Genomic DNA, 57,671 nt, shown 5'->3' on the forward strand with positions numbered 1-57,671 from the left:
TGCGGCGTGGTGAGCTGCTCGGCATCCGTTCGGCGGACGGCGATGCGGCCAGCGCCTTGTCCCGACTGCTGGGCATGCGCACTCCCTCCGACCGCGGACAGGTCACGCTGCAGGTCGATGGCGCCCACCGCGACCAGCGCGACCTGCACCCGATGGAGTACCGACGCCGGGTCGCCTCCCTGCCGCACCGTCACACGATCACGGGCGGGACGCTGCGCGACGCCGTGCGTGGGCACGGGTCCTCGGACGACCCGCGGCCCACGCTCGTCGACATCGCCGCACTGCACGACACCGTGGCACAGCTCGGCGGCTGGGACGCCGAGGTCGGCGAGGCCGGCCGGCGGCTCTCCGGCGGCCAGCGGCAGCGGATCGGCCTCGCCCGAGCACTGCACACCGATGCGGAGGTACTGGTTCTCCACGAGCCGACCTCCGCTGTGGACGCCCTCACGGAGGCGCATATCGCGGGAGCGTTGGCCCGGCACCCACGCACCACGATCGTGATCACCACCTCACCCGTGCTCCTCGCCGCCTGCGACCGCGTGATCGACCTGGACCACACCGAGAGAACGGCGGATGCCCGTGGCTGAGCGCACAGACACCACCCTGCCGATCGCGACAGCCAGGCAGGTGCGCGCCGTCATCCTGGAGCTGCTCCGGCGCCATCGCGGCCGGTCGGCAGCCGTGGCTGCACTGTTCCTCGCCGCGTCGGCGCTGGGGCTTGTTATGCCAGCATGTCTCGGCGGCATCGTCGACGCCGTGTCGTCGGGCGCCGCGGTGCCCGACATCGCGGGCTGGGTGGCCGGGGTCGCCGCCGGCGCGATCGGCGCCGCCGGGGTCGCCCTGTGGGGAACCCGGGTGCTGACCGGGCTCGTGCAAGACGCGCTCGCGAGTCTGCGCGAAGACGTCTTCTCGTCGGCAATGCGACTGCCGGTGAGCACGGTGGACGACGGCGAGAGCGCCGATCTGCTGTCGCGGGTGACCGGCGATGTGGATGCCGTGGCCGAGGCCGGCGGAAACGTCGTGCCGACCCTGCTCTCCGCGGCGTTCGCCGTGGCGGTGTCCGTGGCGGCGTTGACCGCGCTCGACCCGTGGCTGGCCCTGGCCGGAATCGCCTCGGTGCCGTTCTATCTGCTCGGTACCCGCGCATTTCTCAGGCGCTCACGGGTGGTGTTCCGGGAGGTACGCGTGCGCGAAGCCGCCCGCAGCCAGGCCGTGATCGACGCGGTGGACAGCGCAGAGACGCTGACCGCTCTGAACGAGCAGGACCACGCGCTCGAGAGGGTGCGACACCGTGCCGAGGATTCGATCCGGATGCAGATCGAGGGCGTCCGGCTGCGCAACCGCCTGTTCCGGTGGATCAACGGCGGTGAAGCCGTCGGGCTGGTCACGATCCTGGCCACGGGTTTCGCGTTGCACGCCACGGCCACGATCAGCGTGGGAATGGTCACCACCGCCGCCCTGGTCTTCCATCGACTGTTCGACCCGATCGGCCAACTGATCTTCGCGCTCGACGACATCCAACGGGCCACGATCGGCCTTGCTCGTCTGGTCGGGGTCATCGACCTGGCTCGCTCCGCGCCCGCAGCCGGCTCCACAGGTGCGCTCTCGTCGGAGCAGGCCGGGTCGCTGCCGCCGCGTGCCGGGAACGCCGGCATCGACCTGCTCGACGTGTCCTTCCGCTACCCCACGACCGGGCGGGGCGTGCTCGGGGTGACCCTGCGGGTGGAGCCGGGAACCACCACGGCACTGGTCGGCACGTCGGGCTCGGGCAAAAGCACCCTGGCCCGCGTCATCGCTGGCCACCATCCGCCGAGCGCCGGCAGTCTGAGCGTCGGGCACGGGACGGAACATCCCTATTACATCTCGCAGGAACTCCACCAGTTTCGAGGGAGCGTCACGGACAACATGCGCCTGGCCGCACCCGACGCGACGGCAGACCAGATCGCCCAGGCGTTGGGAGCGGTCGGGGCCGACTGGGCGGTGTCCGAAGGGATGCTCGACGGGACGGCGCTCGTCGGTTCGGACCCGGCGCCGAACGAGGGGCGCATCCAGCAACTGGCCGTGGCACGGGCCCTCCTGGCCGATCCTGACCTCGTGATTCTCGACGAAGCAACGGCCGATGTGGGTCTGCGGCATAGGCCCGCCGTGGAGGCGGCGATCCTGCGGCTGCGCCGGAACCGCACCACTGTGCTGATCGCCCATCGTTTGGAGCAAGCCTCGACCGCCGAGCAGATCGTGGTCTTCGCCGACGGCCGGGCGACCCAACGGGGCACCCACGACGGGCTCCTGACCACACCCGGAACGTACCGAACGTTCTGGTTCGCCCAGCAGGGTTTCGGCCCCGCCCCTCTCGACCCGCCCACCGAACAGACGGAGACTCCATGAACATCCACCGCGGCATCGTCAGCAGAACCACCCCGCTGACCCCCACGCTCCGCCGGGTCACCCTCGAAGGTCCGGGCATCGCCGATTTTCTCAGCACCGGCATCGGCGACGAGTACGTGCGCGTCTTCTTCCCGCACGGCGACGACCCGACCGAGGTCTCCCTGCCGGTGCCGGAGGGCGACTGGTGGGCGACCCCGCCCGGAGCACCCGAAGCCCCGATGCGCACCTACACGATCAGCGGCGTGCGTCCGCACGTCGGCGAGGTCGATATCGACTTCGTCATCCACCGCACGGGCATCGCCGGCCCGTGGGCCGCGAACGCCCGACCTGGCCACGTGATCGGCCTCAACTCCCCCACCGGCCTGTATGCCCCGCCCGCGGACACGACCTGGCAAGTGTTGGTCTCCGACCTCACCGGCCTGCCCGCCGTCGCTCGCATCGCCGCCGGAATCCGGGCAGGCATCCGCACCCGGATCGTGCTGGAGGTGCCGGACGAGAACGACCGGGTGGAATTCGCCGTACCGGAGAACGTGGAGGTCACCTGGGTGATCGGCGGCAACGGCCACGGCCCGAGTGCCCTTGGCCAGGTGGTGCGCAGCATTGTCGACGCCAGACTGCCCCTGGCCGAGGGATATGTGTGGGTGGCCGGCGAGACGGTCGCGCTGCGTGACGTTCGCGCGTATCTGCGCCGGGAGCTCGGCCTGAGCGCTGCCCGGTTCAAGGTGATCGGCTACTGGACGCCAATCGAGAACTGGACCTCGAAGTATGCCGACCTGCCCGAAACGGTGCGACGTGAGCTCGACGCGATCTGGGTCGACACGCCGCATGACGAGCCCGAAGACGTGCAGGTGCGGTTCGAGGCCCGGCTGAACCAGCTCGGCCTCTGACCGACCTCGCGGGTGCAGTCGCGGGGTCTCGCTCCCGTGTCAGCGGCCGCCTCACGAGAGGCCACCGAGCGTGGCGGAGAGCACGCTGAGCAGCAGCGGCGCCACCCCCACGAGCATGAACGCCGGGAGCACGCACACCCCGAGTGGGATCATCAGGGCCACGGCGAGCGATTCTGCGCGCTGCCGGCCGGCGCTGCGGGCATCCCGCCGGGCCTGGTCGGCCTCGCTGCGCAGCAGTTCACCGGCGGGGATGCCCGCCCTCGCCGAAAGGTCGAGCACCCGCTCGATGACAGTGTCGGTCGCGATCTCGGTGTCCACCGGGCGCAGACCGAAGCGTTCGGCGCTCTGCCGCGCCACGGCCCGGGCCCGGTCGAGAGAGCCTCCTCCGGCCATCCCGATGGCGGTGAGGTCCAGCTCGAGGCCGGGTGCCGTCAACTGGGCTCCGGCGGAGGCGACCAGGGCCCGGTTCCACCGGGATGCTCCGACCATGAGCAGCGTGCCGGCGGCGAGGCAACCCAGGCCGGGGCCGGTGAAGAACAGCGTGCGCACGGTGTCGAAACCCAGCAGGGCGCCGAACAACAGCGCCACGAATGGCAGCACCAGCACCATTCGGGCGGTGGCCCGGGGCCCGGTCAGCGCAACGGCCAGGTCGCGGCGCAGCTGGCCCAGATCGCGGAAGGCGCCCGCCAGGTCGCGGAGGCTGCTGGCGAGGGGCGCACCGGCCTGCGTCGCGACCTCCCAGGCGGCGGCGAGCGCGCGCCAGGCATCCGCCGGTTGAGTGGGCAGCTGCTGGGCCTCGTGGGCGATCGCCTCGGACACGCTGTCACCGGCGTGCGCCGCGCGCGCGGCGGCCACCAGCACCGCCCGGGAACCGGCATCGGTCGGCGGCCTGCCGGACCGCCGTCCGAACAACCCGCCCGGTGCGCGGCCGGGCGGTCCGTGGCGCGGCACGGTTCTCCGGCTGAGCAGCCCGGGCATCAGGATGCCGCGGGCCGGCCGCTCCGGCGGGTCGGCGCCGGCCGGCGGCACGAGGTAGTCCCACGCGGAGACCGGCGAGACTCCGGCCGCGAGCAGCACGGCCAACCGTTCGGAGATCCGGGCGACCTCGTCGATCGGGTTGGGCACCTCCGGGCGCCGGGTCATGCCGCCACCGTGCTCAGGCGTTCGGCCGCGTCGAGAATGAACCGGCCCACCTGGGCGAGCCGGCGGGTGCCGCCGCGGCGTTCGAGGTGCAGCACCAGGCCGATGGCGCTCACGGTCTGTCGCGCCACGGCGGCCGGACTCATGCCGCCGAGCGCGCCGAGCGCCTCGAGCCGGGCGGGAACGTCCGCCAGGGAGTTGGCGTGCAGGGTGCCGGCCCCGCCGTCATGCCCGGTGTTGAGGGCGCCGAGCAGCTCGCGGATCTCGGCGCCACGGCACTCGCCGAGCACCAGCCGGTCGGGCCGCATCCGCAGCGCTTCCCGCAGCAGGCTCTCCAGTCCGATCCGGCCGGCCCCCTCGAGGTTGGCCTGCCGTGACTCAAGGCCCACGACGTGCGGGTGATCGATGCGCAGCTCGGCGACGTCTTCGATGGCCACGATGCGTTCGTCGGCCGGCGCCTCGGCCAGCAGGGCGGCCAGCAGGGTGGTCTTGCCGCTCCCGGCAGCTCCGGTGACGAGCAGGTTCTGCCGGTCGAGCACCGCGGCGCGCAGCCGGCCGAGCTGGGCGGCCGCGGCGTCGCCGGCACCGAACATGCCGGCGGCAGCCAGCGCGTCGAGGTTGAGGCGGTGCGCCCGCGGCAGACGGATGGACAGCAGCGTGCCCGTGCTCGACACCGGCGGCAGCACGGCGTGCACCCGGATGCCATCGGCCAGCCGCACATCCACGCACGGGCTGGCCTCATCGATATGGCGCCCTCCGAGCGCGATCAGCCGTACGGCGAGGTCCCGGATACCGCGCTCGTCGCTGTGCCAACCCGGCGCGGGCACCAGGCCGTGACCGGCGTCGAGCCAGAGGCCGGCCTCGCCGTTGACGAAGAGATCGGTGACGGTGCCATCGCGGGCGAAGGGCGCGAGCGGGCCGAGCACCGAGACGTCCGCGCGCGTGAGCACGGGCGGCAGGAGGTCGAGTGCCTGGCTCGGCGGCGCATCCGCCCCGGCGCGGGCGTGACCTGGCTCCGCGTCCGGCCGCACGTCACCGGCGGGGTCTCCCCCGGCCGCGGCCGGATGCACGGCTGCGCTGACGGTCACGGGGCTGGGCCGGCTCAGATAGGAGGGTACGGCAACGAAGGGCTCGGGCATTCGAGCACGGTACGGCTTCGAGCGGCCGGTGGGAGGGGAGCCATCCGCCGTTGTGGACAGTCGCACTCAAACGCCCTTGTGGAGGAGCGGCACCGCCCAGGTCGGCTGCGCAGCGCACCGGTCGCGCACCCGCGAAAGCGGCCAAACCGTCACCTCAGGGCCACGAAGCAGCCCTTTGGCCGCTCTCGCGAGCTCGGGCTTGGGCGCCGCCAGCGCCCGGGCCTGGAGACACGTGTTGCCCGGTCGGACGGCTGCGCCCGACGTGCGGGGCTCAGGAGTCCGACCGGGCAACAGGTGTGCCTGGAGGGGGCCGATACAGCGGTGAAGCGGTACAGCTGATCACGCAGGTGCACGGTTCGCAGTGGGGCGCGCGAGCCGTGCGGGGGAAAGCGCGGGCGTGTCGTTGAGAGACACGGGCGCGCCGTTAAAAAGAGGGGGGCGGCACCTATTGGGGGGAACAGGTGCCGCCTCGGCAGTGCGCTGATTGGGGGGAACCAAGCGCACCACAGGTCAAAACTTTCGTTCAGACAAGCTCAAGCATACTTGGGAAAACCAGATGCGCAAGTCCCCTGGGTCCCCCTAAATGAGGACATAAAAAGAATGCCACGTGAGAAGCGTTTTCCGAATGTATCCCGGGCAGAAAATCGGTGTTTCTTTCGCTGAGAAATGCCCTCGAACGGTTCGCACGGGCCGTGTAGGGTTCAGGGATGGGGTCGCCCCGGCGCCTCGACACTGCCTGAACTCGCAAAGGAGCGAACCATCATGAGCGTGCAAATCGACCATCTTCTCCACGAATCCCGCCGATTCCCGCCCTCTCCAGAGTTCGCTGCCCAGTCGGTGGCCACTGAGGCTCTCTACGCGGATGCGGCAGCAGATCGGCTCGGTTTCTGGGCCGATCAGGCTCGCGAACTCGTGCACTGGCACAAACCGTTCACCCGCACACTGGACTGGACGAACCCGCCGTTCGCGAAGTGGTTCGACGACGGTGAGCTCAATGTGGCCTACAACTGCCTCGACCGGCACGTGCTCGCCGGCAACGGCGACCGGGTGGCATTGCACTGGGAGGGCGAGCCGGGCGATTCCCGCTCGATCACCTACGCGCAGCTGACCGATGAGGTCAAACGTGCCGCAAACGTGCTTCTCGGTCTCGGGGTGCGCGCCGGCGACCGGGTGGCCATCTACCTGCCGATGATCCCGGAAGCCGTCGTGGCGATGCTCGCCGTCGCCCGCATCGGCGCCGTGCACTCGGTGATCTTCGGCGGCTTCAGCGCCGAGAGCCTGCGCTCGCGCATCGACGACGCCGAGGCCGTGGTGGTGATCACCGCGGACGGCGGCTACCGCAAGGGCCGCGCCACCCCGCTCAAGCCGGCCGTGGATGCGGCGCTGGCCAGCGGCGACTCCTCGGTGCACACCGTGCTCGTCGTGAACCGCACCGGCGGCGACGTGGAGTGGAACGACCGCGACACGTGGTGGCACGAGCAACTCGCCGCGGTCTCCGCCGAGCACGAGGCGCAGCCGTTCCCCGCCGAAAACCCGCTGTTCATCCTGTACACCTCCGGCACCACAGGCAAGCCCAAGGGCATCCTGCACACCACCGGCGGCTACCTGACCCAGGTGGCTTTCACCCACAAGAACGTCTTCGACCTCAAGCCCGAGAAGGACGTGTTCTGGTGCACGGCCGATGTGGGCTGGATCACCGGCCACAGCTACGTGGTCTACGGGCCGCTGGCCAACGGCGCCACCCAGGTGCTCTACGAGGGCACCCCCGACACCCCGCACCCCGGCCGGTGGTGGGAGATCATCGAGAAGTACCAGGTGAGCATCCTCTACACCGCGCCCACCGCCATCCGCACGTTCATGAAGATCGGCCGGCAGGAACCGCAGAAATTCGACCTGACCAGCCTGCGCCTGCTCGGTTCCGTGGGCGAGCCGATCAACCCCGAAGCCTGGATGTGGTACCGCGAGGTGATCGGCAATCAGCTCACCCCTGTGGTGGACACCTGGTGGCAGACCGAGACCGGCGCGATCATGATCAGCGCCCTGCCCGGCATCACCGAGACCAAGCCGGGCGCGGCGCAGGTCGCCATCCCCGGCATCTCCATCGACGTGATCGGCGAGGACGGCCATCATGTCGGGCACGGCAACGGTGGCCTCCTCGTGGTCACCGAACCGTGGCCGTCGATGCTGCGCGGCATCTGGGGAGACCCGGAGCGATTCATCGAAACGTACTGGGAGAAGTTCCAGGATGCGCCGAACGGCCCGCTGTACTTCGCCGGCGACGGGGCCCGGCTCGACAGGGACGGCGACATCTGGCTGCTTGGCCGGGTCGACGACGTCATGAACGTGTCGGGGCACCGGCTGTCGACCGCGGAGATCGAGTCGTCGCTGGTGGCACACGCCACGGTGGCAGAGGCCGCAGTGGTGGGTGCGCACGACGAGACCACCGGGCAGGCGGTGGTGGCGTTCGTGATCATCAAGTACAGCCAGACGGATGCGGCGAGCCACGCCGACATCAGCGCCGTGCTCCGGGCACACGTGACGCTGCAGATCGGGGCGATCGCGCGGCCGCGGGAGATCTTCATCGTCAACGAGCTGCCGAAGACCCGCTCGGGCAAGATCATGCGGCGCCTGCTGCGCGATGTGGCCGAGGGCCGCGAGATCGGGGACACCACCACCCTCGCCGACACCTCGATCATGCAGATCATCACCGACAGCATGCGCTGACCCCTCGCGAGCCGTGAGTTGAGCACCGTCCCTCGGCCCGGGAGCGTGCTTACCTCACGGCTCGCGGGTGTGCTTGGAGGAAACGTTCACGAAGGGGCCCTAGCGTAAAGCGAATGTCTGCCGCCGAACCCCGCACCCGTCTTGTCGCCCTGGACGCCCTGCGTGGCGTCGCGGCCGTCGTGGTGCTCGTGCACCACGTGTCGATGACCGCTCCGTCCGTCTCGGCCGCGTACTCGTCCAGCGCGAATGTGGCAATCTTCTCCACGGGATGGTGGGCCACCCTCTCCCCGCTGAAGATCCTCTTCGCGGGCCCGGAGTTCGTGCTGGTGTTCTTCGTGCTCAGCGGTTTCGTGCTGGTGCTCAGCCCGCTGCGACGCTGGCCCTGGACACCGCGCTCCGGCCCGGGCACCGCCTCCGGCCGCGGCGCCGACACCGAGCCCGTCCTTGGCGCCGCGCCGGCCCACGGCTACGACTGGCTGGCCTACTACCCGCGCCGCATCATCCGCCTGTCCATCCCGGTGATCGTCTCGGTCGCGCTGGCCGCGATCTGGATCACCCTCGTGCCGCGCACCGTCACGGGCAGCGAGGGGGCCTGGATGGCGAAGCAGGGCAGCCCCGACCTGGGCATCGGCAACCTGCTGCGCGAGGCCAGCATTGTGGGGTTCACCGGCCGGCCCGACGTCAACCCGCCGCTCTGGTCGCTGGCCTGGGAGATGTGGTTCTCGCTGCTGCTCCCGGTGGGCGTGATCCTGGCCGTGGCCACCCGCCGGTGGACGCTGGCCTGGGTGGCCGTCATGCTCGGCGTCTCCACTGCCGGGTACCTCCTCGGTGCCGAGCCGCTGATGTACCTGCCCGCGTTCGGCCTCGGCGCGCTGATCGCCGCCAACCTGTCCACCCTGCAGGCGCGTTCGGCCCGCCTGCTGGAGCGACCCGGCGGCACGCTCGTATGGGGCCTGATCGCGGTGTCGGGGCCGGTGCTGCTCATCGCCTACTGGCTGGCCCGGCCGCTGCTCAGCGAGCCGTGGAACTCCCTGGCCCTGGCGCTGCGGGTGCCCGGTGCCGTGCTCATCGTCGCCACCGTGGCTCTCTGGCCGCCGGTGCAGCGGTTGCTCAGCGGCCGGCTGCTCCGATGGCTCGGCGCCATCAGCTTCAGCCTGTACCTCGTGCACTTCCCGGTGGTGGTCACCTTCGCGCAGCTCTTCGGCCCGGAACACTGGTGGTGGGGTGCGCTCATCTCGGTGCCGCTGAGCCTGGTGCTCGCGCAGCTCATGTACCGATGGGTGGAACTGCCCGCACAGGCGCTGGCCACACGGGCCGGCGCGGCCTTCTCGGCCGGCCATCCGCGCCCCGAAGCCGCCACCGCCTCAGAAAACCCGGCGACGCGTTGATCGAGCCTGTCGAGGTGCCGGTGGGTCTCGAAAGGCTCGACCAACGTGCGACAAGCTCGACCGACGACGCCGTGAGGTTGGCCGTTAGGCGAAGGAGACGATGAGCTCCACCTCGACGGGCGAGTCCAGCGGCAGCACGGCCACGCCCACGGCGGAGCGGGAATGCACGCCGATGGTGCCGAAGATCTCGCCGAGCACATCGGAGGCCCCGTTCACGACGCCGGGCTGGCCGGTGAAATCGGGGGCGGATGCGACGAAACCGGTGACCTTGACCACCTGGGTGATCCGGTCGAGCGACCCGATCACGCTCTGGATGGCAGCGAGCGCGTTGAGCGCGCACTGCCGGGCGTACTCCTTGGCGTCCGCGGCGGGCACGAGGCCGTGGCCGTCGCCGACCTTGCCCGTGGCGGGCAGCGCGCCGGACACCATCGGCAGCTGGCCGGAGGTGAAGACCAGCGAACCGCTCACGACGGCGGGCACATAGGACGCGACCGGCGGAACAACAGACGGCAGTTCGATTCCCAGCTCGGCCAGGCGAGCCTCTACCTGTGACATGGTCATGCTCCTTCCGCGCCCGCGACCGGGCGCTTGAGATAGGCGACGAGGCCGCCCTCAGGGCCGGTGACGACCTGCACGAGCTCCCAGCCGTCCGATCCCCAGTTGTTGAGGATCGCGGCGGTGTTGTGGATCATCAGCGGGGTGGTGAGGTACTCCCAGGCAGTCATGCGGCTCCGATTCAGGCTGTTTTTCAGAATTGTCCCTTACGCTCAATTGTATGTCTGCCAAAAAACGTACGGTTAGTGGAGCGCTCGGCGGTCTCCTGGGTTTCATCGGGATGAGCGCCGTGGCCGGAGTATTGGTCACCGTCGCGGTCACACCGGCCCTGGCGCTGTCCGGCATGACAGCGAACAACACGATCAACGCGTTCGAGAACCTGCCCGACTACCTCAAAGTCGACCAGTTGGCGCAGAAGAGCACTATCTACGCCGTGCAAAGCGATGGCACCCCTCTGGCCCTGGCCTCGTTCTACGACCAGAACCGGGTCGAGGTTCCCCTCGAGAGCATGAGTCAGTTCGTTCAGGATGCGGCGGTGTCTGGTGAAGACCCCCGCTTCTACGAACACGGCGGAGTCGACCTGCAGGGCACCATTCGCGGCGCCCTGTCCACGGTCACCGGTGGCGGCACGCAGGGTGGATCATCCATCACCCAGCAGTACGTGAAGAACGTACTCGTGCAGAAGTGCGAGGTTCTCAACGACCAGGCGGAATTGGACGCCTGTTACAACGAGGCCACCGAGACCTCTCCGGAGCGCAAGCTCAAGGAGATGCGACTGGCGATCGGCGTCGAGAAGACCTACAGCAAGGCTGAGATCCTGCAGGGCTACCTCAACATCACCCTCTTCGGTGGCAGCGTGTACGGCGTCGAGAGTGCGTCGAACTACTACTTCAACACCTCGGCGGCGAACCTGACCCTCTCCCAGTCGGCGAGCCTCATCGCGATCGTGAACAACCCGGAGAAGTTCCGCCTCGACCAGCCCGACAGCGAGACCAACGGCGCAGCGAACGGGTACGCCGACAACAAGCAGCGCCGGGACTACATCCTGACGGAGATGCTCAAGTACAAGAAGGTGTCCCAGGAGGACTACGACGCGGCCATCGCAAGCCCGATCGAACCCACCATCACCGAGCCGAGCACCGGATGCCAGACCGCCGGTGGCAGCGCCTTCTTCTGCGACTACGTCACCCACGTGCTCAAGAGCGATCCCACGTTCGGCGAAGACGAAGACACCCGCATGATCAACTTCCGACGCGGTGGCTACGACATCTACACGACCCTGGACATCGACCTGCAGCGAACCGCCGAGAACACGATCGCCGAGAACGTGCCGCAGACCTTCGACGGCTGGGACGTCGGGGCCGTGGCCACCAGCGTGCAGGTCGGCACCGGTCGCGTGCTGGCGATGGCGCAGAACAAGGTCTACAGCCAGGATCCGGAGGTCCAGGCGACCGGCGGCCAGTACACCGGCATCAACTACAACACCGACGAAGACCAGGGCGGCTCGCTGGGCTTCCAGCCCGGCTCGACGTACAAGGTCTTCACCCTCGCGGAATGGCTGAAAGAGGGCCATGCGCTCAGCGAGCGCGTTGACTCGGCGCGCAAGTCCGACTGGGGCACCTTCCAGGACTACTGCAGCGGGCCGCAGACGTTCCCCGGCTACAACCCGAAGAACGACGCCAACGAGGCCGGCACCAACTACAGCGCCTTGCAGTCGACCATCAACTCGATCAACACGGGCTTCCTCGGCATGGCCAAGAAGCTCGACCTCTGCAAGATCCGTGACACCGCCGAGTCCTTCGGCGTGCACCGTGCGGATGGCGCGGAACTCGAGAAGGGGGCCTCCTCGGTGCTCGGCACCAACGAGGTGGCTCCGCTGAGCATGGCGGTGGCCTTCGCCGGCATCGCCAACAGCGGCACCACCTGCTCCGCCGTGGTCATCGACCGCATCGTCGGTCCGGACGACGCCGAGATCGCGCCGCCCGCATCCACCTGCTCCCAGTCCGTTGAACCGTCCGTAGCCGCCGGCATGGCCTATGCCATGAAGCGGGTACTCACCGAGGGTTCCGCGACCCAGTCCTACGGAGCCACGTCTCCTCGGGTGCCGATGATCGGCAAGACCGGAACCACCGACGGCGCCAAAGACACGTGGATGAGCGGTGCGAGCACCAAGGTCGCCACCGTCGTCGGCGTGGTCAGTGTCACCGGTGACGCCAACCAGCGCGCCAGCAGGTACTCCTTCGACAGCGGATCCGCGGCCACGGCCCGGCACCGCATGTGGCCGGACATCATGAGCGTCGCCAACGCCAAGTACGGCGGAGACGAATTCGCTGAAGCGTCCACCAATGTCATCCAGGGCGCCCAGGTGGCTGTGCCCGACGTGCGCGGCCGCTCGATGGACGACGCCCGCACGGCCCTCGAGGGTGCCGGCTTCGACTTCCTCGACGGCGGCGTGACCGACTCCGAGCTGCCCGCCGGCACAGTGGCCCGCACTGACCCGGCAGCCGGGGCCACCGCGAGCAACGGCGCCACGGTCACGGTGTACTCCAGCAACGGCGCACAGGTCCTGCTGCCGGATGTCGTGGGTCAGACCCTCGATCAAGCCAAGACCACCCTCGCCGGCTTCGGTCTCGCGAGCTCCGACCAGGCTGTGACCGACCCGAACCAGAACAACAAGGTGCTGTCGATGAGCCCGGCCGCCGGCACCCCGGTGACCAAGGGTGGAACGGTCACCGTCGTGGTCGGCAAGATGGGGGCTGCCGGTTGAGCGCGGTACGCACGATCACCGCCTCGGCCGCCGCGGTAGCGGCGGCCGGACTGGCCGCCTTCGCCTGGGGCTCGCTCGTCGAACGACGACGCTTCACCCTGCGGGAGGTCACGGTTCCCGTGCTCGCACCCGGCTCCGACCCGATCCGGGTGTTGCACCTCTCCGACCTGCACATGGCGCCGTGGCAGCGCGACAAGCAGGACTGGGTGCGCGGGCTCGCCGCCCTCAAACCTGACCTGGTCGTCAACACCGGTGACAACCTGGGCCACGAAGACGGCATCGCCGGCGTGGAGTACGCACTGGAGCCGTTCGCGGGCATCCCGGGCATCTTCGTCAACGGCTCGAACGACTTCTTCGGCCCGCAGCCGAAGAACCCGCTCAAGTACTTCGGCGGTCCGTCGATGCTGCGTTCCCGCCACATCGAGCTCGACACCGACGACCTGCACCGGGTCTTCGCCGAGCTCGGCTGGATCGACCTGAACAACGCTGCGGATGCGCTCGACATCAACGGCACCCACCTGGAGTTCTTCGGTGTCGATGATCCGCACATCCGCCGGGACCGCCTCGACCTCATCACCGGCGCCATCGACGAGCTGCGCGGCAACGACCCGCTCACCGAGGAGACCTGGCCGGACCCTGAGCAGCCCGCCGGCCCGCGCTCAACGCTGACCGTTGGTGTGGTGCACGCGCCTTACCAGCGGGTGCTCAACTCGTTCGTGAACCACGGCGCGCAACTGATTTTGGCCGGTCACACCCACGGCGGACAGGTCTGCGTACCCAAGTTCGGTGCATTGGTAACCAATTGTGATATCCCCCGCCGGCAGGTGAAAGGCCTGAGCCTGTGGAACGTGGGCCTGCGCACCTCCTACCTCAACGTTTCGGCGGGACTGGGCACCTCGATTTATGCCCCGGTGCGCTTCGCGTGCCCGCCCGAAGCGACCCTCCTCACCCTCACCGCCGCATAATTCCGAGCCTCGGCCCCCAAGCTGGGGCCACCCTCCGAGGTCGCGATCGCGCCGTTCTGCCCTAGGCTCACGCTTATGGGGGAAAACAAACGTACATTCGGTGGTGCGCTCGGCGGGCTTCTGGGTCTGGTCGGAATGAGTGCGGTCGCCGGGTTGCTGGTGACCGTGGCCATCACGCCGGCGCTGGCGGTTTCGAGCATGGCCACCACGAGCACCATCAACATGTTCGAGAACCTGCCCAACTACCTGGCCATCGACGATCTCTCCCAGGTGAGCACCGTCTACGCCGTGCAGGATGACGGCTCGCCCTACGCGCTCGCCTCGTTCTATGACCAGAACCGCATCCAGGTCGGCAAGGATGCCACCAGCCAGTTCGTCCTCGACGCCGTCGTCGCCGGTGAAGACCCTCGGTTCTACGAACACGGCGGCATCGACCTGCAGGGCACTTTGCGTGCGGCGCTTTCACAGATCACCCACGGGCCCACCTCCGGCGGGTCGTCGGTGACCCAGCAGTATGTGAAGAATGTGCTGGTGCAGAAGTGCGAGCTTCTCCCCGACCCGGAGAAGCTCCAGGCCTGTTTCGCCGAAGCCACCGACCCCACTGAGGAACGCAAGCTCAAGGAGATGCGGCTCGCCATCGGCGTGGAGAAGCAGTACAGCAAGGACGAGATTCTCCAGGGGTACGTGAATATCACTGGTTTCGGCGGCACCGTGTACGGCATCGAGGCGGCCGCCCGCTACTACTTCAACTCCACAGCCGCCACGCTCAATCTGCCCCAAGCGGCCAGCCTGATCGCGATCGTCAACAACCCCGAGAAGTTCCGCCTGGACGACCCGGACAGTGAGACGAATGGTGCCGCAAACGGTTACGCGGCCAACAAAGAACGCCGCGACTACATCCTCCGGGAGATGCTGAAGTACAAGAAGATCAGCCAGGAAGACCACGACGCCTCCGTCGCCAGTTTGATCGAACCCGTCATCACGGAGCCGTCCACCGGCTGTCAAACGGCCACCGGTTCTGCCTACTTCTGCGACTACGTCATCCATGTCCTCAAGACAGACCCGAGCTTCGGCGAAAACGATGAGGCGCGGATGCTCAACTTCCGTCGCGGCGGCTACTCGATTTACACCACCCTCGACCTCGATCTGCAGCGGGCCTCTGAGAAGGCCATCGCCGACAACGTGCCGCAGACCTTCCCGGACTGGGACGTCGGCGCCGTGGCAACCAGTGTGGAGGTCGGTACCGGGCGAGTCCTCGCCATGGCGCAGAACAAGCTCTACACGCAGGAGAAAGAGTCTCCCGGCCCCGAGTACACCGGGATCAACTACAACACCGACTTCGACAAGGGCGGCTCACTGGGATTCCAGCCTGGCTCCACCTACAAGGTCTTCACCCTGGCCGAGTGGCTGAAGGAGGGACATCCCCTCGGAGAGCGGGTCGACTCGGCTCGCAAGACGAACTGGGGAATCTTCCAGGACAGCTGCCTGGGCGCATCGAGCTTCGACTTCAACCCCCGGAACGACTCCGGCGAGGCCGGCCGCAACTACAGCGCCCTCGAATCCACGATCGGATCGATCAATACCGGTTTCATCGGCATGGCCAAGCGCCTGGACCTGTGCGGCATCAGAAAGACCGCCGAAGCCTTCGGTGTGCACCGCGCAGACGGTGACCCGCTTCAGGAAGGGCCCGGTTCCGTCCTGGGCACCAACGAGATCGCTCCGCTGAGCATGGCCGTGGCCTACGCCGGCATCGCCAACAAGGGTGCCACCTGCAGCGCAATCGTGATCGATCGCATCGTGGGACAGGACGGCGTCGAGATCCCCGCACCGGTGTCCACCTGCACACAATCTGTCGAGCCCCCGGTGGCGGCGGGCATGGCCTACGCCATGAAGCGGGTGATGAGCCAGGGCTCGGCGCTCGAGTCGTACCGCAACACCTATCCGGACGTGCCCATGATCGGCAAGACCGGCACCACCGACGGATCCAAGGACACCTGGATGAGCGGCGCGAGCACCAAGGTCGCCACCGTGGTGGGCGTCGTGAGCGTCACCGGTTTTGACACCAACCAGCGGAATATCTACTTCGACAGCGGCCAGGCGGCCACCGCCCGGCACCGCATGTGGCCCGCGATCATGGGCGTCGCAAACGCCCGGTACGGTGGCGACGAGTTCGAAGAGGCGTCGGCCAGCTCCATTCGCGGGGTCCAGGTGACCGTACCGGACGTGCGCGGCCAGACCGTGGATAGCGCCCGATCCACACTCGAGAACGCCGGCTTCGGGTTCATGGATGGCGGCGTGACCGACTCCGAGTTGCCCGCGGGCACCGTGGCCCGCAGCGACCCGGCCGGTGGCGATACGACCAGCACCGGTGCCACCGTCACCGTCTATTCCAGCAACGGCGCTCAGGTGCTCCTGCCCAACGTCGTGGGTCAGTCGCTCGACCAGGCCAAGGCCACTCTGAGCGGGTTCGGCGTGGTCAGCACCGACCAGGCCGTGACCGATTCGAAGCAGAACGGCGTAGTGCAATCCATGAGCCCGGGAGCCGGAACCCCGGCGACGCGCGGCGGCACGGTGACGGTCGTCGTCGGCCGGTACAGCGCCCCGCCCAAAGGACCAGTCGCTCCTGGTTGATCCGGTAGCACCCGCCGGTCGAAACCCGCCGGGCTGATGGGGTTATACTTGACGAGGTCCACAGGGCCATCGGGGTATGGCGCAGCTTGGTAGCGCGCGTCGTTCGGGACGACGAGGTCGCAGGTTCAAATCCTGTTACCCCGACAGAAAAGACCCCCACTCTCACGAGTGGGGGTTTTTCTGTTCCCCTGCGCCCGGAAGGCCCCCATGACTGACTCCCCCCTCGTGTCGCCGGCCCCAGTGGTCACCCGCCGTGCCTGGCAGGCGCTCATCGTGCTGCTCGCCGGCATGTTCATGGCTCTGCTCGACACCACGATCGTCAACGTGGCGCTGCCCAGCATCCAGACCAGCCTCACCGCGTCGGAGGCCACCCTCTCCTGGATCATCTCGGGCTACGCCCTGGCCTTCGGCCTGGCGCTCATCCCGGCCGGGCGCATCGGTGACCGCATCGGCCACAAGTGGGTCTTCTTCACCGGGCTGGCGCTCTTCACCGTGGCCAGCCTGGCGTGCGGTCTGGCGCAGAACGAGTTGCAGCTCATCGTGGCCCGCGTGGTGCAGGGGCTTGCCGGAGGCATGTTCGTGCCCGCGGTCACGGCCGTCATCCAGTTGATGTTCCCGCCGCGCTTCCGCGGCAAGGCTTTCGCCATCATGGGCTCGGTCATCGGCGTCTCCACCGCCCTCGGTCCGATCGTGGGCGGCTTGATCATCGAGGCGTTCGGCGTGGAGAACGGCTGGCGTCTGGTGTTCTGGGTCAACCTGCCGATCGGCGTGGTCGCGCTCATCGCGGCGGCCATCCTGCTGCCGTCCGGAACCGGCACGGCATCCGCCCCCGATGCCCCCGTGTCCTCCCGTATCGACTGGGTGGGCCTGCTGCTCGTCTCGGCCGGGCTCGTCGCCCTGCTCGTGCCGCTCATCGAGGGCCAGGACCGGGGCTGGCCGCTCTGGACATACCTCGTACTCGCCGCAGGCGCCCTGCTGATCGTGGCATTCGGCGCATGGGAGGTCCGGGTGGCCAAGGCCGGCCAGAGCCCGCTCGTGCCGCCGCACCTCTTCTCCCACCCGGCCTTCACCGGCGGTGTGATTCTGGCCCTGGTTTACTTCGCGGCCTTCACCAGCATCTTCTTCACCATCTCCATCCTCTGGCAGGCGGGACTCGGGCACACCGCGCTCGAGTCCGGGCTCGTCTCCATCCCCTTCGCCATCGGGTCGATCCTCGCGTCGTCGCAGAGCAACCGGCTCACCAAACGACTGGGCCGCACCGTGCTCATCGCGGGCGTGGGCCTGGTCACGGTGGGTCTGGTCTGGATCTGGCTGGTCCTGCTCGTCACCGACCCAGCCAATCTGACCAACTGGCTGCTGCTGCCGCCGTTATTCATCGCCGGCCTCGGCAGCGGATGCTTCATCGCCCCGAACGTGTCGTTCATCGTCGCCACCGTGGATCGCACCGAAGCGGGTGCGGCCAGCGGCGTGGTGGGCGTCATGCAGCGCGTGGGTAGCGCCGCGGGTATCGCCGTCGTGGGCAGCGTGTTCTTCGGCACCCTGGTGGTGGCCGGCCCCGGCCCCGAAGCCCTGGCGACCGGTTTCACCGACAGCGCCACTCTGGCCATGGCCGTCAGCGCCGCGCTCAGCGTGGTGGCGCTCCTCTTGGTGTTCCTGCTGCCCAAGCGCGTGGCCGTGCCGGGCGTGGCCTAACGCCGAACACCCCGGCCGAGGTAGGCCGCGGCTGCCGCCCCATCCAGGGCGGCAGCCCGACCTGGCCGCGGGCTACTTCTCGCGCAGGTTGTTGGTGTGGTCGCGGTACCACTGCACGGTCGAGCGCAGTCCGTCCTCGAGGCCGATGTTGGCCGTCCACCCCGCCTGGGCGAGTTTGCTGACGTCGAGGAGTTTCTGCGGGGTCCCGTCGGGCTTGTCGGTGTCCCACAAGGTCTCCCCCGTAAAGCCCACAACCCGGGCGATGGTCTCAGCGATCTCCTTGATCGTGACATCACTGCCGGTACCCACGTTGACCTGCTCAGGCCCGTCGTAGTGCTCCATCAAATGCAAGCACGCCTCAGCCATGTCGTCCACGTGCAAGAACTCCCGACGCGGCGTGCCCGTGCCCCAGTTCGTGACACTAGACGCACCAGAAGCCACAGCCTCGTCATAACGCCGAATCAACGCCGGCAACACATGTGAGCCCTTGGGCGAGAAGTTATCGCCAGGCCCATACAAGTTCGTCGGCATCGCCGAGATCCACGGCAACCCGTACTGACGCCGCACCGCCTGGATCTGCAAGATCCCGGCGATCTTCGCGATCGCATACGCGTCGTTCGTGGGCTCGAGATGACCAGTCAGCAGCGTGTCCTCACGGATCGGCTGCGGCGCCAAACGCGGGTAAATGCACGAAGAACCCAGGAACAACAACCGCTCCACCCCATACTTCAGGGCCGCGTCGAGCACGTTGACCTGAATACGGAGGTTATCGCTGAGGAAATCCACCGGATACGTACTATTAGCCAGAATCCCGCCGACCTTCGCCGCAGCCAACACCACGTACTTCGGTGTGGTCTCTTCGAAGAACGCGAACACCGCATCCCGGTCCTTCAAATCCAACTCCGCCGAACTGCGGCCGACAAGGTCAGTGAAACCCTCCGACTCCAGGCGCCGCCAGATCGCGGACCCCACCAAACCCCGGTGCCCGGCGACGTAGAACCGGGCATCCCGATCCAACGCCGCCGGGGTGAACGCGACCTGATCGCGAGCGTCAGCCACAGACACGGTCATGGTTACTTAGTTCCCCAGCTCGTCAGCTTGACCTCATCGATCCACGGACGACCAGCGTGCTCCAACGCCGCAATATCAGCGTCAACCATGATGCGAGCCAGCTCAGCCGTGTCGACCTCAGCCTTCCACCCCAGCTTCGCTTCAGCCTTGGACGCGTCACCAACAAGAGCGTCCACCTCGGTCGGACGCAAGTACCGCTCATCAAAGCGCACGTGCTCTTCCCAGTTCAACCCAGCGTGACTGAACGAGGTCTCCACAAAGTCACGCACGGTGAAGTTCCCACCCGTGGCGAGGACGAAGTCATCCGGCTCGTCAGCCTGCAGCATCCGCCACATGCCTTCCACATACTCAGCCGCGTAACCCCAGTCCCGGATCGAGTCCAGGTTGCCCAAGTACACGTGGTCCTGCTTCCCAGCCTTGATCGCCGCGACCGCACGAGTGATCTTGCGCGTCACGAACGTCTCACCACGACGCGGAGACTCGTGGTTGAACAGGATCCCGTTCACCGCGAACATGTCATACGCCTCGCGGTAGTTCTTCGTCACCCAGTACGAATACACCTTCGCCGCACCATACGGCGAACGCGGGTAGAACGGAGTCTCCTCGTTCTGCGGCGGCGGAGTCGCACCAAACATCTCCGAACTCGACGCCTGATAGAACCGCGTCGTGATCCCCGACATCCGCACCGCTTCCAACAAACGAATGGTGCCCATACCCGTGGTGTCACCCGTGTGCTCAGGCTCATCGAAGGACACCCGCACATGCGACTGCGCGGCCAAGTTATAGACCTCGTCCGGCTGAATCTCGGCCAACAACGTCACCAGACGCGAACCATCAGACAGGTCACCGTAGTGCAAGAACAACTTCGCCGCCGGGTCATGCGGGTCAACATACAGGTGATCAATCCGCGACGTATTAAACGTCGACGCACGACGAATCAAACCATGAACCTCGTATCCCTTAGCGAGCAACAGCTCAGCCAAATACGATCCATCCTGACCGGTAATACCGGTAATAAGCGCGCGCTTAGTCATAGGGTTAACCAACTTTCCTTGACAGGGCTGCCCGGTAGCTGTGGCGCGCGACCTGTCAGATTTGTGTGTTTGAAACTTCAGTTTATCGGTTCGGTGCCGGCGGCCGGCTTCGGCTTGCCTGCCCGATCCGGGCACTACTCTAAGGAACCAGGTCGTTGACGGAGATGTCCTCCCCGCGACGATCCGCGCCGGAGGTCTCTCGTTGCAGGCGGGAGGTCGGATGAGTGCTCATAGCGGACAGACGCCTGCCGCGTTGCGCCGCGCCGCCCGCTGGCTCGCGGCGGCCTACCTGGTGACGCTGGCGGCGATCGCGTTCTGGCCCTCCCCGGTTGATCGTGGTGCGCACCGTCCCATCACGTCGATCTTGACCCGCTTGCACGCTCACGGTATGCCGGGTTGGATAGATTACGGCCTTGTCGAATTCACCGCGAACATCGTTCTGTTCGTTCCGGTGGGGTTGCTCGGAGTGGTCCTGCTCGGCAGCGCTCGTTGGTGGGTGGCCGTTCTGGCGGGCTTCGCCGCCAGCGGCCTCATCGAGCTGGGCCAGCTGGTCTTTCTGCCCGCCCGCTACGCCACGGTCATGGATGTGCTCGCCAATACGTCCGGGGCCGCGCTCGGGGCACTTCTCGCGCTTCTGCTGCTCGCCGCGATCGGCTCCCGCTCTCCCACACCCGGCAAGGCCTGATCGCACCTTCCAGCCAGTCAGCGCGCGGAGGCGTTGCTGCGGCGGGTGGGGAGGCCACCGGGGACCGGGATGAGGAACAGGTTCAGCTGGCGGATGTTGCGCCGCCACTTTGCCTCCACAAGGGTGAAACCGTTCGCCCGGAGTTCCTCCACCAGTTCCCAAGTGACCACGCGGCGACGGTAGTCGTCAGTCCACCCCTGCTTCGGGTCATACACACTCACAACACGGGGCTTTGCCCGCGGGTGGCCGAATCGGGCGATGACGATCGGCGGTACAAGGTTGAGCGGGTTTGCCACGAAATGTCCTTCGGTCGTTCGGGGAGCAGGTGCGTTCCGGTGTGCGGCGACAAAACCAATCCAAGGTAGATTTTGAAATGAACGCACTGCATCCGGTGTTTTTCAGGCTAGATCACGACAAATGGGCGACTTTTCAGATCTCGATCGAAAATATCTCGTTTCGGTAACGATGCCCCGAATGGGGTACAAAGCACTACGGAAAACAGCCGATTAGAGTGAGGAATACTCTCATTCATCAGTGAACCGGGGTACGAATACAGGACCTTTCGGGACCCGTGAGAAGCAAGTTCCAGAGAGAGGGTGAGGCGTGATCGCTACCACGTCGCCCGAGAAATGTCGCGAAATCGACAACGGGCTCACCCTGGCGAGCCGGGCCGCGACCGCCGTCGTGCTCGGCGGGGCCGTACTCATGGCCGCGATCTTCCAAATCGACGACGCCGAAGCGCGTTTCTGGCCTGCAATCGTTGCCCCCCTGGTCATGGCTACTGCACTTGCAATACAAGCGCGCTGGCCGGGCACTCCCAGCACCGTGCTCTACCTGCTGGTCGGCGGGGTAGCCGTATACGTCTATTCCCGCACGTTCGCCTCTCAAGTGCCGGTCTGGCCGGTGCCGAATGCGATCACGGTGGCGCTTCCGAAGATGGCGCTGATTCTAATCGGGGGAAGTGGGCGGAGCCCCGGCGCGGCACTGCGATGGTGCGCCGCCGGCTTCGCAACTGCCGTCGTGGCTTCAAGCCTGGCGATCCTCCACGCGGGCTATCGCTTCACCTTCGACGTACCCGGCGTACTCACCTTCGTCTTGACGACCGGCGCGCTTCTACTCACCTGGAGAGGTCACCGCAACGATTCCATGTCGGTGCAGCGTCTCAACCGCGCGGCCCGGGTGGAACTCGAGTCCACCCTGCAACACCGAGTCGCCGTTCGCAACGCGGCTCTCATTCATGACACAGTGCTAAACCAGCTGGCCGTGCTGGCGACGTCGGCGACCGGGACGCTGCACGACTCGCTGCGTAGTGCTATCCGGATCGACCTGGAGAAGGTCGTGCAGCAGCCGGCCCCAGTGCCGGGCACCCAGCCCAATCCGCCGCACGCCTCGCCTTTGCATGCGGCGGTTCTCGATGCCACGACTCGAGGGCTCGAGGTCAGCACGACCGGCCGTCTCTCGGACGTGCTACTTCTCGACACGGCCCGTTCTACCGCCGTAGGTCTCGCAGTTCGACAGTGCCTTCAGAACGTGGAGGAGCATTCAGGCGTGCTCGCCGTTGAAGTGGTGGTGCTCCCATCCAACGGCGAACTGATGGTGATGATCAGCGATGGAGGTACGGGTTTCGATGCTGACAGCATTCCCGCCGACCGGCTCGGTCTGCGGAACTCCGTCACGGCCCGGATCGGCGCCGTCGGAGGCACTGCGGCAATTTGGTCGGCGCCGGGCATCGGCACATCGGTCGTGCTCCGGGTTCCGTTAACCCACGCGGTGAACAGTACGGGGGTATCAACGTGAAGCCCCTCGAACGCACCCAACAGCAGATGGACCCCGCACTCACTCTGGACAGTCGCATCGCCACCATCGCGCTGGCAGGCATGGCCCTGGCCTGGTCCGTGGGGCTGACAATTCTGACTATCGCCGCTATGGGCGAGTGGGAGCCGCGCCTCTGGGCGTTGGCGCTGCTGGCAACGGCGACGTTCGTCGTGGCACGCGAAACAGCGCCTTTGCGCGCGCCGTTCACGGCGCAGGCGCATCTCGCCGTGCACGTTCTCGCTTGCACCGCCTATTTGCTCAACACGATCGGCAGAGAAGGGTCCGCCGACTCACCCTGGCTGCCCTGGATCCCGATTGCTCTCACACTTCTCATCGTGGCGATGTGCCGCTATCGCCCACCACGGGAGATTTTGGGAGCTGGATTACTGTCCGCGTCGGGTATAGCCCTGGCCACGATGCCACTCATCACCGCGCCGGTGACGCTTCACGGGGCTCCTGGCGGCGCACTGCTGCTCACCGCGGTGCTGCCCGTCATAACCGCATCCGTGGCCGCAGCCTGCTACTCACGGGTCTTGGTCTCGAACTCGGAGCGCTGGAAGGCCCAGGCGGGCCATTCGTCGGCTGCGCTCGAGCCGGCACTCCTCAGCGACATCGAACGGGTCATGTATCACGAACGGGTCAACGCGCTCAGCGGGGAAGCCTTCCCCTTCTTGCGCCGGGTGCTGGACACCGATGCGATCTCGGCAGCCGACCGCGACACGGCCCGCGATATCGCGGCGCGCATCCGTTCGGCCATGGTGCACGAAGTCGATCGAACGTGGCTGCAGGCCGCGGTGGATTCGGGCCAGGCCGGGGTGCACCCCCCGACTGTCGACGACCCGGATGCTTGCGCGCCCATGATGTCCGGAACCCAGCGTGCCGCCCTCCGCACGCTCATCACCAGCCTGGGCTCCTCACCTCGCCTCGATCAATTCACCGTATCCATCCGCGCTACCGACGGCACCTGCCGGGGAGAGGTCTGGGCGCGCTTCCGCTCGCCCTACCGACCCCCACGACGGCGACGGAACGCCGATCTAGCAGTCCTTCGGGTCGCCTTCTCCGAAGTAACAGTGAGCACCCCCACCGACCAATTGATTGTGAGATTCAGCTTTGACCACGCGTGACGACACACCGCCCATCCGGCTGGCCCTCCTCGACGACCACGAGCTTCTGCTTGACAGCATGGGCACCTGGATCGCCACACACGCACCGGACTTCAACCTTGTGCTCACCTCCACCTCGTGGGCGGACTTTGTGCACCGCGCTGAGTTCCCCGCCGACCTGGTGCTCATCGATTACCAGATCACCGAACCGGTCTCCATCGAGGCCCGGGTGCGCACCTGCCGAGCAGCCGGCGCCAAGGTAATCGTGATCAGCGGTCTGGACACCCATGAGGCGCGCGACCGCGCCCGGCTAGCCGGCGCCGCCGACTACCTCGCCAAAGACCTCCCCATGGCCGCGATCATGGATGCGGCCCGGGCTGTCATGCGTCGAGCTTCAGCCCAGCGCCCCTTCGCGCCCGCCCGGCCCGCCGCCGGCACCGGGCCTCGCCCCACCAGCCCCAGCCTGAGCCCCGGCGAAGCGACAGCCTTCCGCCTCTACGCGGCCGGTCACAGCACCAAGGATGTCGCGACAGAGATGGCCGTGCAGTACGAGACAGCTAAGACCTACCTGCGCCGGGTGCGCGAGAAGTACGCCAAGGTCGGTCGCCCAGCCAGCCGCAAGGGCGACCTCATCCGCCGGGCCGCCGAAGACGGCTACCTGCACTAAAATCCAGGTTCTGCAACGGACTTCAAACGCAAGAACTTGAACATTCTGCATGTTTACATGCTATCTTTTGCTGAGGCAAACTCGACTGCCGCAATCGCAGAAGAGGTTCGCCATGAAACGCCCCACCCCAAAACAACTCACTGTCTGGGCCAAGCGCCCGCCGCGGATTGTCGGGATATACCTGGGCGGCGAAGGCTGGACCAAGCCGCTCGAGAAGATCCGACTCACGCCAGAAGGCGTGACGCATCTCAAACGATTCGGGCTCACTCGGCTGAGAGTGCGTTGGGGCTTCAGGACATGGGAGATGAGCAGCCAACGCTATCTCAGCCACCATGAGCCCAGAAACAAATCGACCAGGCGTCGAGACACCGCCCGCGAACAAGGCGCCGATGCTGCCTAGTGGTCGGGGCGTAATACTCAGGCCGAACCATCCACGCCTTCAGGTCCTTGTCTTTTCAAAGTCTCACCCGCACTTCTGGACTGAGTCTGCATGCAGTTCGCTCGCTCGGCTCACGCTGGCAAGAACCTGGCCCGACCTCTACGAATATCTAACCCCCGGTATTGACCTGGTCATTCTGGACGACGAAGATCTCAGCCCCCTGACTCTCGCTCGCACCACTTACCGGGTGCGCCTTTTAGGGCACCCGGTCGTAGTGATGGGGAGACAGGATCCGGAGAAGCGACACGCTCCCGTGTCCCCCCAAGCGATCCCCTCGCTACTCCACGCGATCAGCAACCAGCGCCTCAGCACGGGGTGAGGATAATCCTGAATCCGCCAAAAGCGCACCCAACATGCTCGCCATTCGTGCCGCGCTTTCCACGCTCATGAGCAGGGACGAACTCACATCGTCCTCGGGGCCGATATGGACCCATGGCTCCGCTTCGTCGTCGTGTTGCTTGATCACGAGTTCGACTTCGGCGGCTCGGATCGACGGGCACGGACTGCGACCGTCCGGCGCCGCCCGAGCCAGCACACTCGGCACCGATATGACACTGCTGTAGTGCCAAGATGGTGAGGAATTCTCCCCGTGCTCAGTTGAACACCAGTCCGGACAGAGCATGACTACCCCCAGCGCGATGGCCCTCATGGATGGTGCTGGGTAGAGGGCACCCTCATGCTCTCACGTCTGGCCTTCAGTCGCGGGCGGAGCCCGCCGTCGTGGTCAGACTCAAGGTCGACGCCCAGAGGCGGCCCTCAGAGGGTCGTTGAAGTCGTCTTGGGGACCGTTGCGGGGAGAATATCTTGAAGGGAGCAGTCCAGCACCTCGGCAATCGCGAGCAAAGTCTTCAGGCGTGGGTTCGATGACGTCCCTGGATTGGACTCGCCATACTCGAGCTTGCGATAGGTGAAAGTCGAAATACCGGCGAGGTGCGCCAACTTTTCCTGACTGAGCTCTCGGGCGTGCCGGAACTTGCCTAGATTCGCGCCGAGTTCCTTGCAGAACGAGGCCCACGGATCGACCAGTGATGATTCTGCGCTTTCCACTTAGTCATCATTCTGGACATCGCTAGATTGTACGCACATGTAAACATGTGATTTTGTATGCAATTCGGCTCTCCGATCGGTCGCGGTCAGATTCCTGTGAGCATCGCTGCGACGCGCAGGCTGACGACTCATCGCAGTGCCACCCCGCCAAAATCATCGGCGCGGAAGGCCTCCTGTAAGGAAGGTAGCGCCGTCCAGTCGAGGTTGACGATCGACTGGCCGTCAGCCGAGGTCCCCGTTCCCGCGGTGGGGATGGTGAAGAAGACCACGTCATCCGCCCGTACATCACGCAACTCCACGCCGAGAGCCACGAGGTCAGCGGAGGTCAGGTCTTGGTCGATCGCCAGGTGCGGCGTGACCGCCCCGATGACCGCTCCCATGGTGCCGGGGTTGGTCACGGTGGACTTGTGCATCAGCCCGCTGAGCAGGGCCCGGATGAGCAGCTGCTGGTTGCGCACCCTTTGGAAATCGCCGTCGGTGAACGCATAGCGTTCCCGGGCGAAGGCCAGAGCCTCGGTGCCGTCGAGGTGCTGCATACCCTGCGGGAAGACGTGGCCGGCGAGGTGGTACGAGTCGAAGGCGATGGGATTGTCGATGTCAACGCCGCCGAGGGCATCTGTCACCGCCTTGAATCCGGCGAAGTCGATCACGGCCACATGGTCGATGCGCGCGCCGATCAGTCCCTCCACGGTCTGCACCGCCAGCGGCACACCGCCGTACGACAGAGCGGCGTTCACTTTGGCTTCACCGTAGCCGGGAATCTCAAGCCAGCTGTCGCGGGGAATCGACATCACCGACAGTCCGGCGCGGTCGGCGGGAATGTGCACGATCACGATCGTGTCGGAGCGCTGCCCGCTGATGTTCGCAATCGAGCCGGTGCTGTCTCCGCGGGAGTCCGAGCCCAGAAGCAGGAAATTGAGCGCCGTCGCCGCGGCACCCGTGGAAACCGGCGGGCGGTCGACGTTCTCGGCAGGGAAGGCATCAGGGATCTTCTCCACCGCGTCGAAGCTGCGGGAGAGGTTGTAGACAGTGATGCCCGCCACCCCGAACACGACCACAGCGAACACTCCGAAGACCAGGAACACGATGCGCCATGCTCGCCCGCGGGCGGGCGGCGCCGCCTCATGTCGCACTGGAGAGGGTCGCACGGCGGGCGCTGTGGGCATCGGGTCGCCTCCTGCGGAACAGTCGGGTTGCGGTGCGCACACCATAGACCGCCAGTTCGGGCCGGGATAGTGTCCCGGGTTTCTCCGGCCCCCGAACTGGGGGTCCACATTCGGGGCGCAAGAGAGACTGCTGTCCGCTATATTTACCGCATGGGAATCCGCCGACGGACTCGTCGGATTCGCCGCTGGTACCGACGACGCGAGCACAGCAGTGGGATGATCGCCGCCCGCGTGATCTTCGTCTCAGTCGCCGCAGTCGCCGTGGCCGCGCTGGCCGTGTACGCCGTTCGGACAATGTGATCGGGCTGATGGCCCAGGCGTTTTGGCACCCGAGTGTAGGTAAGATCGCGGAATGCGTCTTCTAGCCCCCGCCACCGTTCTTCTCGGCGTAATCCTGCTGTCGGGCTGCGTTGCCGCAGAACCGGCCAAAACAGCGGCTCCGACGCCGTCACCAACCCCCACGGCGCTCACCGAACCGCAGCTGCTCGACAAGCAGACGAAGACCATGGTGAACCTGTACAGCCAGGTTGTCTGCACCAACCTCACCGATCACCCGGACATCGATTTGAACGCAGCCGTGGACAAGGTGCTTGCTACCTATGCCACCCAGGGCCTCTCCGAGGCGTCCCGCATCGAACTCGCCCACCGCGTTCTTGAGCAGTCCGCGGCCAAGAGCTGCCCCGAGCAGAGCGCACGTGTCACTGAAGACCTGTCCCAGTAGCACCCCCAGACGGGGTACCTGGAGCGCCATCTGAAAGAAACCTCTGCGTAATCTGGGTGTGGCTAACTGAACGCATGTCACCCACAATCACCAAAGCTGTCATCCCCGCCGCCGGCATGGGCACGCGTTTTCTGCCTGCAACAAAAGCCATGCCCAAGGAGATGCTCCCGGTGGTCGACAAGCCAGCCATTCAATACGTGGTGGAGGAGGCCGTGGCTGCGGGCCTCACTGACGTACTGATGATTACAGGACGTAACAAGAACGCCCTGGAGAATCACTTCGATCGAATGACTGAACTGGAAGACGTACTCCTGAAAAAAGCGATCACGGTCGCCTTGCAGCCGTACTCCACTCCACCACGCTCGCCGATATGCACTACGTCCGCCAGGGAGACCCCAATGGCCTCGGCCACGCGGTACTCCGCGCCAAGATGCACGTCGGTGACGAACCCTTCGCTGTCCTCCTTGGTGACGACTTGATTGACCCGCGCGATCCCCTGCTCGACAAGATGCTGAGCGAGCAAGTCTCCCGCAACACCAGCATTGTCGCGTTGCTGGAAGTGGGCCCGGAGAGCATCCACCTCTACGGCGCGGCGGCCGTGGAGGCTACCGATGACCCCGACGTGGTGCGGATAACCGGCTTGGTCGAGAAGCCAGAGACAGGCTCCGCACCCTCTAACCTGGCAGTCATCGGCCGCTACGTGCTGCGCCCGGACGTCTTCAGAGTGCTTGAGAACACTGCACCTGGCAAGGGCAATGAGATCCAACTCACTGACGCGTTACAGACGATGGCGGTGACTCCTGGCGAGACCGGCGGGGTCTACGGTGTGATCTTCCATGGCCGCCGATATGACACCGGAGACCGGCTCGACTACATCAAAGCCATCGTGCAATTGGCGGTAGAGCGGGACGATCTCGGGGTTGAGCTGCGTCCCTGGCTCAAGAGCTTCGTGAGTTCCGCCGACTTTTAGGCGGTTCGCTCGCAAGGAAGACAGAGAATGCGGCTCGCCGCCAGCGACGTTTCAGGCTATCTTGTCCTCACTCCGAGCTCTTACCCGGCTGGAGTGACGCGCCACATCCGCGGGCGCGATGAGAACATGCTCCCCGAAGAGGATGTGCCATGCCGTTCACTTATCGCACACTCACGCGTTGGTTCAGGCGTCAGATCAGCGAGCCATTGAAGGCGATGTACTCGGGAATGGACGAGCGACTGCTGCAGGGCCAACCAGAGGACTTGCAGCCGCCAATCGCTAGCGTGAAACGGTCTGCAGGGCCGGGATGAGCGTCGTCAAAAATGCGGCGGTGTCTTCCCACCCCTCTACTGCCACACAGTCGACGCCCAACGCCTTCACTGGGTAGTCGTTGCCGTTCTCATCCAGCCGATCGCCGACGAAGAGCATGTCGTCCAGCGGGATCCCGGTGAGTTCGGCCAACCGGGTCATGCCGTAGGCCTTGTCGATGCCACGCCGTGTGATGTCCACCGAAGTGGAACCGCCGGAGCGCACCTCGAGGTCAGGCAAGAGGGTCTGCACGGCCTCGCGCAGCGCCGTCTTTTTGACGCCGTCAGCGTCCCATTGAGTCTTCGCGGCGACGGGAGCAGCCTGTCCCAGCGCGGAGAAGGTGATCTGTGATCCGCGGTCCTCAAGAATCGGACCCCAGGTCTCCGCCTCCCAGTATCCCAGTTCCCGCGCGGTTTCTTCGACCGCGATGAGGGCGCGCTGCTTCTGATCGTCAGTGAGGTTCTCGGCGTAGACCTGCACCCACGCGCCGTCCTCGTTACGGTAGTACTGCGTGCCACACGTGGGCATCAGGTGCAAGCGGGTGAGGGCTGCCGCGTCGACATCTACCAGGTTGTCGATGACCTGCATAGTGAACTGCGCGAACTGACCACCGGAAATCACGCAAACCTCAGCTACATCAAGCAGCCGTATGAGCAGCTCGGCCATGCGTGGGTCAATAGGCGATTTCGAAGGTGCGAGAGTGTCGTCGAGGTCGAATGCGACCAAAAGTGGGTTCTGAGTTGCCATTAGGGTCGGCCCAATCCGTAGTAAGTCCATCCGGCGGCACGCCACTTGACAGCATCGAGTGTGTTGCGCCCGTCGACGATGGTGGGAGTTTCTACTAGTGTCGCAGCCCAAACTGGGTCGATGTCTTTGAACTCGGGCCACTCGGTCACCAGGACCACTACAGTGGCGCCACGCAAAGTGGTCTCGATGTCAGTCTCGTAGCTGAGCTGCGGGTGCCGTGCGCGCGAATTTTCGATCGCCTGTGGGTCAGTCGCTACGACATCGGCACCGAGGCCGCGCAGCTGGACGGCAACATCGAGAGCCGGCGAATCACGCACATCATCGGAGTGCGGCTTGAAACTCAGTCCCAGCACGGCGACCTTCGTGTTGTACACCGGACGATCAATGGCCGCCACGGTGAGGTCCACGACCCGCTGCCGGCGGCGCAGGTTGATGGAGTCAACCTCTTTGAGGAAGGCAACCGATTCGCCACGGCCGAGCTCTTCGGCGCGAGCCGTGAAAGCTCGGATGTCCTTGGGTAGGCATCCACCACCGAAGCCGACGCCTGCGTTGAGGAAACGGCGACCGATTCTGCTGTCATAGCCGATTGCGTCGGCAAGCTGGGTGACGTCGGCTCCAGATACCTCCGCGATCTCGGCCATGGCGTTGATGAAGCTGATCTTGGTGGCGAGGAAGGCGTTCGCGGCGACTTTGACCAGTTCGGCGGTGGCATAGTCGGTGACCACCAGCGGCGTTTGAGTTGCGATGGCGGAGGCATAGACCTCGTTCAGCTGCGAGACAGCACGCTCACCAGCTTCTCCGGCAGGAACCCCGTAGACGAGGCGGTCAGGAGCGATGGTGTCCTGCACGGCAAACCCTTCCCGCAGGAATTCGGGGTTCCAGGCAAGGGCGGCCCCAGTTCCCGAAGCGGCCACCACGGCAGCGAGACGCGCTGCCGTACCCACGGGCACGGTGCTCTTGCCCACGACTAGATCCCCGGCGCTGAGGTGCGGTAACAAAGCGTCGATCGCCGCGTCGACGTAGGTGAGGTCAGCGGCGTGGCTGCCCTTCTTCTGCGGTGTCCCTACGGCGACAAAGTGCACTGCGGCACCTGCAGCATCCGCGATGTCGGTGCTGAACCGCAACCGGCCCGAGGCCATCGCTGAGGTGAGGACCTCCGGCAAACCTGGCTCAAAGAAAGGGGTCCGACCACTAGAGAGGGCATCAATCTTGACTGGGTCGACGTCGATTCCCACGACTTCATGTCCCAGCTCGGCCATGGCCGATGCGTGCACAGCGCCGAGGTAGCCACAGCCGATGACGGATATTTTCACAGTTGAATCCCCATAAGAAAAGCCTACCGGAAGCGCCTTCACGCCCGGCCGGTGACGAGTGGTGGTAAAGCGTAGCCATATGCGGCATCATGCAAATTCTGAATACTCGCCCTAAGAAAAGGCCCCGGACTGTGTCCGGGGCCTTTTCTGTCGACTATGTCTTACCTAGCAACTTCAGTCAGTGTCGGAAGATGTTGCCTGTAGCGAGTTGCAGGATGAAGCTAGGCGGTTGCGCGCTGGCGGCGAACGACGCCGAGAACGACGACCAGTGCGATGCCGAGGAGCAGTGCGCCAGCGCCACCCCAGATCGCGAGCATGGGGGCGTTATAACCGGTGCTAGCAAGTCCGCCATCGGTCGATGTGCCGGAGCCAGCTCCACCGGCCGAGTCTACGGCCGCGACCGTGAGGCTTGCAGTGCCGACGGTGCCGGAGGTAAGCCCAGTGGCCGTCGTCGTGTAGGTGCCCGAGGCGTCGGTGGGCAGTGTGACCTCGAGAGCGACCGCTCCGGTGCCGGCAGCCGACTTGACGAGGCTCTGCGAGTTTACGACCGACTTGAAGGTTGCGAGGGTGGCACCGGCTGCGTTCTCGCCGGTAAGAGTGAAGGAGACCGGCTCACCCGGGGTGAAGGAACCCTCGGTGAACGAGATCGTGACAGGAGATCCCGGAGCGATCGTGCCAGAGACGACAATGTTGCCGTCGGGGACATAGCCAGCGGCGTTAGCCGCAGCCGGGACGGCAAATACTGCGAGAACCGCAAGCGCGATCGCCGCAAAGGACTTTTTGAACATGGAAATACCCCCTGCTGTTGTGCAATGAATGTGCCGACACTGGCGGTGCTTCGATTGAAGCTGTCCCCCAAAAGGGGTTATAAACAACCATACGGGACTTTAACAGGTCATATCCAGTTTCTTTGTTTCATTTCTGTGAATTACGGGTGTCATTTGCAGTTCCAAGTCACCGTCCAACGGAGCGGCGCCCAGCCAGTTAAAGCGGAGTTTTGTGCTCTGTCCAGGCGCTAGTTCAACGGTCAGCGCACTCACCTGGTAACCGTCGTCGGTAGCCGGGAGGTATGGCGCCGCGTCGCCGTCCTGAGTCACACCAAGGTTCTGAGTCTCCGGTGAGGAGTACGCGGACACGATGGTCTTCACGTTCCCCGGTGACACTCCGACCTGAGTTCCACCCGTGACATATTTCGGTAATGTGGTCGCGGCATCGAGGGGTGCAGTGTTGGTCAGAGTAACCTCTACTGCGAAGTTCGGGCGTTTGTCGTTCCGGCAGGTAACCTGTCCCACGCTCGTGGACACGTCCAGATAGGTGTCCATCTTCGCCCCGGTCGCATCGTTCAGATACAGTCCGAACCGCTGGGTGTCGGCGTCGCTCGCCGGGAGCCCGCCAGCGAGAGTGGTGTCAGCCAGAACGGCCTGCTCGGCTTCCGCAGCGCTCCACACCAAGACGCGATGTTCTGCGCCCGCCTTGGCGAGTGCGCTGATCAGAGCAACAGGGTCTGCGCCGCCGCCGGCGACAGACGAGAATACCGCCGCCGCCGCCGACGCAAAGAACTCGTCCTGCTCTTTCGGTTCCTCGAATCGCTGATAGACATCGGTGAGAAGCAGGCTCACGGCGTTGTCCGTCGTCAGCGAATCGCCGGACGGTAGAGCGATGGGGCCGGTTGCGGCAAGGACGTAGCCAAGCGCGACAGGGTCGATGGAGAGAACACCGTCAACCTCGAGCCCATACTGCAGCTGCCACATCTCCCGAGCGAGCGCGGCTGAGAGCGGAAAACTGGGAGTGAGCCCGACATTCAGCATGTACTGACCGGTTATCGATCCGTATAGGTTGCGAGTGTCGGTGGGCAGTTCGAGCACAGACTCCGGGTGTCGCGGAAAGCTGGCGCCTGAGGCTTGCTGGGTGAGCTGGATAGTTCCGTTTTCCGTGTGGACCAATGCAACGGCTCCCATAATGCCGCCGGACGAACGTAATTCGGCAGGGTTCTGAAAGAGCACCAGGTAGTTGCGCGGACCGTTGGCGCCCAACATGGTGGGCACCGTACGCACAGCCTTGTCGACCACGTCGAGCGCTGGCTCGGCTGAATCGACTGCGTTGCCCAACCGCCCGACCGCGTGAGCAACCTGCTCGATAGTGCCGTCAGAGTCAATCGCGGCGACTTGAGTTTGAGCGGCGCGGATCGCGCTGAGCGCCTGCGAGACGGCCGGCTGAGCGTCGATAAGGGGCTGGACGTCGATAACTCCGTCGACAGGCCGAAAATCGTCAACGGAAATCCGGCCGGCAGCTTCGGAGAGCGGGCCGATACCGTTCTCTGCAAGCTTGTCCACGACGGCCGCCAATTGGCGAACGACCGTGAGGTTGGGCCCCAGTGCGGGGATCGCCTCGAAGGCTTGCCACACCGGATCGCTGGTGAGCTCCGCAGCAGACGCTGCTCGAGCCGTCAAGTCTTCACCGGTTCGCCGGGCCGCTTCGCTCTCCCCGGCGATTACCTGCCTCTGCATGGCGCTGGCCAACGGAATCGCCGCTTCAAGTTCAGCCCTAGCGAGCCACGCTCGCACCCCCACCCACGCGACGAGTCCAACGACGATCACGACGATCGTCAACGCGAGAAGGATGACGGTCTTCCTGCGTCCGCGTCGGGCGCGCCGACTGCTGCGTGGACGCGTGGCGGGGGGACTATCCACGCCTTACTCGCGCAGGTTGTTGGTGTGGTCGCGGTACCACTGCACGGTCGAGCGCAGTCCGTCCTCGAGGCCGATGTTGGCCGTCCACCCCGCCTGGGCGAGTTTGCTGACGTCGAGGAGTTTCTGCGGGGTCCCGTCGGGCTTGTCGGTGTCCCACAAGGTCTCCCCCGTAAAGCCCACAACCCGGGCGATGGTCTCAGCGATCTCCTTGATCGTGACATCACTGCCGGTACCCACGTTGACCTGCTCAGGCCCGTCGTAGTGCTCCATCAAATGCAAGCACGCCTCAGCCATGTCGTCCACGTGCAAGAACTCCCGACGCGGCGTGCCCGTGCCCCAGTTCGTGACACTAGACGCACCAGAAGCCACAGCCTCGTCATAACGCCGAATCAACGCCGGCAACACATGTGAGCCCTTGGGCGAGAAGTTATCGCCAGGCCCATACAAGTTCGTCGGCATCGCCGAGATCCACGGCAACCCGTACTGACGCCGCACCGCCTGGATCTGCAAGATCCCGGCGATCTTCGCGATCGCATACGCGTCGTTCGTGGGCTCGAGATGACCAGTCAGCAGCGTGTCCTCACGGATCGGCTGCGGCGCCAAACGCGGGTAAATGCACGAAGAACCCAGGAACAACAACCGCTCCACCCCATACTTCAGGGCCGCGTCGAGCACGTTGACCTGAATACGGAGGTTATCGCTGAGGAAATCCACCGGATACGTACTATTAGCCAGAATCCCGCCGACCTTCGCCGCAGCCAACACCACGTACTTCGGTGTGGTCTCTTCGAAGAACGCGAACACCGCATCCCGGTCCTTCAAATCCAACTCCGCCGAACTGCGGCCGACAAGGTCAGTGAAACCCTCCGACTCCAGGCGCCGCCAGATCGCGGACCCCACCAAACCCCGGTGCCCGGCGACGTAGAACCGGGCATCCCGATCCAACGCCGCCGGGGTGAACGCGACCTGATCGCGAGCGTCAGCCACAGACACGGTCATGGTTACTTAGTTCCCCAGCTCGTCAGCTTGACCTCATCGATCCACGGACGACCAGCGTGCTCCAACGCCGCAATATCAGCGTCAACCATGATGCGAGCCAGCTCAGCCGTGTCGACCTCAGCCTTCCACCCCAGCTTCGCTTCAGCCTTGGACGCGTCACCAACAAGAGCGTCCACCTCGGTCGGACGCAAGTACCGCTCATCAAAGCGCACGTGCTCTTCCCAGTTCAACCCAGCGTGACTGAACGAGGTCTCCACAAAGTCACGCACGGTGAAGTTCCCACCCGTGGCGAGGACGAAGTCATCCGGCTCGTCAGCCTGCAGCATCCGCCACATGCCTTCCACATACTCAGCCGCGTAACCCCAGTCCCGGATCGAGTCCAGGTTGCCCAAGTACACGTGGTCCTGCTTCCCAGCCTTGATCGCCGCGACCGCACGAGTGATCTTGCGCGTCACGAACGTCTCACCACGACGCGGAGACTCGTGGTTGAACAGGATCCCGTTCACCGCGAACATGTCATACGCCTCGCGGTAGTTCTTCGTCACCCAGTACGAATACACCTTCGCCGCACCATACGGCGAACGCGGGTAGAACGGAGTCTCCTCGTTCTGCGGCGGCGGAGTCGCACCAAACATCTCCGAACTCGACGCCTGATAGAACCGCGTCGTGATCCCCGACATCCGCACCGCTTCCAACAAACGAATGGTGCCCATACCCGTGGTGTCACCCGTGTGCTCAGGCTCATCGAAGGACACCCGCACATGCGACTGCGCGGCCAAGTTATAGACCTCGTCCGGCTGAATCTCGGCCAACAACGTCACCAGACGCGAACCATCAGACAGGTCACCGTAGTGCAAGAACAACTTCGCCGCCGGGTCATGCGGGTCAACATACAGGTGATCAATCCGCGACGTATTAAACGTCGACGCACGACGAATCAAACCATGAACCTCGTACCCCTTAGCGAGCAACAGCTCAGCCAAATAAGAACCATCCTGGCCCGTAATACCAGTAATAAGCGCGCGCTTAGTCAATAGATCCCCCAGGGGTCTCGGGCAACAGCGATCGGACAAGTCGTCCGTCGACGTTGCCGGGCTGTTTCACTTCAAAGCTGAGCATATGGATTCGACCGCTGTGACGCAAACGGGGGTGACGAATAGCATCGTCAACCTTTGGGCGAACGAGCAACTAGCGCATGAATCCAGGTCATAAACCGGTCGATGGCAGCGGTCTCGCTGAGGACATCGGTACGGTAACGAAAACCATTAGCACCCATCGCGAGTGAGAGCCCAGGGTCCGCTCCGAGAGCGAGCGCTGCGTCAAGAAGAGCCTGGGGATCACCGGCCCGAACGATCCGACCGCCTTCCGCCGTCTCAATCTCACTTGCTGTGAGGCCCTCTGGGTCCGTTGCCCCGATAACCGGGCGAGCAGCGTTAAAGTAGGACGTAAGTTTGCTTGGTACAGCCATTTCCGACACACCGGGTTTCTCGTTGACGAGCAGCACATCCGCCGCTGCCAACGCGTCCTGAAACCCGTTGTCGTCAAGCGACCCGATGAACTGGAGGCGAGAGATGCTCGCGCCAAGGGCCTGGAGCTCGTTTCGCTGGCTGCCGTTGCCCAAGAGCACGAACCGCACCGCACTATCCTGTTCCTCGGCCAATCGAGCAGCCTCGACCACGTTCTCGAGGCCTTGTTTGACACCCATGTTGCCGGCGTGCAGAACCACCGTCTCTCCATCGGCCCAGCCATGGAGCGCTCTCGTGATGGCAACGTCCGTGGGAGGAGCTGGGTCAAGGTGAGTCCAGTTTCGCACGACCTCAATGCTCTCTGGTCGGACGCCCAGCCGCCGGCTCAAGTACTCTCCGAAGCGGTCGTGGATTACGACAACACCGGAGGCGGCTCTGAGGGTTGCCCTCTCTACCGAGGCGATGAGGTTTGCGACGGGTCCACTTCCCATGCCCGTCTCGGTGATGCCGAGACTGTAGATGTCCTGCACCCAGATGTTTACCACGGGCTTACGCGGGCCGAACCTAGCCCGGAGCATGGCAATGGCCGTAGAAAACAATGCAGGCGACACCATTATGACCACGTCCGGCCGGCCCCATCGTGCAAACAGCAATCGCAACCCGAACGACAGTTCGGACACGAGCCGGTTAAACCCTCCCGGGTTTGACGGAACGTAGTGTCGAAGCCGAGTGACATCCACAGCATCAATCACCTCAGTGCTTTTCCAGCGGCCATATCCGGGGCGTATTTTCCACTCCGGGTAGTGGGGATGAGATGTGAGCGTAGACACTGTCATGCCTCGTTGCGCCAGGCCTCGCGCTAGAGCGCTCGTGTACGGCGAGATGCCGGTTGATTCCGGGACATAGTTGAGCCCGATAACCAACACTTTCAGTTGCTGATCATTGTTGGTCCCACTACGCGACTGTTGCGCCTCGGCCCGGCTCATGATGGAGACACAGAATCACCCAGTTGGGGTACACCGAAGAGCACCCCACACATTGCTACGTCGTGTCTCACGTGAATCACGCCCTCAGTAATCTAACCCTGACATTGGAACCGCATCCCCTGCACCCCCGTTTGGGTGGCTGGCGGAGAAGGGTCCAGCCTACCGATCGTGAGTGGCGCTCGATTGACTCAAGAGGTCGTAGGGGTAAATTGGCGATTCCGATCCCGTTACGAGCAGCCGCGCCAACTCGGTGCGAGGAGGCTTCCGGGCGGGCTTCTTGCCTTCGCGAAAAGACCTCACCCCGCGTTCTTGGAGGCTATTACGCTCGCTAAACCGGAGTCGACGGAGACGATGCACCTTGTCGACGTGAGCGTCTGAAATCCGAACTTCAGAACAGACGTTTCGCTAACTACTCGGGGCGTACTGAACCGGTAGTTCTTGAAAAGTAGAGCCCCGTTAGCCCCTCTTTCACTGGACGCGCCCTGTTCTGAACGTACAGAGCGGACTGTTGGGACAGATCGCCTGCGAGTGTCGCCCCCATTCCAGTTACTATCCCGTGTCCGATTCGGGTACCGGGTGCCACGTTCGTATTGGAGGAAATCAGGCATCTGTCGCCAATCACAATCGACCTCGTCCGCTGCACTGCTCGGTTCCAGTCGATGCCATGCGTTACGAAGGTACTCCGCACACCTGCAATCGTGGTGTATTCGCCCACATAGATGCCACCACTCACATCTGCGTAATGTCTGGAGGTGAAGGCGCTATGCCTTCCCAAGATGAACTCCCCACGTCCGCCAGACGCTATCAGCTCCCTGGACGCAGATATCCAGTTCCACTGCCCGATGACGCTGTCGGGGCCCAGTTCAATCCTCTGCACGTCGCGGAAGACGTTGAATGGGCCTATGCGACTGTTCTTTGCGGCTGTGAGATTTCGAACTCCAAGAATAAGACACGGGCCGATTGATGCCGACCTGTCAATCGAAAATCCAACCCTATTCAGCAGTACATTCTTAGTGGGAGATGCTGGCAGAAGCCCAAGGAGCGCAATCGCCATGTTCTTAACACTGCCCATTTAAATCTCCCGGAAACATGTCTCGTCAGCACCGCACGGGCGCAGATGCCGTCTGACTATCGTACAGTCGAGCCAGGCAGCCCCAGCTCTCAACCACTAGTCGATACGGCGCGCAGGTATGCCGACAACCGTTGATCCAGCCAGCACATCGCGAGTCACGACCGAGTTGGCGCCAATGCATGAGTCGTCACCGACGTTCATGTAGCCAATGACCTTCGCCCCTGCACCTATCATCACCCGATCGCCAATGACCGGGTAGCGATGATCCGCGCGTGAATCGGCATACTTGTCACCGAGGGTGACTTGTTGAAGAATCGTGCAATCGTCTCCGATCCGGACGCCATTGCCGACAACGACTCCATTCGGATGCGGAAGGAGGAGGCCATCCCCTACCTTGCAACCTGGAACAAAATCGGCGCCGGTGAGAGCGTGACACACGGAGCGCGTTATGCCGAGAAGGAAAGTGACCCTTCTTCTGGCCCAGAATTGTTGAAACCGAAGAAAAGTGGTCGCGGTATAGCCTGGCGTGGTCAGAAACAGCGTAACGATTCCACGAAGAGAAGGCGCCACGAGCGGACGATGACGTGAGAAGTCCTTTCGGAGAGAATCAGCCAGGACGCTCACGAGGACCCCACAATCGTCAAGTGCGTGTAGATGAGAAGCTCCTTTCTCCACCGCTCGTCTATTCGTGAGCGGTTATTTAGCGCTATTACGAGTAAGCGTAGTTGAGTGCCAGTGGACCATCTCACCGCAAAAGGCAAAGTATGCACGTCGCTCCGAGGGGGCCGTAGCCGACAGTCGAGTTCAGATTCTTTGTCTGGACTTGGCCATCTGTCGACGGACATCGGATTTCTGACCAAGCTGTGCTGACGCCTTTGCTCGGTTCGTGTGGGACAGCGCAACCGGCACGTCTCCGGAGTAGTCGACACATCATTCCCGCGCGACAGAGTTCTTCGTCATCATCCTGCATCTTGCGTTCGGGCGCTCCTGCGAGAAGCCCGTAGCGGACGACGTCTCGGCCACCCAGACAACGCCCACTGAACAATGGCTGATAGTGCCACGCCCCGCCGACCAACCCAATGGGCTGAGCCAACTGACGCCATTGGGGAAACAAATGACTAGTGACAAGCCGGAGCACTCGCGGATAGAAGGCATCGACATGCTTCGAGGAATCGCGATCGCGCTAGTCCTGGTCAGACACGCCGCACCGAGCGTGTTCGGCGGTGCTGGGATCGTTGGAGTGGTGATCTTTTTCGCCCTCAGCGGGTACCTAATCACGGCGATCTTGCACCGCAATATCCTCAAGTCCGGTCGAGTCAGATACGCGCGTTTCTATCGAAATCGTGCACTCCGACTGATTCCCGCCCTCGTCTTCATGCTGATGGGGCTCACGGTTATTACTTTAACCATTAACCCCCTGGACGACCGGACCCGACTGGTCCGCACGCTCCTCGGGGGCTTTCCTACACATCGGACTTTCCCTTTGATCATGGCAGCAATGCGATCGGACATCTGTGGACCCTCGCTGTGGAAGAACAGTTTTACCTCGTCTGGCCGTTAGTTCTGATGGTGGCAATGCGATGGAAGAGAACTCGGACCGTGTTCGTAGTCGCAGGATCCAGCATTCTTGTTGTATTGACCAGTACGCTAGTGTTGGCGTCCCCCAACTTCGACCGCATCTACTCGCTTCCGAGTTCCTGGGCGCTGGCAATGCTGATCGGTGCGGCTGCCTACTTCGGTCAAGAGCACATTTCGAGGCGTCTCCCAACCTCGCGCACTGCATCGAGAGTTACCGTCGCCGCATCCCTCGCAGTCTTGGCAGGGATCAGCCTTGGCCCGGATCTCAAGGCTTATGCTGTGACATATGTAGTGATAGGACCTGTGATTGCCTTGGCGACCGTTGTCCTGATCAACTTTGTACGTCATTGGAATTCTGCCGACACGCTGGCTGCGTCCGCTTCTGTACCTTGGCACGATCTCCTACGCGCTTTATCTTTGGAACTATGCCATCGTCGCATGGCTGAGTGACGCGCTACCCTGGGTCCACTCGATTGGCGGCGTGGCACTTAGCCTGGTCGCGGCAAGTATTAGCCGGGTGGCAATCGAGCGACCAGTGGCACGCTGGAAACAGCGACTTGACCGACGCACACGACGCACAGAATCAGAGACAGAAACAGTGCGAGCTGCCAACGCCGTGTAATGGTCGAGGCGGGTGATGCCAGGGCGCTCCCCTAAGGTTGGATTCCTGGTCGGCGCTCGGCCCCCACGCCAGTAAATTTGGCGGCCGCGTGTTCAGCTGTTTCAGCTGTTTCAGCTGTTTCAGCTGTTCATCTTGCACGCCGTCGCCTTTCCAAAGTAAGCGCCGAACAATTGTCAGCGGCTACCAAGCGCTGACACAGCCCTCGAGCGCCCGCCAGGTCATTGGCGCTGCGGCAGACGGATCCCGCCGTGACGATGCATTGTGCTGGCTAACATTCGCGAGGCGGCACACAGCCTGGACTGGTTCCACGGATGGCCGCGATTCAGCTGTGGATGACTACCTAGACCATCCAAACGATATGCCTGACCCTGCCAATTCGCTTCTAGCGCGGCGTCGTTTCTCCACCATGAGGACACGCTGCACCGTGTGCGGAATGAAGCCCTGAGTTCAATCCACCGCCACACGTCCCGCTGGCCCCTCGGAGGCGCGCTCGTAACGCCTCGACTGGGAGACGGCAACCATTAAACGCCACCAACGGCTTGTCCAGACACCGTCCATCAAAGCGTCAACTATTAGCACGCAAACCCTCTCGCCTAGCTCTAGACCACGCGCCCTAGTAGGACCTTATGGAGCGTCTGGCAATGAAGAATGTGGCAGGGCCCTGTAGCGCCAGAACGACGCCCGCAGTGGCGAGGAAAGGGGCTGCCGCCCCAAGTGTGTCGGCAAAGAACACGACAAGGAGCAGGTTGATAGCGGCAAACGGCACTATCAAAAGCGCTTGAGTCCTTGATCCCGAAAGATCCATCAACAGCATGGTCGCCGGCTGGTGAAGGGTGAGGAGCAGCAGCAGCAATGCACCTGCGATTATGACTGGCCACGGCACGGAAGAACCGGACATCAAGCTAATTGCTGTGGGTGCGCCTAGGAGAAACAGAACTGCGAGGATTGTTCCCAACACACCCGCACGGAGCATCTCGCGATCCAGGTCCGACCGCTGCAAAACCCCTCGCACTTTCAGCGTGCGGAAGCGTGGCCAGAGGAACTGTCCGTACACGGCAATGAGCGAATTGACGCCGCCGAATACAGTCCAGACAAGAGAGAACTGCGCCACAGCCAGAGCCGAAGACGCGTGACCGAGCACGACCCGGCCACCTTGCGTTGTCATAGCGACGGCCGCAGCGATGATCATTCCGCTAAGCCCCCAGCCCAAGAGCACCCGGTAACGGACGGGCGCACTTGCCACGGCTTCGCCTGGCGTTTGGGCCATCCTGCGCAGCACTCCTAAGGCCAAACACCATCCGATAACGTTCGCTACCAGTGAAGAAAGCGGTATCAGGAGCGCGTAGAGCAGGGCTGACTGGCCCAGTACATGGACGCAGATGGCACCGATCAGACTCAAAAATTGCACGGATCCGTTGACGAGTGTTGCCGTACCGACCCTTCCCACACCTTGCAGTACCCGCGTCCCCTGGCTGAATAGAAGGGTGGTACCGAAAATTGCCAGTACTAGGGACGCTGCCAATGAGAGATCCGAAAACACCTGGGCTTGTTTTGCGCCGAGGAGCGCATCCCATGCGCCCGTCGACCCGAGTACCACGCTAAGCAGGACTATGCATGCAGCAATGACTGCGAGCAACCGTCTGACCTTGTTGAGAGTTTCGGTGAGGAGCGACACATTTCCGAGGGCTTTTGCGTCGGCGGCGGCATTTACTACTGAGATTCCCAAACCAAAGTCTGCGAATGGAATCAGAAGCGGTATCGACGCGACGAGGGCAACCACCCCATACGCGCTAAGCCCAACGTCGGAAACAACCAGGCGCGTATAGAAGATGACCGATATGAAGCCGCCAGCAAGAACCAACGATCGGATACCTAGTAGGCGCGGTATTTCGCCGCCTAAGGAGCGCATCAGATAGCGCCAGCTCCGACTCATACGAGCTTTTCGAATCTAGAGTCCACACTACTTCTCATGAAAATACTTCCTCGTCTCGATGGGTCCCGCGTGGACAGTCTTGCCAAGGCGGAACCGGCATTCGAATTCAATGCACATGGTGCGTGCGGGCGACGGCTCCAGCGGGCGCACTACAAAGCTCTATGAGCGGACAAAATCTCTACCAGACCCACACGATAATTTAAGGCGTTCAAGAACGCCTGCCGAGCGGACTGAACCAGTGTGCTGCTCTCCCCGTCTTTCGAAAATATCGCTTCGATCGCATCCGAATACTGCGCGACCTGGGACTCTGAGTCTTCAGACCACTGCACCACTCTGCCAAACCCGAACCGCTCAACGTACTCGGAAGCACCTGCTCGATCCGAGGCGATAACTGGCAGCCCCGCCGCTGCAGCCTCCGCCACCACAGCGCCGTAGTTATCAGCGCGGCTAGGAAAGATGAGGGCAAACGATTCAGAGTATGCACGCTGGAGTACAACGGAGTCATCAGGGTTGGACGCCCGAAGATACCCAAGATACTTCACCGCGTCGTGCCCCCGGAGGTCGAGAGGACAGTCCCCAATGACAACGAGATTAGCCGGCAGGCCCCGGCCTCTCAGCTCTTCCACCGTCGCCAATGCGATCGCCCCACCTTTGCGTTCCCAGTCCACGCCCATAAACAACAGGTCTATAGAGTTCTGGGGTCGCGATCGTTCTCGGTTTGCCCACGCGCGATTGAGTATCGCCTGGTCCAGATTCGGGCCAAAGGGAAGGGCGCCCACATTGCCATTGTCAGTGAGCTCGAGCGCTTTCCTCATTCCAGCCGAAGTCGGATAGTACATTCCATCCACATTGTTGAGGCATCGAGCTTCCAATGACAGATAGTGCGTTTCTGCTCGACTGGTCAGGCGATTGTAGATTTCGTATTCACCGGTCGCAATCATCGCGTTTAAGGGGGCATCCGTCCACGCAACTGACGGAACACTTGGTTTCTCCCAGAAGGGGAGTGACGACGTTGCGATCACCAGATCCGCACTACAAGCATCCGCGGCTTTGTCAATAGCCACGCGATACGACCGCAGAAGAGACGCTCTCCTCTCTGCGAGGAGGCGTGTAGAGCCGGCCCTGTTGATTCCTCGGGCAATTCCGCGGGCCCATCTAGCTGGCTGAGGTAGCGCCAGCACATGCGCCTGGCTGAGCATCTGAAGTTCCTTCCAGACTGCACGCGGCCGCCCCGACTGGGCCCCGGATCTTGGGTCCCCAATCGCGACGAACAACACCTGCGATTTTGGGCTATCCAACTTTCGCAGCAACTGTCCGGCCTCGCATTCGGCCATAAACCTTACTGGCACGAATAGACGTCGTACTGACGGTCAACCCATGCTTCAACGTTTCGAAGGATGAGAGATAGAGGAGTGCCCCTGGAGCGAGCACTCCTTTTCGAGCGCGGCGCGCCTCAGCGACGAACGACCAAGGGTTCTCGCTCGTCTTTGTACCTGGATGAATTCGAAGTGCACCGAGTCTGGACGATGTCGCAACGCTGACCACGCCGTCACGTCTCCATAGCCGGAGATACAACTCGTAGTCCATGCAGTATGTGAACTGTGCTGAGAAGCCTCCTGCGTTTCTGATCAGATCGCTTCTCACAAAAAACGAACCGCTGAAGACAGCGCACCCTTTGAGTGCAAGCGACCGAAGGCTGATCCCACTTACCTTCTTGGAATTGATCACCTCGCCCGCCGCATCGATCAAGGCGAAGTCCCCGTAGACGATGTCCGCCCCGGGAACAGATTCCACTGCAGCGCGAACGCGACTGAGCGCCCCCTCGAAGTAGATGTCGTCGGCGTTGAGCCAGCCAATCCAAGGATTGATCGCTCGCCCTAATGCGCGATTCAGGGCATCCGCTTGCCCAGCATCTCGCTCGGTAACCACTTTGATTCTGGAGTCATTTAGGTCGTCGACTTGCTTCAGCCATCCATCCGTTGAACCGCCATCTTGCACGACAACTTCATCCAGTGGGCCAAGTTGATCGAGGACGCTCATGATGGCAGTGATCCCATAGCGCCCGGGATTATATGACGGCATGAGAATAGAAAATCTAGGAGACTGATTTGTCATTCGGGTCCTCTTTTGGATTGGGTTACTAACTAGCGTGGACTCAAGACAAAGTAATTGTGGACACGAGCCCGCGAGATGCCGGATATTCCGCTACAGCGACTGGCTTGATTCACGGCTGAGCGTCTGACCTGGCGAAGGCTTTGGTACGTCAGATGCCAAGCTATTCGGTAATGAACGTCGGGAAGAAACGAGGTGGATCATCCACGCGACCGTCACAGCCGCGAAGAATCGGGTGCTACCTCCGAATGGGCTGTAGGCAATGTTCCAGATGAGAAGAATACTCAGAAAGCCTGGCAAAGCCCACCTCCGGCCAAGCTCAAAGACTGCAAACGAGAATCCGCGTACCGCAAGGACGGCGCAGTACAGCCAAACCCAGAGACCAGTGATACCTGCCTCGACCCAAGAACTCATAATGAATGAGTGTCCGGGTAGGTTGCCCTGGGTTCGCCCGGACTCGGCGATGTCGTCAAGTCCAGCCCCGGAGAGACCGGCCCTGGCCGCCTCCGCGATATCAGGTGTTATCTTCGGTCCTGTTCCATAGCCGACAATCGGGCTGCTGAGCACCGCTGGGAGGCTGTAGAAGATCTCATTCCTGCCGCCCAGCAACATCGACAATGCAGACCCGCCCCCCTGCATCTCTGCACGCACAAGTCCCGATTCGCCCAGGGCGCCCGATTCGGCTATTTGGGTATATGAACTCGAGAGTGCACTTCCAAAACCGACCGCAACCAAAGCGACGGACATGATGAAGATTACTCGGCTCACAGGGAACTTAAAGTTACGCGCGAGCACGGTGCGTACGACGTCTGTTACGAGCACAACCCCAACGAGCAGCGAAAGTGAGCGGTAGTCGCCGAACAGATTCAGTACTGTGAGTCCTGCCAGCAGTGCGCATCGCGGCACTAGCGCAGGTATCTTCGTAGCCATCCAAAGAATGAGCACAGTAACCGGTAAGCCAAAGCCAAATTTCCAAGGCGAATCCAGGAAGAACGATACGGGCTGCACGAGCGCAGCCAGGGAATAGCCGACAGCCATCCCAACGACCAATCGTTCGAAATCACCATATTCCCGGCACCAGAACATAATGACTTGGATTGTCAGGACAAGGAATATGACCGCAGTGATACCTGTAATGAACTCGCCTACCGCAGACGAGTTCCACAACGAACTGACAATCAGGCCGTAACCCCAGAGCACTGAGAGGACAGTGAGTCTCCTTAGGGATGGGTAGGACAGGTAGAACCTGTGATTCACTGCCATCCATGCGATTGCCAACAAGACGACAATTTCTGCCAGGTAAAGCTGTCCGAAGGCCGGGATGTAAAACGCTGACGCAAATCCGAAGACCGAGAGCCATCTCTTATTCTTGCCGAGTACGACGTGAGCCGGGAAATTCATCGCCGGCTTCAGACCCGTGGTCATCGACCTTGAGCCCGGAATATCTCCCGCGCCTTAAGTTGAATCTGCCAATAGTAGAACGCGTGTGCTATCGCATAGTCGAGGCCAGCGCGCCCGTCGAGAAACCCTCGGCGCAACACAAAGGCGTAGAGGAAATAAACCACGCCTCGAAGCGGAATACGACGAGACATCCCCACAAGCGAGGCTCTTAACCCTTGCCCTCCCCGCCCGTCAACCTTGGAGCCGAGGACAGCAAGGTGAGCCTCCCAGTCGCTGTAGCGATTATGGCGAGAAAAGTACTCAAAAAAACCATCGGGATCGTCGTGGATCAAACTTGCCTTGCCGGCGCCGACTTTGCCGTCCATCAAAGGCTGATAGTGCCCCTCTACCTCCCACATCGTCTTTACCCCTAGGTCGTCCGGTCGCGGCCAGCGTGCCGCAGAGCGACGAACCAAGGCCCGCTTCTTAACTCGGTGGCCGTGGCGCAGGAACTTGCCTGCGAACTTGTACGCCAACGGAGAATCGAGCGCATCCAAAGTGTTCTCATGGACAGTGCTACGAATTTCACGAATCAGGTCTTCCGTAAGCCGTTCGTCCGCATCTAGAAAAAAGCACCATTCCAAAGAACTCGGCACATTCACTTGCGCCCATTCCTTCTTCTTCGGATACCTACGATCCCAGCTGAAGTCGACAACCGTGGCACCTAACGACTCGGCAATCTCGCGAGTCGCATCCGTGCTTTCTGAATCGACAACAAAGCACTCCTGAAACATCGCAATGTGTTCCAGCGCAGCCGGCAGAGCCTTCTCCTCGTTCTTCGTAAGAATCAGAAGAATCACAGGCAAACGGTCGCCTGCGTCCACGCGTCGTTCCATGCTGTTATCAACCATTCTTGACACCCACACTTTCAATCAACTCGATGAACTGTTCCGCGGACGCACGCCAAGTTAAATCGCGATTTGCCGCAACCCCACCGGCACGTCCCATCTCAGATACGGCTGCTGGCTCTCCAATCAATTCATCCAGGGCCCGTGCAAGCGTCTCAGTATTTGCTGAAGAAAGCACAAGTCCTGCCCCGGCTGAATTGACGGTCCGAGAAAGTGCAGCCTCGTCAGTAGTCAAGATTGCACAACCCGCCATCATCGCCTCGGCAAGAGCGATTCCAAAATTCTCCCTCTCAGTTGGAAGCACAAATACTCCGGCCGACCGTAGGACATAGGCCGCCTCCCGTTGACCAATGCCTCCCAGGAAAGTTACAGACTCAGACACACCGAGTTCGTCGGCAAGCGATTCAAGCTCCTGCCGAGTGAACTCGTGATCCGGGCCGACCACGAGTAGCTGGCCTTTCACTTTGGAATTGCTGAGCGCCCACGATCGGATTAGTAAGTCTGGACGCTTCTTCCGAGCAAGTCTGCCGAGAAAGACAAAACGCGCTTCGCGCGGCACTGCGAGCCACCTATCGACGTTGTCGACGGCTTGCGAGGCTTCCAGAGAAGCGCCAAGCGGAATAACGGCGATCGGAAACGTTTGGTTAGAAGGTAGCGCGTCCACGCGTTCCAGGTCGGAAGTAACGACAATGGCAGCACTACTGCTGTATATTCTTCGACCAATCCAAAGATCGAAGACTGACTTTATCCATGAGTTCTTACGCCGATCGTAGACATCGAGCGTCCCGTGGGGCTGCAGGATGAAAGGCGTTTCAGCTCGGCGAGCAGCTCGGAATGCAGTCACAGTAGACGGTAGATACAAGCCATCCACGAGCACACAATCAGCCGTCGCCAGCTCACGCTCAAGAGTCCTCCTCATAGTTCGAGCGTATTTGTAGGGCGCGTACTTGGACGTGTGATGAAAGATAACCTGACAGCCGTCGACTTCGACGGGCGCTCCGAGCCGCACTTGAAAACCGTCGGAAGGGCCCAACGAATCGGATGTGATGATCACGGCATCATGCCCCATGCGAAGGAACTCCCTGTTCAGAGCCTTAATAGAAGTCGATGGTCCTCCGTCGTCTTGTGATATGGAGGCGGTGACCTGGATTATTTTCATATGACGAACATTTCCTTCTTCTACAGCGCATCGTTTCATGTGGTCCCGCGGGTGAGCACAACCCGGTTCAACTCCAGAGCGCGATCGAGTTCGCGTTTTGTCCAGCCCGGGGATGATCCACCAACGACGAAACGCGGTTGACGATGCGAGCTTTGTGCGTTCGGATCACTCGGCTGATCCCAAAACAAACCTCACACCGACAACACTCGAGTCTGGTCCTGCCACAACAGAATTCTCTGCAATGATTCCCGAAACGACTGTCATCGGCCGAGCAAGAACTGATCTGCCGATATGCGATCCCCCTAGAACGATGCACCGACTTGTTAACCACACACCCGGTTCTATTCGAATGGGCCGGGTGATGAGAGCCATGTCACGCCTGTGAGCGTGACTGCCTGTTGTCAGCATTGTTTCTTGGGAAATCGAGACATCATGCCCGATGGATACGCGATCTTGATTGTGAATCCACACGCCCTCACCTATCCAAGACCTATCGCCGATTTCAAGGTTCCAAGGAAATTTCACCCTTGTGCGCGGCCTAAATATGACGTCGCTGCCAATTTGAGCTCCGAATAGCCTAAGGATGAGCACACGAACTGCAGAGCTCACCTGCCAAGGGTTGTAGACGAACAGAAGCTCGAAAACGGCCCATGAGTACACGACGAGACGCGAGCGCCCCCACGACATACCTTTGCCTGGAGCGTCGAGCAGGTTGATCACAGGCACTCGCGAGCGTTTGGGTGTTTGGTCTTCTGACGCAGTCAATTGTTCTCCACACGTGAAAGATGAGACGTGTGGCATGACGCGGTTGACGCTCTCGCGTTTCGCTGGCCAAACGTCGACGTGATCAACCCAACGCGAAGCTTCGTTTCGCACATGAGTTCCTCTCGGCCCGGGAAGAGTTGCCCCCGGAAAGCACAATCACTCATAGTCTTCGACCGACTGAGCGTTCGTCACTAGTACGCGCCGTCCCGCGCAAGAACGGCTTTGGCCGTGCGCCACAGAATTACGATGTCTCCGGTCATGGACCAGTTTTCAACGTAATAGAGGTCCAGTCGAACGGTGTCCTCCCAAGACAAGTTCGAACGTCCACTTACTTGCCATAAGCCAGTAATACCCGGCTTAACCAGGAAACGACGGTGCACATGGTTCTCATACTCATTGACTTCGCGTTCTAGCGGAGGCCGTGGTCCGACAAGCGACATGCTCCCACCAAGGACATTGAAGAGCTGCGGTAGCTCGTCGAGGCTGAATCGCCGTAGAAACCGACCGACCGGGGTCACTCGAGGGTCGTCCTTCATCTTGAACATAACGGCGTTGCCCTCAGATCGTTCCTGCAGTTGCGCTAGCCGCGCCTCTGCATCCGTCACCATGGAACGAAACTTCAACATTTTGAACTGACTGCCATTGATGCCGATTCGTTCCTGACGAAACAGAACGCCACCTTCAGTGCTAAGCCGTATGGCGATAGCAATCGTGGCAAGAAAAGGCGACAAGAGGAGGACTAGTATCGCGCTCACCGCCACGTCGAAACCTCTCTTGGTGTAGAGCTTCATTCCCTCGTAGCGAGGCGTCTCAACGTGGATAAGAGGCAAACCGGCAACTGGGCGCGTGTGGATACGCGGCCCACCAATATCGGTCAGGCTCGGTGCGACGACGAGGTGCTGTCGTCCGGGTTCGAGGCTCCAGCTGAGTTCCCGCATGCGGTTGGGCGGTAGCTCTTCACTGCTAGTTACGACTACGGTGTCAGCGTCGACGGCCAGCATGGCAGCCTGCAATTTGTCCACATTGCTAAACACGGGGATTGTTGTGCCGGGCAAATAGTCGGCCAAATAGCCGCTTGGGATACAGGCGCCGACCACGAGGTAGCCCGCCGCAGGCTGCCGCGCGAGTTCTCGCGCGAGATGAGTTGCCGTAACCTCTGATCCAACAAGCAACACCCTTGAGGAATAGCGACCGTCAAGGCGCTGAACGCTGAGCCATTGGCGCCACATCCATCGCGAGAGGATGAGCACGCCCAAGCCTAGGGGGAAGGCGATCAAGATGTAGCCGCGGGCGAAGTCAATGTGGAACAGAAACGCCACAATGGCGAGGACTCCAAAGAGTCGAACGGTGGCATCCGCGACCTGACGGTACTCCTGTGGACCAGTCCCCAGCACCCGGTAGCTGCGGCTACCGTAGATACCCAGAATGAGCATCCACGCAGCGACAATTGATATGGAAATCACCGTGTAGCTCACGGTGATTTCGTTCAGGCGCCCACGAAATTGAAGGTCTCCTGCGGAAAGTCCCAACCACGCGATTTGTACCCCAAAAACCACCCAGATGAGTACCAGGAAGTCGGTGATGGCAAGTCGGGCAGCGTAGTTGTCACGCCAGGCACGATTCGCAGCACCCTTGGTGGGACCCGATACCCCGGTCGGTGCGGTTGTCCTGCTCATGTTCCCCCACAGTGTGTCGCGTAAGCGACACGACGCCCTCATCCAATGATCATTTGCTACGACACCACCGTGCACGCGTAGCGCCAGCAGCCTCGATTTCGGCGACGATGCCTGGCAATGTCCCCGCTTACGTTCAAGCCTGGAAGCTCCGCTCGGACTCCACTCGTGTGCGTCATCCAGCAGATCGATCAGCTGCCCTCCCAAGGAATTCCAGGAGACTGATCGTCGCTATAACGTACCCTATTCGGGTTACGCACAGATTAACAAAACCGTGACCTACTGCTGCCCCTTCCTACCAAATGCGAGTTGCGCTTTGCGGGTGCAGTCAGGCATTGCGGGTCGCCTTAGCAAAGGCCTCGACAATTCGCATCACGGCAGAGTGGATTTGGTCACCGACGCGTTCGTAGACGGCAATGGAAAGCCGATATGGATCCTCAATGTCGTCCTCGGTGGGGCTAGCCGGGGCCGGCGAGAAACCACGTGTGGCAGCGACTTCGGACACAAGTGCGCGAAGAGAGGCCGCTTGGTCGCTGTGCAGGGTCTCGACAAGCTCGACCCGTGACTTTGGAGAAATCACATTCCCGAGCGCGGGCAGCGACTCCAGGGCACCGGGCAGGAGGCGAGCAAACTGTTTAATTGTGTAGGTGTAACGCGAGGCACGGGGGTACAGTGCCGCGACGGCGCTGCGGTGTTCCCGAGTCGCGGTGAGCACCAGATCGGCGGACACAATCGCTTGCTGAGTGAGCTGGGTAGCAACGTGATCTTTGCCCTGCCCGCCGTGCCCCTGCGAGACGTCGAGCGCCTCGATGGTCATCCCTTGCCCGACCATCGCAAAGCTACCCGCGCTATGCACTTCGGCTTTGATGCCACATTCCTCAAGCTGGGCCCGCAGAAGTTCCTGGGCTAGAGGCGACCGGCAGATGTTTCCCGTACACACCACGAGGATGGTGAAAAACTCCGGACTGGCGTGGATCATCTTGGTCAGATCCTGTCCTTGCCGTTTTTTCCACGCCTACCGCGACGGACCGGCTTTGCACCCGAGGCGTTTGCCACTTCGTCACCGTAGCCGTATCCATAACCGTAGCCGTAGCCGTACCGGCCGTAGCCATACGCATCCGGGCCCTTGGTGGGAAGCATGGTCAGCACAAGGCCGGAAATGGGGGCGCCCACATTATCGAGTGCGCTTATCGCGCCTTTCAACTGGTTCTTGTGGGTGCGCCCCGCTGCCACGACGATAATCGCGCCACCTACGTTCTTGGCCAAGATGGCAGCGTCGGTTACGGGCAGAAGTGGCGGAGTGTCATATATAACGACGTCAAACATCCGGTTGAACTCGCCGATAAAGTGGCTCATTCTCGCGGATCCGAGCAACTCACTTGGATTCGGAGGTATCTGACCGGCGGGAAGAACAAACAACTGCGCCTTTCCCCATGGCTGGATGAGGTCGTCCAGCTCAGCGCGGCCGATGAGGAGGTCCGTGAGACCGACTGCGCCCTCGACACCCATGTACTCGGCGACTTTCGGGCGGCGTAAATCTGCGTCGATGAGCAACACTCGGGAACCAGCGTCCGCCAGGGCAATCGCGAGGTTCGCTCCAGTCGTGCTCTTTCCTTCGCTCTCGATGGATGAGGTGACCACGAAGCTGCGGTCGGTTCGGCCAACGTCAAGGAACTGCAGGTTCGTTCGCAGTGTGCGGAAGGACTCGGCGCGGGGGCTGCGAGGGTCGACGTGAACGATCAATGGCCGGTCGCGAGCGCGAGGGTCGAATACGATGCCGCCGAGGATGGGCACCTGCGTCAGTCCCTCCACGTCGCGCTCATTGCGGACACGCGTCTCGAGCGTCTCCCGCAGGACAGCAAGTCCGACGCCCAGCGCCAGTCCAATAAGCGTTCCCAACACGAGATTGAGAGGGACGTTCGGACTGACAGGTACTGACGGCACCGTAGCTTCCTGGGCACGGGTGAGTTTGACAGGAGAAACGGCATCAACAGCAGCCGGCGCTTCGATCTCCCCCACAACGGCGGTGAGGCTTTGCGATATGGCGTTGGCGGTTTCAGCTGCACGGACCGGATCCGTGTCCATTACCGTGATATCGATGATGGATGTGTCCATTACTGCGGACGCGGTAACGCGGCTAGCCAACTGGTCGCTAGCTATACCGAGTTCAAGCTTTCCGATCACAGGAAGAAGCACTATGGGCGTAGTGACCAGGCTCGAGTAGGTCTTTACCCTCTGAATAGTGAAGGTGCTGCCCTGCTGAAGTTCGCTTGTTGACCCGGTTCCCTGCGTCGAGACGAACACCTTGGCCGTTGCACTGTACTTGGGCGTCAAAGTGAGCGAGTATGCCGCGGCAAGCCCCGTGCCCACCAGGGTGATCAGAACAATGAGCACCCAGCTCTTGCGCAGGATCCGGATATAGTCGCGAAGTTCCACTCAGCGGCCTTTCTTTGAGGTGCAATTCGAGGCCGTATACCTGCGCCCCCCTTTATGGTGCCACACGATTGCGTCCGGACTGCCACTGCCCCGTTTCCATCGTGAGTCAGCGGAGCCGCTAGCTTAGCTCCATGGACTCTGATCTGTGGGTGCCGCGAACACGGCGATGGAGCGTCGTCGACGCCGCCTGGGGCGTCGTCGCTGCGGTGATCTTGGTGGTGCTGTTGGGCGCCACGGCGTTGCGCGGGTGGCCGGGCAATCCCAAGCTGGCCGAACTGTTCAGCTACCTGGTGGTGTGGGTACCGTTACTCGGGGCTGTGCTGATCGCAAGCATGGTGCGCGGCCGACGGTCACTGGCCAGGGACTTCGGGTTCGCCTTCCGACCGCTCGATCTGCTTTGGGGGCTTACCCTGGGCGTGCTCGCCCGGCTGATCACGGGTTTCATTGAGATCGCGGGGTACGGGCGGCTCGGTTCGGCCGGCGCTACCTTCGGCGAACCGGCGCACGACCTGTGGTGGGTGTTTGCGGCGCTGCTGGCTCCGGTGTTGATCAGCCCGGTCATCGAGGAGCTCTTCTTCCGTGGCTTGCTGGCTCGGTCGGTTCTCGCGGCTGGAGAGGCGAACGGCGGCAGCCGGCGGGCGGCACTGGTCATCGCCATCCTGGTGAGCGGCTCGGTTTTCGCACTGGTACACGTAGTGTGCGTGGGCACCCCCGCCGCCGTGCTGGTCATCGGCCTCTCCACCTTCTTTTTTGGGGCTGGCGCGGCGGCCCTGGCCTTGATTACTGGGCGACTCGGCGGGGCGATCGTGGCGCATGTCACGTTCAATGCCCTCGTGGTGGTGCCGGCGCTGTTCGGCTGAACCCGTCGACATTCAGGGGGCGCGCACAGCGCCATCCGGGCCGACAGCAAGGATGCGCTGGGCGCCTGACTCGATCACCAGGGTCGCAATCTCGGGTCGGCCGGCTGGAAGCACCCGCACGGTGACCCGACCGTGCCCCACTGTGCCGAGCACCTCCGCGACGGTGCGGGCCAGGGCCGCGAGGCCGTCGGGCGGGCTGTCTCCGCTGTCGTCGAGCACGGTCACCTCGACGCCGCGCTGCCGGGCGGCCGTGACCGCCTCGGTGACCAGCGGCATGAACAGGGCGCGGCCGCGGATGGCATCACGAAGGCGCGCCTCCACAAGCAGGCACTGGGCGCGCTCCGTCGCGGTGAGCACGTGCGGCGCGGCCAGCAGCTGCAGGGTGGGCCGGGCGAGCAGGTTCACCCGTCTGAGTTCGGCTTTACGTTCATCCAAGGCCGCCACCGTGGTGGCGTCGCCGCGTGCGCGGGCAATGTCGTCCTGGGTGAGCACCCGCAAAGTGGCCTCGGTGCGGTCCAGCCCCACCACGAACAAGGTGCCGGCGAGCAGGGTGCCGGCGTGCCGGATCACCAGCTCAATGCCGGCCACCACCGTCTGACCGGTGACCACGGCCCACGCCATGGCGAGAAGCGCGAGCACGGCGTAGCCGATCCAGGCCGCCCGGATCTGGCCGCGGGCGGCCAACACCACCAAGATCAGGGTGATGGCGCCGAGGTGCCAGTGCGCGAAGGGAACTCCGCTGCGCGGCGGGAGGTAGAGGAACATCAGAACAGCGCCGATGCCGCACAGGCCGAGCACGACAGCCACCCGTACCCGTGGAAACGGCTCCCGGCCCGGGCGCATCAGCGATATTGCCGCGAACACGATCGCCAGGTAGGCGGCGGCCATCTCTGTCAAGGGCCGGCCCGGCACGATGGCGATCATGGCGAGCACGCCGTGCACGAGCACGAACAGCGCGAGAATAAGCCGGGGCAGCGGTGTGGAGAGGTCCAGCGACCGGGAGAGCGCGTAGGTTCTGGCCGTGCTCGGCGTCGGCGCTTCCGGCTGACGCTCGGCGGAACGGCGGTCGCGCGGGAAGGTCTCGACAGGCTCGACCAGCGAAGAGGCGGGCTCGACCGGCGAAGGGGTGGCCTCGGCCGGCGAAGGGGGCGTGCTGCGCTCGGGGGCCCAGGCGATCACGACATCGGTACCGCGACCGGGGTGGGAGCGCACGTGGGCCGCACCGTTCGGCACCCGCCGCATACGTCCCACGATGCTCTCGGTGATGCCGAGGCGCTCCGGCGGCACCCGGTCGGGATCGAAGCCCACCCCGTTGTCGCTGACCGTCACCTGGAACCCATCGGACGTGGACACCACCGTCACGGTGCGCCGCACCGTTCTGGAGGAGACACGGGGCGGCCCCGCCGCCGAGGCAACGGAGTTGCGCAACGCCTCACCGACGGCGCCGAGCATGGCCGCCACGGCATCGGACGGAACCGTGCGCTCCACCGGCGCCGTACCGGCGGGCATGCCGGGGTTGTCGACCCGGACGACTGCCTCCGGCGCGATCTGGCGGGTCAGCCGAGTGAGCCGACGCAGGAGGTCGGACACGAGTACGACCGGTTGCACCGGCGGGGAGCGAAGCGCATCAAGCTGCCAGAGGGTCTTCGAGGCGTGCTCGGCCACCACGGTCGGATCGGTGCGGCCGAGTCCAGCCATCAGCAGGGTGGAGATGACGCTGTCGTGCACGAGGGCGGCGATGGTCAAGCGTTCCTCGCGCCGGGCCACCCGGGCGGCCCGCCCGGCCTCGGCCTGCCGCGTGAGCAGGGTGGCTTCATCGACGCGGGCTGCGGCCCGGCGGGCCGCGAGGGTGAGGGCCACGAAGACGCTCACTAGCAACAGCGAATACAGGCCGTCGGCCAGGCCGATCAGGGCCGGGTTGGCGTCGGCCGAGGTGCTGAACCGCACCAGACCGCTCAGCGTGCAGGCGAGCGCCGTGAACGCCCAAGCTGCTCCACCCCGGGCGAAGATCGCCACGGCCACGCAGGGCACCCCGGTGAAGGTGATTGCCCAGGGGATGTCGGCCCCGGCCGGCAACGGTTCGGTGCGCACCAGCAGCCAGAATCCGGTGATTGCCACGAAACAGACCATTTCCGCGGCCACGATCAGGCGCAGCATCCGCACCGACGCCCACCGGGAACAGACCCCCAGCGTCACGGGCAGGCCGAACGATGCGACCCAGGCCGCCACGGCCAGCTCGGGGCTCGGGTGCCAGGCCTGCGCCGTGAAGGTGCCGATCGAGAGAACGCCGAAAATGCCCGCCGCGCACGCCACGGCGATGCAGAGCAGCCGGGTGAGGTTGGCCGTGGCGGTGAGGGACGGAACGGGGGTCTCGACAGGCTCGAGCAGCGGGGCCGGCTTGGTCTCGACAGGCTCGAGCAGTGGGGCCGGCTCGACCAGCGGGGTCGGCTCGACCGGCGCAGGAAGGTCGACCGGCGGATCCTGTGCGCTCATGAGCGTCCGGGCAGCGGCAGGATGCCGTCCTCCAACGCACGCTTGTACAGGTCGATCTTGGTGCTGGCGGGCCGGCCCACCCGTTCGTACTTCGAGCGCACCCGGCGGATGTAGTCCACCACGGTGAGCTCGGACAGCCCGGTGTGCGAGGCCACCAAGGGCGCCTTCGCCCCAGCCGCGTAGAGCGAAAGCACTTCCCGTTCCCGGGGGCTGAGGCCGGCGTCGGACAGGTCGGGGTCGCCGTCCAGTGCCGCCGCCCACTCCGTGGAGGCGATGGTGTCGCCCGCCGCGGCCCGGGTGACAGCGTCGAGGAGCACATTGGCCGGTTCGGACTTGCGCACGACGCCGAGCACACCGCTGCGGGCGGCAGCCCGCATGAGCTGGGCATCGTCGCCGCCGGTGAACGCGAGCACCGCCGCACCCGCGGCACGGAGCCGGTCGACGTTGTCGGTGACCGTGGAACCGTCGGAGAGCCGCAGGTCTAGGATGACGAGGTCGATGTGGGACTCCCCCGCCTCGTCGAGCAGCTCTGCTACCGTGGCGACCGTAGCCACCACGTGGATTTCCGGGATGGTGTCGAAGAGACCCGCGAACCCGCGGGCGACGATCTCGTGGTCGTCGATCAACGCGACCCGGTACCTGTGCATACTCTTCCTCTCGCTGCCCCCGCAACGGGTGCCCTGATAAATGACGGCTTCCACCGATTGAGCTGGATGCTTAGTGTGGTGAAGGGGAACGCGCCGGGGGGCTGGCTGGGGCGCTCTCGACGAAACTGCCTGCGTTCTGCGGGCTCCCGTCGGTTGAGCGCCCCCGCTCCTGGCCACCATGCTCCGGGTCGTGCCGCAGCGCTTCGCGGCGGCGGTTGTTGAGCACGCCGTGGCTCTCTTCGAGGTAACACGAGCCGCAGAGCGATTCGTAGGTGACCTCCACGCCGTCGATGGCAACCTGGTCGCCGTCGAAGACGAAGGACCCGTCGACCTTGCGGCCGTTGAAGACGGCCTTGCGCCCGCACCGGCAGATGGTCTTGAGCTCCTCCAGGCTGTGCGCCACCTCGAGTAAACGGCGGCTGCCGGGGAACGCGACGGTCTGGAAATCGGTGCGGATGCCGTACGCCAGCACCGGCACATTCTCGATGATGGCGATCCGCAGCAGGTCATCCACCTGGGGTTCGGTGAGGAA

General features: G+C 63.5%; 47 protein-coding genes, 1 tRNA gene and 1 pseudogene (2 of these 49 only partly in view). 20 read left to right on the forward strand and 29 right to left on the reverse strand.

Features of this window, described 5'->3' with window-relative positions; genetic code table 11:
* The 3 genes in view from DOE79_RS08665 to DOE79_RS08675 are tightly spaced (each overlapping or abutting the next) and all read left to right on the forward strand, a layout consistent with a single transcriptional unit that may run on beyond the window.
* Window positions 1–587, forward strand: the final stretch of a protein-coding gene (locus DOE79_RS08665) for an ABC transporter transmembrane domain-containing protein (RefSeq protein WP_120338159.1). The gene continues 1,072 nt to the left of window position 1, outside the view; only the last 587 of its 1,659 coding nucleotides appear in the window; the start codon falls outside the window, past its left edge; its stop codon occupies window positions 585–587.
* Window positions 580–2,385: an ABC transporter ATP-binding protein gene (locus tag DOE79_RS08670; RefSeq protein WP_162942674.1), complete on the forward strand. Its 1,806-nt coding sequence runs from the start codon at window positions 580–582 to the stop codon at window positions 2,383–2,385. Before DOE79_RS08665 ends, DOE79_RS08670 begins: the two co-directional genes overlap by 8 nt.
* The gene (locus tag DOE79_RS08675; protein WP_120338161.1) at window positions 2,382–3,272 is read left to right on the forward strand and encodes a siderophore-interacting protein; all 891 of its coding nucleotides are present in this window, start codon (window positions 2,382–2,384) and stop codon (window positions 3,270–3,272) included. Before DOE79_RS08670 ends, DOE79_RS08675 begins: the two co-directional genes overlap by 4 nt.
* A gap of 51 nt (window positions 3,273–3,323) precedes the next feature.
* Here DOE79_RS08675 and DOE79_RS08680 read toward each other — a convergent pair whose 3' ends face one another.
* Window positions 3,324–4,415 (reverse strand): type II secretion system F family protein, encoded by a 1,092-nt coding sequence (locus DOE79_RS08680; RefSeq protein WP_120338162.1) that lies wholly within the window; start codon window positions 4,413–4,415, stop codon window positions 3,324–3,326.
* Window positions 4,412–5,551 carry a TadA family conjugal transfer-associated ATPase gene (locus DOE79_RS08685; RefSeq protein ID WP_120338163.1) on the reverse strand — a complete coding sequence of 380 codons (1,140 nt, stop codon included), beginning with the start codon at window positions 5,549–5,551 and terminating at the stop codon, window positions 4,412–4,414. The genes DOE79_RS08680 and DOE79_RS08685 overlap by 4 nt, the downstream gene beginning before the upstream one ends.
* Window positions 5,552–6,313: 762 nt before the next feature.
* Here DOE79_RS08685 and acs point away from each other — a divergent pair.
* Window positions 6,314–8,275, forward strand: a complete 1,962-nt coding sequence (acs, locus tag DOE79_RS08690; protein WP_120338164.1) for an acetate--CoA ligase — start codon at window positions 6,314–6,316, stop codon at window positions 8,273–8,275.
* 113 nt (window positions 8,276–8,388) lie between these two features.
* Window positions 8,389–9,663 (forward strand): acyltransferase family protein, encoded by a 1,275-nt coding sequence (locus DOE79_RS08695; RefSeq protein WP_120338165.1) that lies wholly within the window; start codon window positions 8,389–8,391, stop codon window positions 9,661–9,663.
* A gap of 84 nt (window positions 9,664–9,747) precedes the next feature.
* Here the strand turns inward: DOE79_RS08695 and DOE79_RS08700 are convergent, their stop codons facing one another.
* Both DOE79_RS08700 and sp36 read right to left on the reverse strand, forming a co-directional pair.
* Window positions 9,748–10,218 (reverse strand): RidA family protein, encoded by a 471-nt coding sequence (locus DOE79_RS08700; RefSeq protein WP_120338166.1) that lies wholly within the window; start codon window positions 10,216–10,218, stop codon window positions 9,748–9,750.
* Window positions 10,219–10,220: 2 nt separating this feature from the next.
* Window positions 10,221–10,388 carry a Sp36 family protein gene (gene sp36, locus DOE79_RS20505; protein ID WP_162942675.1) on the reverse strand — a complete coding sequence of 56 codons (168 nt, stop codon included), beginning with the start codon at window positions 10,386–10,388 and terminating at the stop codon, window positions 10,221–10,223.
* A 50-nt stretch (window positions 10,389–10,438) separates the two neighbouring features.
* On the opposite strand from sp36, the gene DOE79_RS08705 reads away from it, so the two are divergent.
* From DOE79_RS08705 to DOE79_RS08725, 5 genes are all read left to right on the forward strand, one after another.
* Window positions 10,439–12,985, forward strand: coding sequence for a transglycosylase domain-containing protein (locus DOE79_RS08705; protein WP_120338167.1), 2,547 nt, complete (start codon window positions 10,439–10,441; stop codon window positions 12,983–12,985).
* Window positions 12,982–13,950, forward strand: a complete 969-nt coding sequence (locus DOE79_RS08710) for a metallophosphoesterase (RefSeq protein WP_120338168.1) — start codon at window positions 12,982–12,984, stop codon at window positions 13,948–13,950. Before DOE79_RS08705 ends, DOE79_RS08710 begins: the two co-directional genes overlap by 4 nt.
* 75 nt (window positions 13,951–14,025) lie before the next feature.
* On the forward strand, window positions 14,026–16,581 hold the full coding sequence (locus tag DOE79_RS08715; protein ID WP_120338169.1) for a transglycosylase domain-containing protein: 2,556 nt from the start codon (window positions 14,026–14,028) through the stop codon (window positions 16,579–16,581).
* A 70-nt stretch (window positions 16,582–16,651) separates the two neighbouring features.
* Window positions 16,652–16,725, forward strand: a tRNA-Pro gene (locus DOE79_RS08720).
* Between the two features lie 63 nt (window positions 16,726–16,788).
* On the forward strand, window positions 16,789–18,273 hold the full coding sequence (locus DOE79_RS08725; protein ID WP_120338170.1) for a DHA2 family efflux MFS transporter permease subunit: 1,485 nt from the start codon (window positions 16,789–16,791) through the stop codon (window positions 18,271–18,273).
* A gap of 72 nt (window positions 18,274–18,345) precedes the next feature.
* On the opposite strand, the gene DOE79_RS08730 is transcribed toward DOE79_RS08725, so the two are convergent.
* A complete protein-coding gene (locus DOE79_RS08730; protein WP_120338171.1) occupies window positions 18,346–19,344 on the reverse strand; it encodes a GDP-L-fucose synthase family protein in 999 nt (332 codons plus the stop codon).
* A 2-nt stretch (window positions 19,345–19,346) separates the two neighbouring features.
* Complete coding sequence (gene gmd / locus DOE79_RS08735) at window positions 19,347–20,378, reverse strand: GDP-mannose 4,6-dehydratase (protein WP_120338172.1); 1,032 nt, start codon at window positions 20,376–20,378, stop codon at window positions 19,347–19,349.
* Between the two features lie 220 nt (window positions 20,379–20,598).
* Between gmd (DOE79_RS08735) and DOE79_RS08740 the strand changes: the two genes are divergently transcribed.
* Window positions 20,599–21,063, forward strand: a complete 465-nt coding sequence (locus tag DOE79_RS08740) for a VanZ family protein (RefSeq protein ID WP_120338173.1) — start codon at window positions 20,599–20,601, stop codon at window positions 21,061–21,063.
* Window positions 21,064–21,080: 17 nt separating this feature from the next.
* Here DOE79_RS08740 and DOE79_RS20510 read toward each other — a convergent pair whose 3' ends face one another.
* The gene (locus tag DOE79_RS20510) at window positions 21,081–21,233 is read right to left on the reverse strand and encodes a hypothetical protein (protein WP_162942676.1); all 153 of its coding nucleotides are present in this window, start codon (window positions 21,231–21,233) and stop codon (window positions 21,081–21,083) included.
* 433 nt (window positions 21,234–21,666) lie between these two features.
* On the opposite strand from DOE79_RS20510, the gene DOE79_RS08750 reads away from it, so the two are divergent.
* The 4 genes from DOE79_RS08750 to DOE79_RS20515 all read left to right on the forward strand — a co-directional run bounded on the left by DOE79_RS08750 (window position 21,667) and on the right by DOE79_RS20515 (window position 25,048).
* Complete coding sequence (locus DOE79_RS08750) at window positions 21,667–22,860, forward strand: sensor histidine kinase (protein ID WP_120338175.1); 1,194 nt, start codon at window positions 21,667–21,669, stop codon at window positions 22,858–22,860.
* Window positions 22,857–24,002 (forward strand): hypothetical protein, encoded by a 1,146-nt coding sequence (locus DOE79_RS08755; RefSeq protein WP_120338176.1) that lies wholly within the window; start codon window positions 22,857–22,859, stop codon window positions 24,000–24,002. The genes DOE79_RS08750 and DOE79_RS08755 overlap by 4 nt, the downstream gene beginning before the upstream one ends.
* Window positions 23,989–24,648 carry a DNA-binding response regulator gene (locus DOE79_RS08760; protein WP_245977216.1) on the forward strand — a complete coding sequence of 220 codons (660 nt, stop codon included), beginning with the start codon at window positions 23,989–23,991 and terminating at the stop codon, window positions 24,646–24,648. Before DOE79_RS08755 ends, DOE79_RS08760 begins: the two co-directional genes overlap by 14 nt.
* Window positions 24,649–24,760: 112 nt before the next feature.
* Window positions 24,761–25,048 (forward strand): hypothetical protein, encoded by a 288-nt coding sequence (locus DOE79_RS20515; RefSeq protein WP_162942677.1) that lies wholly within the window; start codon window positions 24,761–24,763, stop codon window positions 25,046–25,048.
* Window positions 25,049–25,843: 795 nt separating this feature from the next.
* Here the strand turns inward: DOE79_RS20515 and DOE79_RS08765 are convergent.
* Both DOE79_RS08765 and DOE79_RS08770 read right to left on the reverse strand, forming a co-directional pair.
* Complete coding sequence (locus tag DOE79_RS08765) at window positions 25,844–26,134, reverse strand: helix-turn-helix transcriptional regulator (RefSeq protein ID WP_120338177.1); 291 nt, start codon at window positions 26,132–26,134, stop codon at window positions 25,844–25,846.
* Window positions 26,135–26,262: 128 nt separating this feature from the next.
* Window positions 26,263–27,300, reverse strand: a complete 1,038-nt coding sequence (locus tag DOE79_RS08770; RefSeq protein ID WP_162942678.1) for an LCP family protein — start codon at window positions 27,298–27,300, stop codon at window positions 26,263–26,265.
* 352 nt (window positions 27,301–27,652) lie between these two features.
* Between DOE79_RS08770 and DOE79_RS08775 the strand changes: the two genes are divergently transcribed.
* Together DOE79_RS08775 and DOE79_RS08780 are read left to right on the forward strand one after the other, a co-directional pair.
* Window positions 27,653–28,021, forward strand: coding sequence for a hypothetical protein (locus tag DOE79_RS08775; RefSeq protein ID WP_120338179.1), 369 nt, complete (start codon window positions 27,653–27,655; stop codon window positions 28,019–28,021).
* A 74-nt stretch (window positions 28,022–28,095) separates the two neighbouring features.
* A pseudogene (locus DOE79_RS08780) lies at window positions 28,096–28,991 on the forward strand (UTP--glucose-1-phosphate uridylyltransferase).
* A gap of 279 nt (window positions 28,992–29,270) precedes the next feature.
* Here DOE79_RS08780 and DOE79_RS08785 read toward each other — a convergent pair.
* The 8 genes from DOE79_RS08785 to DOE79_RS08825 form a co-directional block, all read right to left on the reverse strand.
* Window positions 29,271–30,047, reverse strand: coding sequence for an HAD-IIB family hydrolase (locus DOE79_RS08785; RefSeq protein ID WP_120338180.1), 777 nt, complete (start codon window positions 30,045–30,047; stop codon window positions 29,271–29,273).
* Entirely contained in the window at window positions 30,047–31,360 is a 1,314-nt protein-coding gene (locus tag DOE79_RS08790; RefSeq protein WP_120338181.1) for a UDP-glucose dehydrogenase family protein, read from the reverse strand. The genes DOE79_RS08785 and DOE79_RS08790 overlap by 1 nt, the downstream gene beginning before the upstream one ends.
* 221 nt (window positions 31,361–31,581) lie before the next feature.
* Window positions 31,582–32,148, reverse strand: coding sequence for a sortase (locus DOE79_RS08795; RefSeq protein ID WP_120338182.1), 567 nt, complete (start codon window positions 32,146–32,148; stop codon window positions 31,582–31,584).
* A 99-nt stretch (window positions 32,149–32,247) separates the two neighbouring features.
* Window positions 32,248–33,969: a DUF4012 domain-containing protein gene (locus DOE79_RS08800; protein WP_120338183.1), complete on the reverse strand. Its 1,722-nt coding sequence runs from the start codon at window positions 33,967–33,969 to the stop codon at window positions 32,248–32,250.
* An 84-nt stretch (window positions 33,970–34,053) separates the two neighbouring features.
* Window positions 34,054–35,049, reverse strand: a complete 996-nt coding sequence (locus tag DOE79_RS08805) for a GDP-L-fucose synthase family protein (protein ID WP_120338184.1) — start codon at window positions 35,047–35,049, stop codon at window positions 34,054–34,056.
* Between the two features lie 2 nt (window positions 35,050–35,051).
* Window positions 35,052–36,083: a GDP-mannose 4,6-dehydratase gene (gmd, locus tag DOE79_RS08810; RefSeq protein ID WP_120338172.1), complete on the reverse strand. Its 1,032-nt coding sequence runs from the start codon at window positions 36,081–36,083 to the stop codon at window positions 35,052–35,054.
* A gap of 131 nt (window positions 36,084–36,214) precedes the next feature.
* The gene (locus DOE79_RS08815) at window positions 36,215–37,351 is read right to left on the reverse strand and encodes a glycosyltransferase family 4 protein (RefSeq protein WP_245977217.1); all 1,137 of its coding nucleotides are present in this window, start codon (window positions 37,349–37,351) and stop codon (window positions 36,215–36,217) included.
* Window positions 37,352–38,669: 1,318 nt separating this feature from the next.
* A complete protein-coding gene (locus DOE79_RS08825) occupies window positions 38,670–39,143 on the reverse strand; it encodes a serine O-acetyltransferase (RefSeq protein WP_162942679.1) in 474 nt (157 codons plus the stop codon).
* 589 nt (window positions 39,144–39,732) lie between these two features.
* Between DOE79_RS08825 and DOE79_RS21150 the strand changes: the two genes are divergently transcribed.
* Both DOE79_RS21150 and DOE79_RS21155 read left to right on the forward strand, forming a co-directional pair.
* The gene (locus DOE79_RS21150) at window positions 39,733–40,134 is read left to right on the forward strand and encodes an acyltransferase family protein (RefSeq protein WP_425455718.1); all 402 of its coding nucleotides are present in this window, start codon (window positions 39,733–39,735) and stop codon (window positions 40,132–40,134) included.
* Window positions 40,101–40,601 (forward strand): hypothetical protein, encoded by a 501-nt coding sequence (locus tag DOE79_RS21155; protein WP_162942680.1) that lies wholly within the window; start codon window positions 40,101–40,103, stop codon window positions 40,599–40,601. Before DOE79_RS21150 ends, DOE79_RS21155 begins: the two co-directional genes overlap by 34 nt.
* A gap of 785 nt (window positions 40,602–41,386) precedes the next feature.
* Here the strand turns inward: DOE79_RS21155 and DOE79_RS08840 are convergent.
* The 9 genes from DOE79_RS08840 to DOE79_RS08885 form a co-directional block, all read right to left on the reverse strand.
* Window positions 41,387–42,553, reverse strand: a complete 1,167-nt coding sequence (locus tag DOE79_RS08840; RefSeq protein WP_162942681.1) for a hypothetical protein — start codon at window positions 42,551–42,553, stop codon at window positions 41,387–41,389.
* 302 nt (window positions 42,554–42,855) lie between these two features.
* Window positions 42,856–43,770 carry a glycosyltransferase gene (locus DOE79_RS08845; protein ID WP_162942682.1) on the reverse strand — a complete coding sequence of 305 codons (915 nt, stop codon included), beginning with the start codon at window positions 43,768–43,770 and terminating at the stop codon, window positions 42,856–42,858.
* Window positions 43,771–43,996: 226 nt separating this feature from the next.
* Complete coding sequence (locus DOE79_RS08850; RefSeq protein WP_245977218.1) at window positions 43,997–44,746, reverse strand: glycosyltransferase; 750 nt, start codon at window positions 44,744–44,746, stop codon at window positions 43,997–43,999.
* A 165-nt stretch (window positions 44,747–44,911) separates the two neighbouring features.
* Window positions 44,912–46,243, reverse strand: a complete 1,332-nt coding sequence (locus tag DOE79_RS08855) for a hypothetical protein (protein ID WP_120338193.1) — start codon at window positions 46,241–46,243, stop codon at window positions 44,912–44,914.
* The gene (locus DOE79_RS08860; RefSeq protein ID WP_120338194.1) at window positions 46,240–47,109 is read right to left on the reverse strand and encodes a glycosyltransferase family 2 protein; all 870 of its coding nucleotides are present in this window, start codon (window positions 47,107–47,109) and stop codon (window positions 46,240–46,242) included. The genes DOE79_RS08855 and DOE79_RS08860 overlap by 4 nt, the downstream gene beginning before the upstream one ends.
* Window positions 47,102–48,265, reverse strand: coding sequence for a glycosyltransferase (locus tag DOE79_RS08865; RefSeq protein ID WP_162942683.1), 1,164 nt, complete (start codon window positions 48,263–48,265; stop codon window positions 47,102–47,104). Before DOE79_RS08865 ends, DOE79_RS08860 begins: the two co-directional genes overlap by 8 nt.
* Window positions 48,266–49,221: 956 nt before the next feature.
* Window positions 49,222–50,706 (reverse strand): sugar transferase, encoded by a 1,485-nt coding sequence (locus tag DOE79_RS08875; RefSeq protein ID WP_245977220.1) that lies wholly within the window; start codon window positions 50,704–50,706, stop codon window positions 49,222–49,224.
* A 325-nt stretch (window positions 50,707–51,031) separates the two neighbouring features.
* Window positions 51,032–51,682, reverse strand: a complete 651-nt coding sequence (locus tag DOE79_RS08880) for an arsenate reductase/protein-tyrosine-phosphatase family protein (protein ID WP_120338198.1) — start codon at window positions 51,680–51,682, stop codon at window positions 51,032–51,034.
* Window positions 51,683–51,687: 5 nt separating this feature from the next.
* The gene (locus tag DOE79_RS08885) at window positions 51,688–53,139 is read right to left on the reverse strand and encodes a tyrosine-protein kinase domain-containing protein (RefSeq protein ID WP_120338199.1); all 1,452 of its coding nucleotides are present in this window, start codon (window positions 53,137–53,139) and stop codon (window positions 51,688–51,690) included.
* A 131-nt stretch (window positions 53,140–53,270) separates the two neighbouring features.
* Between DOE79_RS08885 and DOE79_RS08890 the strand changes: the two genes are divergently transcribed.
* A complete protein-coding gene (locus DOE79_RS08890; RefSeq protein WP_120338200.1) occupies window positions 53,271–53,999 on the forward strand; it encodes a CPBP family intramembrane glutamic endopeptidase in 729 nt (242 codons plus the stop codon).
* 12 nt (window positions 54,000–54,011) lie between these two features.
* Here DOE79_RS08890 and DOE79_RS08895 read toward each other — a convergent pair whose 3' ends face one another.
* The 3 genes from DOE79_RS08895 to DOE79_RS08905 form a co-directional block, all read right to left on the reverse strand.
* Window positions 54,012–56,492 carry an ATP-binding protein gene (locus tag DOE79_RS08895; protein WP_120338201.1) on the reverse strand — a complete coding sequence of 827 codons (2,481 nt, stop codon included), beginning with the start codon at window positions 56,490–56,492 and terminating at the stop codon, window positions 54,012–54,014.
* The gene (locus DOE79_RS08900) at window positions 56,489–57,139 is read right to left on the reverse strand and encodes a response regulator transcription factor (RefSeq protein WP_120338202.1); all 651 of its coding nucleotides are present in this window, start codon (window positions 57,137–57,139) and stop codon (window positions 56,489–56,491) included. The genes DOE79_RS08895 and DOE79_RS08900 overlap by 4 nt, the downstream gene beginning before the upstream one ends.
* A gap of 70 nt (window positions 57,140–57,209) precedes the next feature.
* On the reverse strand, window positions 57,210–57,671 hold the 3' portion of the coding sequence (locus DOE79_RS08905) for a thymidine kinase (protein ID WP_120338203.1). Its footprint extends 288 nt past the window's final position; the window shows 462 of its 750 coding nt (coding positions 289–750); the start codon falls outside the window, past its right edge — the gene reads right to left on this strand; its stop codon occupies window positions 57,210–57,212.

The sequence above is a fragment of the Cryobacterium soli genome, from assembly GCF_003611035.1.
GTDB classification, from domain to species: Bacteria; Actinomycetota; Actinomycetes; order Actinomycetales; family Microbacteriaceae; genus Cryobacterium; species Cryobacterium soli.

Excerpts from the sequence above, each read along its gene's own strand:
- DOE79_RS08675 (WP_120338161.1), top strand. The coding sequence starts at position 2,382 with ATGAACATCCACCGCGGCATCGTCAGCAGAACCACCCCGCTGACCCCC.
- DOE79_RS08680 (WP_120338162.1), bottom strand. The coding sequence starts at position 4,415 with ATGACCCGGCGCCCGGAGGTGCCCAACCCGATCGACGAGGTCGCCCGG.
- DOE79_RS08685 (WP_120338163.1), bottom strand. The coding sequence starts at position 5,551 with ATGCCCGAGCCCTTCGTTGCCGTACCCTCCTATCTGAGCCGGCCCAGC.
- acs (WP_120338164.1), top strand. The coding sequence starts at position 6,314 with ATGAGCGTGCAAATCGACCATCTTCTCCACGAATCCCGCCGATTCCCG.
- DOE79_RS08695 (WP_120338165.1), top strand. The coding sequence starts at position 8,389 with ATGTCTGCCGCCGAACCCCGCACCCGTCTTGTCGCCCTGGACGCCCTG.
- DOE79_RS08700 (WP_120338166.1), bottom strand. The coding sequence starts at position 10,218 with ATGTCACAGGTAGAGGCTCGCCTGGCCGAGCTGGGAATCGAACTGCCG.
- sp36 (WP_162942675.1), bottom strand. The coding sequence starts at position 10,388 with ATGACTGCCTGGGAGTACCTCACCACCCCGCTGATGATCCACAACACC.
- DOE79_RS08705 (WP_120338167.1), top strand. The coding sequence starts at position 10,439 with ATGTCTGCCAAAAAACGTACGGTTAGTGGAGCGCTCGGCGGTCTCCTG.
- DOE79_RS08715 (WP_120338169.1), top strand. The coding sequence starts at position 14,026 with ATGGGGGAAAACAAACGTACATTCGGTGGTGCGCTCGGCGGGCTTCTG.
- DOE79_RS08725 (WP_120338170.1), top strand. The coding sequence starts at position 16,789 with ATGACTGACTCCCCCCTCGTGTCGCCGGCCCCAGTGGTCACCCGCCGT.
- DOE79_RS08730 (WP_120338171.1), bottom strand. The coding sequence starts at position 19,344 with ATGACCGTGTCTGTGGCTGACGCTCGCGATCAGGTCGCGTTCACCCCG.
- gmd (WP_120338172.1), bottom strand. The coding sequence starts at position 20,378 with ATGACTAAGCGCGCGCTTATTACCGGTATTACCGGTCAGGATGGATCG.
- DOE79_RS08740 (WP_120338173.1), top strand. The coding sequence starts at position 20,599 with ATGAGTGCTCATAGCGGACAGACGCCTGCCGCGTTGCGCCGCGCCGCC.
- DOE79_RS20515 (WP_162942677.1), top strand. The coding sequence starts at position 24,761 with ATGAAACGCCCCACCCCAAAACAACTCACTGTCTGGGCCAAGCGCCCG.
- DOE79_RS08770 (WP_162942678.1), bottom strand. The coding sequence starts at position 27,300 with ATGCCCACAGCGCCCGCCGTGCGACCCTCTCCAGTGCGACATGAGGCG.
- DOE79_RS08775 (WP_120338179.1), top strand. The coding sequence starts at position 27,653 with ATGCGTCTTCTAGCCCCCGCCACCGTTCTTCTCGGCGTAATCCTGCTG.
- DOE79_RS08785 (WP_120338180.1), bottom strand. The coding sequence starts at position 30,047 with ATGGCAACTCAGAACCCACTTTTGGTCGCATTCGACCTCGACGACACT.
- DOE79_RS08795 (WP_120338182.1), bottom strand. The coding sequence starts at position 32,148 with ATGTTCAAAAAGTCCTTTGCGGCGATCGCGCTTGCGGTTCTCGCAGTA.
- DOE79_RS08805 (WP_120338184.1), bottom strand. The coding sequence starts at position 35,049 with ATGACCGTGTCTGTGGCTGACGCTCGCGATCAGGTCGCGTTCACCCCG.
- DOE79_RS08815 (WP_245977217.1), bottom strand. The coding sequence starts at position 37,351 with ATGACAGTGTCTACGCTCACATCTCATCCCCACTACCCGGAGTGGAAA.
- DOE79_RS21150 (WP_425455718.1), top strand. The coding sequence starts at position 39,733 with ATGCTTCGAGGAATCGCGATCGCGCTAGTCCTGGTCAGACACGCCGCA.
- DOE79_RS08850 (WP_245977218.1), bottom strand. The coding sequence starts at position 44,746 with ATGAGCGTCCTCGATCAACTTGGCCCACTGGATGAAGTTGTCGTGCAA.
- DOE79_RS08855 (WP_120338193.1), bottom strand. The coding sequence starts at position 46,243 with ATGACCACGGGTCTGAAGCCGGCGATGAATTTCCCGGCTCACGTCGTA.
- DOE79_RS08860 (WP_120338194.1), bottom strand. The coding sequence starts at position 47,109 with ATGGTTGATAACAGCATGGAACGACGCGTGGACGCAGGCGACCGTTTG.
- DOE79_RS08865 (WP_162942683.1), bottom strand. The coding sequence starts at position 48,265 with ATGAAAATAATCCAGGTCACCGCCTCCATATCACAAGACGACGGAGGA.
- DOE79_RS08875 (WP_245977220.1), bottom strand. The coding sequence starts at position 50,706 with ATGAGCAGGACAACCGCACCGACCGGGGTATCGGGTCCCACCAAGGGT.
- DOE79_RS08880 (WP_120338198.1), bottom strand. The coding sequence starts at position 51,682 with ATGATCCACGCCAGTCCGGAGTTTTTCACCATCCTCGTGGTGTGTACG.
- DOE79_RS08890 (WP_120338200.1), top strand. The coding sequence starts at position 53,271 with ATGGACTCTGATCTGTGGGTGCCGCGAACACGGCGATGGAGCGTCGTC.
- DOE79_RS08895 (WP_120338201.1), bottom strand. The coding sequence starts at position 56,492 with ATGAGCGCACAGGATCCGCCGGTCGACCTTCCTGCGCCGGTCGAGCCG.
- DOE79_RS08900 (WP_120338202.1), bottom strand. The coding sequence starts at position 57,139 with ATGCACAGGTACCGGGTCGCGTTGATCGACGACCACGAGATCGTCGCC.